The sequence below is a fragment of the Ruegeria sp. CDSA077 genome (assembly GCF_059612265.1).
The window spans coordinates 1-54,270 of the sequence record NZ_JBXWQG010000006.1; the positions used below are offsets into that span (position 1 = coordinate 1).

General features: G+C 58.0%; 61 protein-coding genes (1 of these 61 only partly in view). 36 read left to right on the forward strand and 25 right to left on the reverse strand.

The features are described 5' to 3' along the window. Positions 1–149 precede the first annotated feature (149 nt). A complete protein-coding gene (locus AC2FLE_RS12915; RefSeq protein ID WP_496697496.1) occupies positions 150–1,349 on the reverse strand; it encodes a cytochrome-c peroxidase in 1,200 nt (399 codons plus the stop codon). A gap of 84 nt (positions 1,350–1,433) precedes the next feature. On the opposite strand from AC2FLE_RS12915, the gene AC2FLE_RS12920 reads away from it, so the two are divergent. Beyond that, positions 1,434–1,904, forward strand: a complete 471-nt coding sequence (locus AC2FLE_RS12920) for a tetratricopeptide repeat protein (RefSeq protein ID WP_496697700.1) — start codon at positions 1,434–1,436, stop codon at positions 1,902–1,904. A gap of 30 nt (positions 1,905–1,934) precedes the next feature. Here the strand turns inward: AC2FLE_RS12920 and AC2FLE_RS12925 are convergent, their stop codons facing one another. Genes AC2FLE_RS12925 through AC2FLE_RS12950 form a run of 6 tightly spaced genes read right to left on the reverse strand, consistent with a single transcriptional unit; the run spans position 1,935 to position 7,511 of the window. Next, positions 1,935–2,996 (reverse strand): TRAP transporter substrate-binding protein, encoded by a 1,062-nt coding sequence (locus AC2FLE_RS12925; RefSeq protein WP_496697498.1) that lies wholly within the window; start codon positions 2,994–2,996, stop codon positions 1,935–1,937. A gap of 24 nt (positions 2,997–3,020) precedes the next feature. Further along, positions 3,021–4,310: a TRAP transporter large permease gene (locus AC2FLE_RS12930; RefSeq protein ID WP_496697500.1), complete on the reverse strand. Its 1,290-nt coding sequence runs from the start codon at positions 4,308–4,310 to the stop codon at positions 3,021–3,023. Further along, positions 4,311–4,898 carry a TRAP transporter small permease gene (locus AC2FLE_RS12935; RefSeq protein ID WP_496689969.1) on the reverse strand — a complete coding sequence of 196 codons (588 nt, stop codon included), beginning with the start codon at positions 4,896–4,898 and terminating at the stop codon, positions 4,311–4,313. It lies immediately after the preceding gene. Between the two features lie 53 nt (positions 4,899–4,951). Then, on the reverse strand, positions 4,952–5,467 hold the full coding sequence (locus tag AC2FLE_RS12940; protein WP_185956692.1) for a flavin reductase family protein: 516 nt from the start codon (positions 5,465–5,467) through the stop codon (positions 4,952–4,954). After that, positions 5,467–6,357, reverse strand: a complete 891-nt coding sequence (locus tag AC2FLE_RS12945; protein WP_496692572.1) for an aldo/keto reductase — start codon at positions 6,355–6,357, stop codon at positions 5,467–5,469. Before AC2FLE_RS12945 ends, AC2FLE_RS12940 begins: the two co-directional genes overlap by 1 nt. Beyond that, positions 6,357–7,511, reverse strand: a complete 1,155-nt coding sequence (locus AC2FLE_RS12950; RefSeq protein WP_496697502.1) for an LLM class flavin-dependent oxidoreductase — start codon at positions 7,509–7,511, stop codon at positions 6,357–6,359. Before AC2FLE_RS12950 ends, AC2FLE_RS12945 begins: the two co-directional genes overlap by 1 nt. 107 nt (positions 7,512–7,618) lie before the next feature. Here AC2FLE_RS12950 and AC2FLE_RS12955 point away from each other — a divergent pair, with 107 nt between their 5' ends. The 5 genes from AC2FLE_RS12955 to AC2FLE_RS12975 all read left to right on the forward strand — a co-directional run bounded on the left by AC2FLE_RS12955 (position 7,619) and on the right by AC2FLE_RS12975 (position 13,322). Further along, on the forward strand, positions 7,619–8,329 hold the full coding sequence (locus AC2FLE_RS12955; protein ID WP_496697503.1) for a GntR family transcriptional regulator: 711 nt from the start codon (positions 7,619–7,621) through the stop codon (positions 8,327–8,329). A 12-nt stretch (positions 8,330–8,341) separates the two neighbouring features. Continuing rightward, entirely contained in the window at positions 8,342–9,439 is a 1,098-nt protein-coding gene (locus AC2FLE_RS12960) for a Gfo/Idh/MocA family protein (RefSeq protein WP_496697505.1), read from the forward strand. A 184-nt stretch (positions 9,440–9,623) separates the two neighbouring features. Next, positions 9,624–10,805: a phosphoserine transaminase gene (locus AC2FLE_RS12965; RefSeq protein ID WP_496697507.1), complete on the forward strand. Its 1,182-nt coding sequence runs from the start codon at positions 9,624–9,626 to the stop codon at positions 10,803–10,805. Positions 10,806–10,870: 65 nt separating this feature from the next. Next, on the forward strand, positions 10,871–12,466 hold the full coding sequence (serA, locus tag AC2FLE_RS12970; protein ID WP_496697508.1) for a phosphoglycerate dehydrogenase: 1,596 nt from the start codon (positions 10,871–10,873) through the stop codon (positions 12,464–12,466). Positions 12,467–12,584: 118 nt separating this feature from the next. Further along, positions 12,585–13,322, forward strand: coding sequence for a metallophosphoesterase family protein (locus tag AC2FLE_RS12975; RefSeq protein ID WP_496697509.1), 738 nt, complete (start codon positions 12,585–12,587; stop codon positions 13,320–13,322). Here the strand turns inward: AC2FLE_RS12975 and AC2FLE_RS12980 are convergent. After that, entirely contained in the window at positions 13,309–14,826 is a 1,518-nt protein-coding gene (locus AC2FLE_RS12980; protein ID WP_496697511.1) for a malonate--CoA ligase, read from the reverse strand. The genes AC2FLE_RS12975 and AC2FLE_RS12980 overlap by 14 nt on opposite strands. Before the next feature lie 187 nt (positions 14,827–15,013). Between AC2FLE_RS12980 and serB the strand changes: the two genes are divergently transcribed. From serB to AC2FLE_RS13000, 4 genes are read left to right on the forward strand one after another with little or no spacing between them, the layout of a single operon-like run. Next, the gene (gene serB / locus AC2FLE_RS12985) at positions 15,014–15,892 is read left to right on the forward strand and encodes a phosphoserine phosphatase SerB (protein ID WP_496697512.1); all 879 of its coding nucleotides are present in this window, start codon (positions 15,014–15,016) and stop codon (positions 15,890–15,892) included. Between the two features lie 45 nt (positions 15,893–15,937). Beyond that, a complete protein-coding gene (locus tag AC2FLE_RS12990) occupies positions 15,938–16,267 on the forward strand; it encodes an ArsR/SmtB family transcription factor (protein WP_496697514.1) in 330 nt (109 codons plus the stop codon). Further along, positions 16,255–16,683, forward strand: a complete 429-nt coding sequence (locus AC2FLE_RS12995; protein ID WP_271949551.1) for an SRPBCC family protein — start codon at positions 16,255–16,257, stop codon at positions 16,681–16,683. Before AC2FLE_RS12990 ends, AC2FLE_RS12995 begins: the two co-directional genes overlap by 13 nt. A gap of 22 nt (positions 16,684–16,705) precedes the next feature. Further along, positions 16,706–17,026, forward strand: a complete 321-nt coding sequence (locus tag AC2FLE_RS13000; protein WP_142637219.1) for a YciI family protein — start codon at positions 16,706–16,708, stop codon at positions 17,024–17,026. Positions 17,027–17,031: 5 nt separating this feature from the next. On the opposite strand, the gene AC2FLE_RS13005 is transcribed toward AC2FLE_RS13000, so the two are convergent. Further along, complete coding sequence (locus tag AC2FLE_RS13005; RefSeq protein ID WP_496697516.1) at positions 17,032–18,030, reverse strand: asparaginase; 999 nt, start codon at positions 18,028–18,030, stop codon at positions 17,032–17,034. A gap of 178 nt (positions 18,031–18,208) precedes the next feature. On the opposite strand from AC2FLE_RS13005, the gene AC2FLE_RS13010 reads away from it, so the two are divergent. The 5 genes from AC2FLE_RS13010 to AC2FLE_RS13030 all read left to right on the forward strand — a co-directional run bounded on the left by AC2FLE_RS13010 (position 18,209) and on the right by AC2FLE_RS13030 (position 21,727). Next, complete coding sequence (locus AC2FLE_RS13010) at positions 18,209–18,742, forward strand: invasion associated locus B family protein (RefSeq protein WP_496697518.1); 534 nt, start codon at positions 18,209–18,211, stop codon at positions 18,740–18,742. Between the two features lie 175 nt (positions 18,743–18,917). Then, a complete protein-coding gene (locus AC2FLE_RS13015; protein ID WP_185956689.1) occupies positions 18,918–19,085 on the forward strand; it encodes a hypothetical protein in 168 nt (55 codons plus the stop codon). A 144-nt stretch (positions 19,086–19,229) separates the two neighbouring features. Beyond that, on the forward strand, positions 19,230–19,607 hold the full coding sequence (locus AC2FLE_RS13020) for a lysozyme inhibitor LprI family protein (RefSeq protein ID WP_496697520.1): 378 nt from the start codon (positions 19,230–19,232) through the stop codon (positions 19,605–19,607). A 78-nt stretch (positions 19,608–19,685) separates the two neighbouring features. Then, entirely contained in the window at positions 19,686–20,876 is a 1,191-nt protein-coding gene (gene rlmN, locus AC2FLE_RS13025; RefSeq protein WP_496697522.1) for a dual-specificity RNA methyltransferase RlmN, read from the forward strand. A gap of 224 nt (positions 20,877–21,100) precedes the next feature. After that, positions 21,101–21,727 (forward strand): cytochrome P460 family protein, encoded by a 627-nt coding sequence (locus tag AC2FLE_RS13030; RefSeq protein WP_496697524.1) that lies wholly within the window; start codon positions 21,101–21,103, stop codon positions 21,725–21,727. Positions 21,728–21,734: 7 nt separating this feature from the next. On the opposite strand, the gene AC2FLE_RS13035 is transcribed toward AC2FLE_RS13030, so the two are convergent. Together AC2FLE_RS13035 and AC2FLE_RS13040 are read right to left on the reverse strand one after the other, a co-directional pair. Continuing rightward, positions 21,735–22,073 carry a hypothetical protein gene (locus tag AC2FLE_RS13035; RefSeq protein ID WP_281973035.1) on the reverse strand — a complete coding sequence of 113 codons (339 nt, stop codon included), beginning with the start codon at positions 22,071–22,073 and terminating at the stop codon, positions 21,735–21,737. Continuing rightward, a complete protein-coding gene (locus AC2FLE_RS13040; RefSeq protein ID WP_271949567.1) occupies positions 22,070–22,990 on the reverse strand; it encodes a DnaJ C-terminal domain-containing protein in 921 nt (306 codons plus the stop codon). The genes AC2FLE_RS13035 and AC2FLE_RS13040 overlap by 4 nt, the downstream gene beginning before the upstream one ends. Positions 22,991–23,150: 160 nt before the next feature. Here AC2FLE_RS13040 and AC2FLE_RS13045 point away from each other — a divergent pair, with 160 nt between their 5' ends. Continuing rightward, positions 23,151–23,534, forward strand: coding sequence for a hypothetical protein (locus tag AC2FLE_RS13045; protein ID WP_142637207.1), 384 nt, complete (start codon positions 23,151–23,153; stop codon positions 23,532–23,534). Here the strand turns inward: AC2FLE_RS13045 and AC2FLE_RS13050 are convergent, their stop codons facing one another. Both AC2FLE_RS13050 and AC2FLE_RS13055 read right to left on the reverse strand, forming a co-directional pair. After that, positions 23,535–24,632, reverse strand: a complete 1,098-nt coding sequence (locus AC2FLE_RS13050; RefSeq protein ID WP_496697526.1) for a cystathionine gamma-lyase — start codon at positions 24,630–24,632, stop codon at positions 23,535–23,537. 3 nt (positions 24,633–24,635) lie between these two features. Further along, positions 24,636–25,478 (reverse strand): LOG family protein, encoded by an 843-nt coding sequence (locus tag AC2FLE_RS13055; RefSeq protein WP_142637203.1) that lies wholly within the window; start codon positions 25,476–25,478, stop codon positions 24,636–24,638. Between the two features lie 79 nt (positions 25,479–25,557). On the opposite strand from AC2FLE_RS13055, the gene AC2FLE_RS13060 reads away from it, so the two are divergent. Both AC2FLE_RS13060 and dapD read left to right on the forward strand, forming a co-directional pair. Beyond that, positions 25,558–26,475: a serine/threonine dehydratase gene (locus tag AC2FLE_RS13060; RefSeq protein WP_496697528.1), complete on the forward strand. Its 918-nt coding sequence runs from the start codon at positions 25,558–25,560 to the stop codon at positions 26,473–26,475. Positions 26,476–26,583: 108 nt separating this feature from the next. Next, positions 26,584–27,411: a 2,3,4,5-tetrahydropyridine-2,6-dicarboxylate N-succinyltransferase gene (gene dapD, locus AC2FLE_RS13065; protein WP_496697530.1), complete on the forward strand. Its 828-nt coding sequence runs from the start codon at positions 26,584–26,586 to the stop codon at positions 27,409–27,411. Positions 27,412–27,476: 65 nt separating this feature from the next. Here the strand turns inward: dapD and AC2FLE_RS13070 are convergent, their stop codons facing one another. Further along, the gene (locus tag AC2FLE_RS13070; protein WP_142637196.1) at positions 27,477–27,812 is read right to left on the reverse strand and encodes a cupin domain-containing protein; all 336 of its coding nucleotides are present in this window, start codon (positions 27,810–27,812) and stop codon (positions 27,477–27,479) included. Positions 27,813–27,929: 117 nt separating this feature from the next. On the opposite strand from AC2FLE_RS13070, the gene AC2FLE_RS13075 reads away from it, so the two are divergent. Next, positions 27,930–28,274: a DUF8846 family protein gene (locus tag AC2FLE_RS13075; protein WP_039539567.1), complete on the forward strand. Its 345-nt coding sequence runs from the start codon at positions 27,930–27,932 to the stop codon at positions 28,272–28,274. Here AC2FLE_RS13075 and AC2FLE_RS13080 read toward each other — a convergent pair. Next, positions 28,271–29,329 (reverse strand): transporter substrate-binding domain-containing protein, encoded by a 1,059-nt coding sequence (locus AC2FLE_RS13080; protein ID WP_496697532.1) that lies wholly within the window; start codon positions 29,327–29,329, stop codon positions 28,271–28,273. The two genes, AC2FLE_RS13075 and AC2FLE_RS13080, sit on opposite strands and share 4 nt — an antisense overlap. Positions 29,330–29,537: 208 nt before the next feature. Between AC2FLE_RS13080 and dapE the strand changes: the two genes are divergently transcribed. From dapE to rnr, 3 genes are read left to right on the forward strand one after another with little or no spacing between them, the layout of a single operon-like run. After that, a complete protein-coding gene (gene dapE / locus AC2FLE_RS13085) occupies positions 29,538–30,677 on the forward strand; it encodes a succinyl-diaminopimelate desuccinylase (RefSeq protein WP_496697534.1) in 1,140 nt (379 codons plus the stop codon). Between the two features lie 3 nt (positions 30,678–30,680). Next, complete coding sequence (locus AC2FLE_RS13090) at positions 30,681–31,256, forward strand: TIGR04282 family arsenosugar biosynthesis glycosyltransferase (RefSeq protein ID WP_496697536.1); 576 nt, start codon at positions 30,681–30,683, stop codon at positions 31,254–31,256. A gap of 48 nt (positions 31,257–31,304) precedes the next feature. Beyond that, positions 31,305–33,566 carry a ribonuclease R gene (gene rnr / locus AC2FLE_RS13095; RefSeq protein ID WP_496697537.1) on the forward strand — a complete coding sequence of 754 codons (2,262 nt, stop codon included), beginning with the start codon at positions 31,305–31,307 and terminating at the stop codon, positions 33,564–33,566. Between the two features lie 31 nt (positions 33,567–33,597). On the opposite strand, the gene AC2FLE_RS13100 is transcribed toward rnr, so the two are convergent. Continuing rightward, positions 33,598–33,996: a DUF1801 domain-containing protein gene (locus AC2FLE_RS13100; protein WP_281995448.1), complete on the reverse strand. Its 399-nt coding sequence runs from the start codon at positions 33,994–33,996 to the stop codon at positions 33,598–33,600. Then, positions 33,993–34,691 carry a glutathione S-transferase family protein gene (locus AC2FLE_RS13105; RefSeq protein WP_496697538.1) on the reverse strand — a complete coding sequence of 233 codons (699 nt, stop codon included), beginning with the start codon at positions 34,689–34,691 and terminating at the stop codon, positions 33,993–33,995. Before AC2FLE_RS13105 ends, AC2FLE_RS13100 begins: the two co-directional genes overlap by 4 nt. Positions 34,692–34,773: 82 nt before the next feature. Between AC2FLE_RS13105 and AC2FLE_RS13110 the strand changes: the two genes are divergently transcribed. Together AC2FLE_RS13110 and AC2FLE_RS13115 are read left to right on the forward strand one after the other, a co-directional pair. Further along, complete coding sequence (locus tag AC2FLE_RS13110) at positions 34,774–35,487, forward strand: helix-turn-helix transcriptional regulator (RefSeq protein ID WP_496697540.1); 714 nt, start codon at positions 34,774–34,776, stop codon at positions 35,485–35,487. Positions 35,488–35,549: 62 nt separating this feature from the next. Further along, complete coding sequence (locus AC2FLE_RS13115; protein WP_496697541.1) at positions 35,550–36,848, forward strand: lytic murein transglycosylase; 1,299 nt, start codon at positions 35,550–35,552, stop codon at positions 36,846–36,848. A 73-nt stretch (positions 36,849–36,921) separates the two neighbouring features. On the opposite strand, the gene AC2FLE_RS13120 is transcribed toward AC2FLE_RS13115, so the two are convergent. Next, complete coding sequence (locus AC2FLE_RS13120; RefSeq protein WP_496697543.1) at positions 36,922–38,319, reverse strand: aspartate aminotransferase family protein; 1,398 nt, start codon at positions 38,317–38,319, stop codon at positions 36,922–36,924. A gap of 75 nt (positions 38,320–38,394) precedes the next feature. Then, positions 38,395–39,078, reverse strand: coding sequence for a GntR family transcriptional regulator (locus AC2FLE_RS13125; protein WP_271949594.1), 684 nt, complete (start codon positions 39,076–39,078; stop codon positions 38,395–38,397). Positions 39,079–39,219: 141 nt separating this feature from the next. Between AC2FLE_RS13125 and AC2FLE_RS13130 the strand changes: the two genes are divergently transcribed. From AC2FLE_RS13130 to AC2FLE_RS13150, 5 genes are all read left to right on the forward strand, one after another. After that, positions 39,220–40,305 carry a polyamine ABC transporter substrate-binding protein gene (locus AC2FLE_RS13130; protein ID WP_142637176.1) on the forward strand — a complete coding sequence of 362 codons (1,086 nt, stop codon included), beginning with the start codon at positions 39,220–39,222 and terminating at the stop codon, positions 40,303–40,305. 69 nt (positions 40,306–40,374) lie between these two features. Beyond that, positions 40,375–41,502, forward strand: coding sequence for an ABC transporter ATP-binding protein (locus tag AC2FLE_RS13135; RefSeq protein ID WP_496697546.1), 1,128 nt, complete (start codon positions 40,375–40,377; stop codon positions 41,500–41,502). Further along, entirely contained in the window at positions 41,502–42,392 is an 891-nt protein-coding gene (locus AC2FLE_RS13140; protein ID WP_142637171.1) for an ABC transporter permease subunit, read from the forward strand. Before AC2FLE_RS13135 ends, AC2FLE_RS13140 begins: the two co-directional genes overlap by 1 nt. Continuing rightward, positions 42,389–43,207: an ABC transporter permease gene (locus AC2FLE_RS13145; protein WP_142637169.1), complete on the forward strand. Its 819-nt coding sequence runs from the start codon at positions 42,389–42,391 to the stop codon at positions 43,205–43,207. Before AC2FLE_RS13140 ends, AC2FLE_RS13145 begins: the two co-directional genes overlap by 4 nt. Beyond that, positions 43,204–44,505, forward strand: coding sequence for an NAD(P)/FAD-dependent oxidoreductase (locus tag AC2FLE_RS13150; RefSeq protein WP_496697548.1), 1,302 nt, complete (start codon positions 43,204–43,206; stop codon positions 44,503–44,505). Before AC2FLE_RS13145 ends, AC2FLE_RS13150 begins: the two co-directional genes overlap by 4 nt. A 3-nt stretch (positions 44,506–44,508) precedes the next feature. Here the strand turns inward: AC2FLE_RS13150 and AC2FLE_RS13155 are convergent, their stop codons facing one another. The 3 genes from AC2FLE_RS13155 to AC2FLE_RS13165 are packed head-to-tail and all read right to left on the reverse strand — an operon-like array spanning position 44,509 to position 47,312. After that, positions 44,509–45,378 (reverse strand): phosphotransferase family protein, encoded by an 870-nt coding sequence (locus tag AC2FLE_RS13155; RefSeq protein ID WP_496697550.1) that lies wholly within the window; start codon positions 45,376–45,378, stop codon positions 44,509–44,511. A gap of 54 nt (positions 45,379–45,432) precedes the next feature. Beyond that, positions 45,433–46,098 carry a flagellar hook capping FlgD N-terminal domain-containing protein gene (locus AC2FLE_RS13160; protein ID WP_496697552.1) on the reverse strand — a complete coding sequence of 222 codons (666 nt, stop codon included), beginning with the start codon at positions 46,096–46,098 and terminating at the stop codon, positions 45,433–45,435. A 2-nt stretch (positions 46,099–46,100) separates the two neighbouring features. Next, on the reverse strand, positions 46,101–47,312 hold the full coding sequence (locus tag AC2FLE_RS13165) for a flagellar hook-length control protein FliK (protein WP_496697553.1): 1,212 nt from the start codon (positions 47,310–47,312) through the stop codon (positions 46,101–46,103). 112 nt (positions 47,313–47,424) lie between these two features. Between AC2FLE_RS13165 and AC2FLE_RS13170 the strand changes: the two genes are divergently transcribed. From AC2FLE_RS13170 to AC2FLE_RS13195, 6 genes are all read left to right on the forward strand, one after another. After that, positions 47,425–47,694: a rod-binding protein gene (locus AC2FLE_RS13170; protein ID WP_496697555.1), complete on the forward strand. Its 270-nt coding sequence runs from the start codon at positions 47,425–47,427 to the stop codon at positions 47,692–47,694. Continuing rightward, positions 47,687–48,046 (forward strand): flagellar biosynthesis protein FlgN, encoded by a 360-nt coding sequence (locus AC2FLE_RS13175; protein ID WP_496697556.1) that lies wholly within the window; start codon positions 47,687–47,689, stop codon positions 48,044–48,046. The genes AC2FLE_RS13170 and AC2FLE_RS13175 overlap by 8 nt, the downstream gene beginning before the upstream one ends. A 209-nt stretch (positions 48,047–48,255) precedes the next feature. After that, positions 48,256–49,503, forward strand: coding sequence for a flagellin N-terminal helical domain-containing protein (locus tag AC2FLE_RS13180; RefSeq protein ID WP_496692542.1), 1,248 nt, complete (start codon positions 48,256–48,258; stop codon positions 49,501–49,503). A gap of 77 nt (positions 49,504–49,580) precedes the next feature. Then, positions 49,581–49,955: a flagellar biosynthesis regulator FlaF gene (gene flaF / locus AC2FLE_RS13185; RefSeq protein ID WP_271949611.1), complete on the forward strand. Its 375-nt coding sequence runs from the start codon at positions 49,581–49,583 to the stop codon at positions 49,953–49,955. Further along, complete coding sequence (gene flbT, locus AC2FLE_RS13190; RefSeq protein WP_271949613.1) at positions 49,955–50,356, forward strand: flagellar biosynthesis repressor FlbT; 402 nt, start codon at positions 49,955–49,957, stop codon at positions 50,354–50,356. The genes flaF and flbT overlap by 1 nt, the downstream gene beginning before the upstream one ends. Then, positions 50,353–51,144, forward strand: a complete 792-nt coding sequence (locus AC2FLE_RS13195) for a DUF1217 domain-containing protein (protein WP_496697559.1) — start codon at positions 50,353–50,355, stop codon at positions 51,142–51,144. The genes flbT and AC2FLE_RS13195 overlap by 4 nt, the downstream gene beginning before the upstream one ends. Positions 51,145–51,205: 61 nt before the next feature. Here the strand turns inward: AC2FLE_RS13195 and AC2FLE_RS13200 are convergent, their stop codons facing one another. The 3 genes from AC2FLE_RS13200 to AC2FLE_RS13210 form a co-directional block, all read right to left on the reverse strand. Beyond that, entirely contained in the window at positions 51,206–52,777 is a 1,572-nt protein-coding gene (locus AC2FLE_RS13200; protein ID WP_496697561.1) for a DUF427 domain-containing protein, read from the reverse strand. 82 nt (positions 52,778–52,859) lie between these two features. Next, a complete protein-coding gene (locus tag AC2FLE_RS13205) occupies positions 52,860–53,561 on the reverse strand; it encodes a winged helix-turn-helix domain-containing protein (protein WP_496689945.1) in 702 nt (233 codons plus the stop codon). Next, the gene (locus tag AC2FLE_RS13210; protein ID WP_142637145.1) at positions 53,533–53,820 is read right to left on the reverse strand and encodes a hypothetical protein; all 288 of its coding nucleotides are present in this window, start codon (positions 53,818–53,820) and stop codon (positions 53,533–53,535) included. Before AC2FLE_RS13210 ends, AC2FLE_RS13205 begins: the two co-directional genes overlap by 29 nt. Before the next feature lie 175 nt (positions 53,821–53,995). On the opposite strand from AC2FLE_RS13210, the gene AC2FLE_RS13215 reads away from it, so the two are divergent. After that, positions 53,996–54,270 carry the 5' portion of a hypothetical protein gene (locus AC2FLE_RS13215; RefSeq protein ID WP_496692539.1) on the forward strand. Its footprint extends 214 nt past the window's final position, so the window shows 275 of its 489 coding nt (coding positions 1–275); its start codon is at positions 53,996–53,998; its stop codon lies beyond the right edge, outside the window.

A 54,270-nucleotide genomic window follows, 5' to 3' on the forward strand; every position in this document is an offset into this window, starting at 1 on the left:
ACAAATACTGGTCCCCCGTCAACCGCGTCGACAACGCATACGGAGACCGAAACCTCATCTGCACATGCCCACCAATGTCCGAATACGAAGACGCAGCTGAGTAAACAGACGACAACCAGATCAGCCCCCGCTCTGGCCAGGGGCTGATCTTATGGGATGAAATTGCCAGGAACCCCAAATGGCGGCGTCTTGATGCTGGTCCCGGTCAGACCATGCAGAAATTCCACAAGACTGGCGATTTCTGCATCTGTCAGGTCAATCTCTGGGATGTCGATCCGGCTGCGTTGGCGCGCCATTTCGAACTGATCGTCCCATACCGCGAAATCAATCTGTTCCAGCCACGGAATTTCGGGCAGGGCGGCCATGTCACGGGTCCAACGCGACAGGCTGCGTTCAGGGTTGAGGTGATGGCGGATCACGCTGTCGAGATCGGGAAAGGCCCCGTTATGGCCGTATGGTGCGGTTAGAGCGACATTGCGCAGCATCGGCGTTCGAAAGCGGTAGGCATCCTCAAGCCGGTCGCTTTCGCCCATGCGGCCAACATCGCGGACATTGGGATCCCATTGCCGGGTGCGACCGGGGCCAAAGGGCGGCAGGGCCAGCGCGTGGAACTTCTGATCCGACAATAGCGGGCCGGAGTGACAGGTGGCACAGCGCGCCTTGCCGTAGAACAGGGCCATCCCGGACTTTTGGGTTGGTGTCAGAGCATCGGTGTTCCCAGCCAGATATTGATCAAACGGGCTGTCGATGCTGCGCCATTCGATGGCCATGAAAGCGGCCAGAGCATTGGCGATCTGGGTGATCGTTATGTCTTCGGATGTCTTGACTTCAGGAAAGGCTGCGATCATGGCCGGACCGTAGGCGGGGTCGGTGCGCACACGCTTGGCAAGGATCGGCCAGCCCTTGTCTATCCGGTCATGTACCGCGCCGGTTACTTCGTTTTCAGCCACATTTCCTGCCATCTCAAACTGGGATGTCATTGGAAACAGCGCCTGCGCGGCCAGCAGAGAATTCAATCCCGCGGGCAACCATTCCTGCGCCGGAGAGTTGAAGCCGTTGCCATAGACATCCGAGATACTCAGTCGTCCGTCATGGAAAACAGTATGGATGTTCTTCGCCCCGAGGTTCCAAAGGCCGGGCGAATTTCGGGGAATACGCTTGCGGATTTTGTCGGACCCAGTGCCCGGCGTGCGATCGGGGCCTAACCCCTGACCGCCTTCGCCGATGCCCAGTGACAGCCCATCGGATGTGCCGAAATCCGGGTGGTGGCAATGGGCACAGGCGATGTTTTGATTGCCCGACAGGATCGGATCGTAAAACAGTTGATGACCAATGGCGGCCTGTTCCATATCAAAGGACAGGAAATCATCATCGGTCAGCGGGCGTGGCAGCTCTTGCGCTGCGGCCGCACCGGCGAAAAGGAAAGCAATCCCATGCGCCAGTTTGTATTTGCCCTTTGCCTGTTTGCGGCCCCGGCGCTGGCCGAGCTGGAACAGGCGCGCGATCTGATGGAAGCCGGGGAGTTTCAGGCTGCGCGCGAGGAACTGATGCCCGCCGCACGGTCGGGCAATGCCGAGGCTGAAGAGCTGATCGGGGTAATGTACGGGCTGGGTCTGGGGGTTGAGCAGGATTACGAGCGCGCGTTTGAGTGGTATCTGCGCGCCTCGATGAAGGGGCATCCGGGGGCACAATCGGGGATCGGCTGGTATTATGAGTTGGGTCTGGGAATGCCCGCGCCCGATCTGGTGCGGGCGTATATGTGGTACACGCTCAGCGCTATTGGTGGCGATCCCGATGCGGCAATCAGCCTTGAGGAAGTAGTCAAGAAAATGTCGCCGGAGCAGATCGAAAAAGCGCATGTTCTGGTCAACGACTACAAGGGGTGGATGTACCCGTTTCGGTAAGGGCCGGGCTCGAAAGCCCGGCACCATGGCTTAGTTCAGGTCCGCATCGCGGGATGCGTTCACATCCGCCTCAGCTGCGGCAACAGCCTCGGTCAGGGCGGTGAACACTTCGTCCCCGCGCGCCACGTTGGACTGGAACCAGGCATAAACCGGGGTCGCGGCCTCTTTGAACGCGGCTTTCTGATCGGGTGTCGGCACATAGAGGTCGCCGCCACCGGCGACGAAATCCTCATAGGCCTGGATCGACTTGCGCTTGGGCGACGCGAACGTGGCCTGCTGCAGCGCATAGAACCCGTCGACCACCACGCGGCGCATGTCTTCGGGCATCTCCTGGAACTTGGCGTTATTCATCCACCACAGAGCGCCCATATAGGCATGGCCGTCCAGGGTGACATATTGCAGGCCTGCATCGGGGAATTTCATGCCCATGATGTCGGTGATGCCGTTCTTGGACCCTTCAACCACACCGGTTTGAAAGCTGGTGAACAGTTCCGGCCACGGGATCGGGGTGGGCGATGCACCCAGTGCTTTAACCAGCTCTTGTGGCAGGTCAGCGACCACGGTGCGGATTTTCAACCCTTCCATATCAGCTGGTTCAGCCACGCGACGCTGGGTGTTGGCAAAGTTGCGCCAGCCACCAGTGTTGCCGATGGTCATCAGACGGATCGCGCCACCGGAATCCTCAAGCGCCATGTCGCGCATCTGGCGGGTGAAATCACCGGACAGAACATGCTCGGCAATCCGGTCATCCGCCATCAGGTAAGGCAGGTCGAGGACCTGAACATAGGGAAAGATGCCCGACGCCCCGCCTGAGGTCGAGATATAGATGTCGATGGTGCCATCAGCCACGCCCTGCAGGCATTCCGCGCCGTTCGAACACAGCTGCGTACCGATGAACAGCTCGACCTCGATCGCGCCGTTCGAAGCGGCTTCGACATAGTTTTTGAAAACGATCAGACCGTCATAATCCTCGTCATTTTCGTTCGAGTTGGCCGTGGCGCGCAGCGTATAATCTGCTGCCGTGGCCACGATGGCTGATGCGGCGACCAGCGACGTGGCCACCGCTGCGGTTTTGATAAAGGTTCTTAGCATGCGTTTCCTCCCTGTGGAACTCAGTTAGTTGGCAAATCCCGTTATCCTCGGGATCGTCATGGATAATGCGGGGATGTAAGTGATCAGAAAGATCACGATGATTTCAACGGCCAGAAACGGCAGGATCGCCTTGGCAATGGTTTCAACCTTTTCGCGCGACACGGCTGCGGCCACGAACAGCACCAGCCCCATGGGCGGTGTGGCCAGACCAACGGTCAAATTGACGCTCATGATGATGGCAAAGTGGATCGGGTCGACGCCGAGGCTGGTAAAGATCGGTCCCAGGATCGGCCCAAGAATGATGATCGCAGGCCCGGCATCCAGAAACATGCCGACAACGAACAAGAGCAGGTTGATCAGAAACAGCAGGATCAGCGGGTTTTCCGACAGGCTGAGGATCAGCGAGGCCAGCTGTTCTGGCGCATGGCTGAGGCTGACCACGGTTTTGAACGCCATCGCCGCCCCCACCAGCAGCAGAACGACGGCGGAGGTCAGGCCGGCATTGCTGAGGATCTCGGGCACTTCTTTGAGCGTCAGGGTGCGCAGGATGAAAAAGCCGATCAGAAAGGCATAGCCGACGGCCACCGCTGCGGCTTCGGTAGGTGTAAAGATACCGCCCAGAATACCACCCAGAATGATCACCGGAGTCAGCAGTGGAAAGAACGCCTTGAGGCTGGCCTGACCCCGTTCACTCCATGTGTATTTGCGGCTGGCAACGGGAAAATCATACTTGTCGGCCATGAATTTGATCATCAGCATCAGGCCAACGCCAACCATTACGCCCGGCACGATTCCGGCCAGAAACAGCGCCGCAACGCTTTCTCCCATCACATAAGCGTAGATGATCATGATGCCCGAAGGCGGGATGATCGGGCCTATGACGGAACTGGCCGCCGTGATTGCCGCGGCAAATTTGCGGGTATAGCCCTGCTTCTCCATCGCCGGGATCAGCATTGAACCCAGCGCTGATGTATCCGCCACGGCAGAGCCTGAAAGTCCCGCAAACAGGATCGAGCTGAGCACGTTCACATGCGCCAACCCGCCGCGAAAATGGCCCATCAAGGCTTGGCTGAATTCCACCAGACGGATGGTTATCCCGCCGCGGTTCATTAGCTCTCCGGCCAGCATGAAGAAAGGGATTGCCATCAGGGGAAAGCTGTCCATGCCGTTATAAACATTGCGGTACAGCAGGGTGATGTCATTGGATTGGCCATTCAGCCACAGCAGGATACCCGGGGCGGCCAAAAGGGCGAAAAAGACCGGCAGGCCGATCATCAGAAAGACAAGGAAGGTGGGCAGGAACCAAATCAACATCTATTCAGCCCCCACCGGTGCGTCGGCAATTTCAGGCAGCAGGTCTGCGCCCCCCAATAGCGAGACAATCGCGCGCAGGATCAGCTCGACATTTACTACGATCAGAAGGGCCACCCCCACCAGCAGCGAGGCCATCATCCAGCTACGCGGGACGCGGTACCATTCGTCAAAGCCAAATGAGGTAGGAATATACAAGGCGGCGGTTGCGAATTTGCCCCCGAACCCGGTCACTTCGGACCAGCCGATCTTAACCGCCACCAGCAGCACTGCCAGTGACACGAACAGCAGCGCGAGCATCAGTATCTGTCCCAATACGCGCGGAAGCATCAGGGGCACCATGTCGATGGCCACGAACCCGCCGCGGCGAAATGCGGTCGGGGCCATCAGACCCGTCATCCAGAGCATGCAGAACCGGGCGGCCTCATCCGGCCAGGGCAGTGCGTTGCCTAGCACATATCGGAAGAATACCTGAATCAGGATTGCGGTCACCATGAATGCAATCGCAACGACGCCAACCGCGCGGCCCAATCGCAGCACGGTTTCGTTCACGAATGCAATCGGCGCCAGCATCGTTGCCAGTCCGCCCATGCGTTTCCTCCCTATGTCAGCCGCGGGTTTGTCCCGCAGTCGTCAGAGCGCGCTTAGGACTGCGCGAATTGGCCGAGTTTTCCGGCATAGAAGGTCAGCGCGTCTCCATCGCTTATGCTGGCCTTCAGGACTTTGCCCACCACGATCACATGATCGCCTGCGTCGTGATAAGCGTGTTGTTCACATTCAAACCGTGCCAGACAATCCGGCAGCAGAGGGGTGCCATTCGAGCAATGCCCATGGGCGATGTCCCGCAGCGCAAAGGCGTTTTTCGAGCAGCCGAAACACAGCTCGGCCTGTTCAGAGGACAATACATGAACGCTGAAATGGCGCGCCTTGTGGAAATAGGGGAAGCGGCGCGAGTTGCGGTCGCCGGCCCACATGATCAGGGGCGGGTCCAGCGACAGGGACGAAAAACTGTTGGCGGTGATGCAGACCGGACCGTCCGTGCTGTTGCAGGTGACGATGGTAACTCCGGTGGCAAAGCGGCCAAACGCATCGCGCAGGGTTCGGGTGTCATCCTTGTGTGGGATGAAAGTATGGTTCATGTCCTGAGACATTGCATTCATCATGGTACCTCATGGCCCAGTGCGGCCTCATAAAGGCGGTACCAACTCTCGCGATCCAGATTGACTTTCAAGGCGTCCGAAATCTGTTTGATCCGGCCCAGATTGTTGGTGCCCAGCACCGGCAGGATGCCTGCAGGATGTGCCAGAAGGAAGGCCACGGCCACTGCGGCCCGGTCCACTCCGAATTCCGCCGCGATCTCATCCGCGACCACGCCGACCGGAGGGTTCCCGGCCATCAGCAGTCCGCCGCCCAACGGCGACCACGCCATCACCGGCTGCCCATGCTGTTGATGAAACGCCAGGTCGCCATTGGTGAAGGGGCGGATTTCGCCCAACGAGATCTCGATCTGGTTGGTGACCAGTTGGGTCTTCATCGCTGATTGCAGCAGGGTCCAGTCCCACGGGCGGAAATTCGATACGCCAACCGCGCCCACCTTGCCGCTGGCCACGACCTCGTCCAGCGCTGCGCCAGTCTCATGGTGGTCCATGAAGGGATCAGGGCGGTGGATCAGTAGCAGGTCGACATGGTCGATTGCCATCTCGGTCAGCGAGGTTTCAACCGATTTCAGGATATGCGCGCGCGATGTGTCATAATATTTGACCTTGGCGTCTGCGTATCGGCCCATCGGCGCAACGATGTCGCATTTGGTGACGATCTCCATCCGCGCGCGCAGCGCCGGGTTGGCGCGCAGGGCGTTGCCCAAAACCGCCTCGGCTGCGTAACCGCCATAGATGTCGGCCTGATCGAATGTGGTGATGCCCTGATCCAGGCAGGCTTGTATCTTGGCTTCGACATGATCCGCCGAGGTGTCACTGTCATCACCCAAGCGCCACATGCCGTATACCAGACGGCTCATTTCCAGCGTGTCTGAAAGCTTTACACGTTGCATTAGCGGCGAACTCCGTTGCCCAGCGGGGTGGCTGGGATGGTTTTGGGCACGCGTCCGTATTCCTCGGGAAGCGAGCAGGTTTTCAGGTTGGGCATCACGCGGGCACCGAAATGGCGGGCCTCGTCCAGATGTGGATAGCCCGAGAAGATGAAGGCGCGGATGCCCATCTTTTGATAGTCTTCAATCTTGGTCATGACCTGATCGGTGGAGCCCACAAGCGCTGCGCCGCAGCCAGACCGCGCCCGGCCCACGCCTGTCCAGAGACCAGGTTCGACATAGCCGTATTCATCCGCCAGATCGCGGTTTTTGGCCTGATGCGCCACACCTAGCGAGGTGGAATCCAGCGCCCGTTCGCGGATGGCGCGACCGTATTCGTCGTCCAGCTTGGATACGATGTAATCAGCGTATTCCTGCGCTTCGGCCTCGGTATCGCGAACGATCATGTGAACGCGCAAGCCGTAATCCAGTGTCCGGTTGTAATTCTCGGCTACCGCATGAACCGCCTGCATCCGCCCGGCCAGTTGATCCTTGGTTTCTGGCCACATCAGATAGACATCGCAATGCTCTCCGCACAGTTCGAGCGCAGATGGGGAATAGCCGCCGAAATACAACAGTGGTCCGCCGGTCTGATAGGGTTTGGCTGGATCGGTGGTCAGGCCCGAGAATTTATAGACCTCGCCCGCATGGTTGATCTCATCCCGCGTCCAAGCCTGTTTCAGGATTTCGACGACTTCGCGCGAGCGTTGATAACGGAACGCGCTGTCTGCCTTTTCACCAGGGAAATCGGACGAGATGATGTTGACCGTCAAGCGCCCCTGCAACATGTGATCCAGCGTCGCGATTGTGCGGGCCAGCATGATGGGCTGCATTTCACCGCAACGCACCGCGGCCAGCAGGTTGATCTTGTCGGTGATCGGTGCGCATCCAGCAACAAAGCTGAGCGTGTCCTGACCGACCTGATAGGATGACGGGCACAGGATGTTGCGAAACCCCTGTGCCTCGGCCTCTTTCACGATGGCGGAACAGTGGTCCCAGCTGGACCGCAGATCGCCATCGGGCATCCCCAGAAACTGATAGTCATCCGAACACAGAGCCGAAAACCACGAGACCTCGGCCGCGTTCAGATCGGGGGAGGTGATTGGTACGATCGTCATCTGAGTCGGTCTCCGCAATGGATTTGCTTTTTCTCTTGCGTAGCAATCACATTGATGTAGATCAATAGTGTATCAATTTTTCCTGTGACCAATCGAAGCGCCCCGACGTGCCCCCCACAAGCCGAAACCCCAATGCCCTTCCGATATATGTTCAGATTGCAGAACTGCTGATCCGCGATATTGCGGCCGGCCGTCTGATTGACGGTGAGCGCCTGCCGCCGGAACGGGACATGGCGGCGGACCTGAATGTCTCGGTCGGAACCCTGCGAAAATCGCTGTCCGAGCTTGAGAAAAAAGGGATGTTGGAACGCATTCAGGGCTCGGGCAATTACATCCGTGAGACCGGAACGCAGAACAGCGTCTATGCGATGTTCCGGCTTGAGCTGCCCGAAGGGGGCGGTTTGCCAAGCGCGGATATCCTGTCGGTCGATCATCTGGAAAAGCCTGCCAATCTGCCCGGGTTCGGAGCCGCGGCCACGGGGTCGCGCGTGCGCCGGATGCGCTATTTGAATGACACAATCATCGCGGTCGAAGAGATATGGCTCGACGAATCAGTGGGTTTGATCGACGGCGACCTGCTGTCTGACTCGCTGTATCGCTATTATCAGCAGCAGTTGGGGTTCTGGATCACGCGGGCCGAAGACAGGGTTTCAATCGCGGTGCTGCCCGATTGGACACCGACGGGCTTCACCAAGCCCGTCGGGCAGACAGTCGGGTATATCGAGCGGTTCAGCTGGTCAGAACAGGCCGAACCCGTCGAATTCTCTAAAACTTGGTTCGATCCGGATCGGGCTACCTATGTTCAACGCTTGAAGTAAAAGGAAACGCGCATGACCCGGACCATCAATTACGGGCTGATCGGATGCGGCATGATGGGGCAGGAGCACCTGCACAATATCGCTCTGCTGGATGGCACGCGCGTGGCGGCAATCTATGAGCCCGACCCGCAGATGGCCCACGCCGCGCAAGAGATCGCGCCCGAGGCTGTGATGGTGGGGTCGGTGGCTGACCTTCTCGCGGTAAAGGATCTGGATTGCCTCGTCATCGCCAGCCCGAACCACCTGCATGTGGATCAGATCTGCGACATCGCGGCGATGCGCCCACTGCCCCTGTTGGTGGAAAAGCCGCTTTTCACCGATCCGCAGGATGCGGCGCGGCTGGAAATGGTGCAGCGTGACTATCCCCATCCAATCTGGGTGGCGATGGAATATCGCTATATGCCTCCGATTGCCGCTTTGATCAAAGGGCTCCATTCCACCGGCGGGGTGAAGATGCTGACGATCCGGGAACATCGTTTTCCCTTTCTGGAAAAAGTCGGCAACTGGAACCGATTCAACCGCAATACCGGCGGTACATTTGTCGAGAAATGCTGCCATTTCTTCGACCTGATGCGGCTGATCCTTGGGTCCGATCCGGTGCGGATCACCGCCAGCGGTGGGCAGGCGGTAAACCATCTGGACGAAAGCTATGATGGGGAAACGCCGGATATTCTGGATCACGGTTATGTTCTGGTTGATTTCGCCAACGGCACGCGGGCGATGCTGGAACTGTGCATGTTCGCCGAAGGATCGCGGTACCAAGAGGAAATCTCGGCCACAGGACCGCAGGCCAAGATCGAGGCGCTGGTGCCGGGGCCGGGGCGGTTCTGGCCCGATCATCTGGGTGAGCCGCCGGTTCCACAGGTGATTGTCAGCCCGCGCGCCCCGAAAGGGCCGGTGTCGCAAGACATCCCCGTCGATCCGCGCCTGCTGGCTGCCGGGGATCATAACGGATCGACCTATTACCAGCATCAGGGGTTCCTGGCGCTTGTCCGCGGCGAAAGGGCCGCGCCGGATGTGACGCTGCAGGATGGGCTTTGGGCCGTGCGCATGGGGCTGGCAGCGCAACAGTCGCTGGCAACCGGAGAGGCCGTTCGACTGAACGGCTAAGCCACGGCCACCGGTGACGGAATTGCGCCTATCGGAAACCTGCTCCCCGGATTCGCACGTAAACCCGTGTCGTTTTTGATTTCTGATGAGTCTTTTTCGCTTGCTGATGCTGCGTCTGCACCCTAGCTCTGTCCGTGGGACACCCCTCCCCAACGAGGGGCGTGTATCTGGAAGGGTAATACACATGACTATCGAACAACCGGCGTCGCATGACGCCGTGCGCAAACCTGAAACGCGGCCGGCAAATCCGCGCTTTTCCTCGGGCCCCTGCGCCAAACCCCCCACATTTGACCTGACCAAACTGGCTGACGCCGCGCTTGGCCGTTCGCATCGCGCTGCTGTTGGCAAGGACAAGCTGAAAGCGGCCATCGAAGGTACGCGTGAAGTGCTGGGCATTCCAGCAGATTACAAGATCGGCATCGTTCCCGCGTCTGACACCGGCGCGGTTGAGATGGCGCTGTGGTCGCTGTTGGGTGAGCGCAAGGTCGAGATGCTGGCCTGGGAAAGTTTTGGCGCGGGATGGATCACGGATGTGGTCAAGCAGCTAAAAATCGACGCCGAAGTGAAAACAGCCGATTATGGGCAGATCATCGATCTGGCCTCGGTCGACTTCTTCCATGACGTGGTCTTTACATGGAACGGCACAACTTCGGGCGTGCGGGTGCCAAACGGTGACTGGATCGCGGATGACCGTCAGGGTTTGACGATCTGCGATGCGACTTCGGCGGCCTTCGCGATGGACCTGCCGTGGGACAAGTTGGATGTGACCACGTTTAGCTGGCAGAAAGTTCTGGGCGGAGAGGCGGCGCATGGGATGCTGATCCTTTCCCCGCGCGCTGTGGAGCGGCTTGAAAGCTATACCCCCGCATGGCCATTGCCCAAGATTTTCCGCCTGACCAAGGGCGGTAAGCTGATCGATGGTATCTTTACTGGCGCCACGATCAACACCCCGTCGATGCTGGCGGTTGAGGACTATCTGTTTGCATTGGACTGGGCGCGCTCGGTTGGTGGTCTGCAGGGATTGATTGGCCGGGCCGATGCGAATGCCGGTGCGGTGTATGCGTTCTGCGAGCAGAATGACTGGATCGCCAACCTGGCTGACGAGCCGGCGACGCAGTCGAATACGTCTGTCTGTCTGAAATTCACCGATGCGCGCATTCGGGACGGCGCAGCCTTCGCCAAGGCCGTTGCAAAGCGGTTGGAGGCCGAGAATATCGCGTTGGATATCGGGGCTTATCGCGACGCACCTGCGGGTCTGCGTATCTGGTGCGGCGGCACGGTCGAAACTTCGGATATCGAAGCGATGTTGCCCTGGCTAGCCTGGGCCTTCGAGGCTGAGCTCGCAGCACAAACCGAAGCCGCCTGATCTTTCCCAATCTTCACCGGGCCGCCTCAGGCCCGGACATCTCATTACATTCAAGGACCACAGACATGGCTCCCAAAGTACTCGTTTCTGACAAACTCAGTGAAACCGCTGTTCAGATTTTCCGCGACCGCGGCATCGACGTGGATTTCATGCCCGATCTGGGCAAGGACAAAGATAAACTGGCCGAAGTGATTGGCCAATATGACGGCCTTGCCATCCGCTCGGCCACCAAGGTCACGCCGACCTTGCTGGAACATGCGGACAAGCTGAAAGTCATAGGTCGCGCCGGCATCGGCACCGACAATGTCGACAAGGATGCCGCCAGCAAGAAGGGCGTCATCGTGATGAACACGCCGTTTGGCAACATGATCACCACAGCCGAGCACGCGATTGCGATGATGTTCGCCGTGGCGCGGCAAATCCCCGAGGCCAGCACTTCGACCCATGCGGGCAAATGGGAAAAGTCTAAGTTCATGGGGATCGAGCTGACCAACAAGACCTTGGGCGTCATTGGTGCGGGCAATATCGGCGGGATCGTCTGCGAACGCGCCCTGGGCCTGAAAATGAAGGTTGTCGCCTATGATCCCTATCTGGGCGAAGAGAAAGCCGCCAAGATGGGTGTTGAAAAGGTTGAACTGGATGAGCTGCTGTCGCGTGCCGATTTTATCACCTTGCATGTGCCGCTGACCGATCAGACTCGCAACATCCTCAGCCGCGAAAATCTGGCCAAGACCAAGCCCGGCGTGCGCATCGTCAACTGTGCCCGTGGTGGTCTGGTCGACGAAGAGGCGCTGGCCGAGATGTTGCAATCCGGCCATGTCGCCGGGGCCGCCTTTGACGTGTTCAGCGAGGAACCTGCCAAGGAAAACGCGCTGTTCAACCTGCCCAACGTCGTCTGCACGCCGCATCTGGGGGCCGCAACGACCGAGGCGCAGGAAAACGTGGCGCTGCAGGTGGCTGAGCAGATCTCGAACTACCTGCTGACCGGCGCGGTTGAGAACGCGCTGAACATGCCGTCCGTCACCGCCGAAGAGGCCAAGGTCATGGGCCCGTGGATCAAATTGGCCGGGCATCTGGGCGGATTCATTGGTCAGATGACGGATGAGCCGATCAAAGCGATCAACATCCTGTATGATGGTGTTGCGTCAGAGATGAATCTTGCCGCTTTGAACTGCTCGGCTGTTGCCGGGATCATGAAGAAGTTCAATCCCGAGGTGAACATGGTTTCGGCCCCGGTTGTGGCCAAGGAACGTGGTATTCAGATTTCGACCACCAATCAGGACAAGTCTGGCGCCTTCGAGGGCTATATCAAGGTGACTGTCGTGACCGAGAAACGCGAGCGTTCGATCGGCGGAACCGTGTTCAGTGATGGCAAGCCGCGCTTCATTCAGATCAAAGGCATCAATATCGACGCCGAGGTGGGCGCGCACATGCTTTATACCACAAACGAAGATGTGCCGGGTATCATCGGTGCGTTGGGCCAGGCCATGGGTGAGCACAGCGTCAATATCGCGAACTTCACCCTCGGACGCGCCGAGGCAGGGGGGGAGGCGATCGCCTTGCTTTATGTTGATGAACCCGTACCAGCCGAGGCGCGGGCAAAGCTGGCCGAAACCGGCCTGTTCACGCAAATCAAACCGCTGGAGTTCGACGTTGCCTGAGGCGGTGTTGAATATCTGAGACACTTCATACCCGCGTCTTCCAAGGCGTGGGTATTTTCTTTTCCCGGCCGCCAAGACGCGTCACAAGCAGGGTGTTCCTGTTGATTTAGGGTTTTCCATGTCCTCGCCAATTTATGCAATCGGTGACATCCACGGCCAGCTCGGCATGCTGCAGGTTGCGCTGTCGCGGATCGAGGCCGATGGCGGGCCAGATGCAAAGATCGTGTTTCTGGGTGACTATGTCGACCGGGGCCCGGACAGCCGCGCTGTGCTGGACCTGCTGATCGAAGGCCAAAAAGCGGGGCGCAACTGGGTCATGGTCAAGGGCAACCACGACCGCATGATGGCCCGCTTTGTGCAGGACCGAGAAATCGCGGACAAGCAGCTGCCCATCACGCTGAACTGGCTGAACCCTCGGCTGGGTGGCGGGGAAACGCTGGCCTCCTACGGGGTGGAAGTCACGGACAATGACCGCATCTATCAGGTCCATGAACGGGCCTGTGCCGCCGTACCGCCAGCACATCTGGATTTCATCAACGCTTTGCCAGTTTACCATCAAGAGGATGAGCTGCTGTTCGTCCACGCTGGCATCAGGCCCGGTCTTCCACTGTCGCAGCAATCCGAAGATGACCTGGTTTGGATACGGCAGGAATTTTTGGTTGAATCTGGCCCGCACCCCTGGCTGATCGTGCATGGTCACACCCCTGTGGATGCGGCGGAACATTGCGGCAATCGGATCAATTTGGATGCGGGCGCGGGCTATGGTCATCCGTTGGCCACTGCCGTGTTCGAGGGCCGTGATTGCTGGTTGCTGACCGCACAGGGGCGCGCGCCGCTGAGACCTAGTCTTCGGTAAACAGGTCTTTGTAAGCTTCGCGCAGCGCGTTTTTTTGTACTTTGCCCATCGTATTGCGCGGCAATTCGTTCAGCACGATCAGCTTGCGGGGATGTTTGAATCGCGCCAGTTGGGTCTGTGTGCTTGCCATGATGGCCTCGAGGTCGGGCGACTTGTTTGGTTCGGCTACCAACAGGCCCAACACGGTTTCGCCGAAATCCGGATGGGGCACGCCGATGACTGCGCTTTCCAGAACACCGAGCTGGTCGTCCAGCACCAGTTCGACCTCTTTGGGATAGATGTTGTACCCGCCCGAGATGATCAGGTCCTTGCCGCGTCCGACGATATGGACATAGCCGTCCGCGTCCACACGTCCAAGGTCGCCGGTGATAAAGAACCCGTCCTCGCGCAACTCTGCTGCGGTCTTCTCGGGCATTTCCCAATAGCCCTGAAAGACGTTGGGGCCACGCACCTCGATCATGCCGATTTCGCCCTGTGGCAAGGTTTCACCCGTCTCAGAGTCGGTCACTTTGAGCTCAACGCCCGGCAAGGGGAACCCCACGGATCCGGCGCGGCGTTCACCGTCATAGGGGTTCGAAGTGTTCATGTTGGTCTCGGTCATACCGTAGCGTTCAAGAATGCGGTGCCCGGTGCGGGCTTCAAACTGCTGATGCGTTTCGGCCAGCATTGGGGCCGAGCCCGAGATGAACAGCCGCATATGACGTGCCAGATCGCCGGTGAACCGGTCGTCATCCAACAGACGGGTGTAGAAGGTCGGAACCCCCATCATCGCGGTTGCATCAGGCAAATGCCGCAGTACCTCATCCTGATCGAATTTCGGCAGAAAGATCATCGACCCGCCCGAAGCCAGTACCACGTTGGTTGCCACGAACAGCCCATGAGTGTGAAAGATTGGCAGAGCATGCAGCAACACGTCATCGTCGGTAAACCGCCATTCCCGTACCAATGTTTCGGCATTCGACAGCAGATTGGCCTGTGACAACATCGCGCCCTTGGATCGGCCGGTCGTGCCGGACGTGTACAGGAAGGCGGCCAGATCATCCTCGGTGCGGTTGACCGGCTCGAAAGCAGGCAGCATACCCAGAGCACGCCGCATCAGGCTGCCGGATCCATCAGCGTTTAGCGTTTCAAGTCGTGCCTTCTGGGCGGCGGCGACGGGTGCCAGTCCAGCCTTATTTACATCATCGCAGACCACCAGCGCAGCGCCGCTGTTTTCGATGAAATAGCTCAGTTCGCTGACCGTATAGGCAGTGTTGAGTGGCAGAAAAACCAGACCGGTCTGCACACAAGCAGCAAACAGCGCAAGCGCTTCGGGCGACTTTTCCACCTGAACCGCAACGCGTTGTCCGGGTTCGAGCTCAAAGCCGATTAGGGTATTGGCCAACCGAGAGGCCATGTCCAAGAATTCAGAATGGGTCAGCACCTGACCGTTGGGCAGATGCAGGAAAGGCGTCTCTTTGCCCGCGTGTATGCCAAACAAGCGATCGTAAAGCGGGTTGCCCATCTACCAAGGTCCTTTCTGTCCAGTCCCGGCGAATCTGTCTTGGAATGGCGTGCTGGTAAAGCCCTGAATGGCGCAATCGGTCGCCGTTCTGTCCGCATGATGTGCCAGAGGTTGCTGCGGACAAACTGTCTTCTGGCGATCGGGGGCTATCTGCGTTAATCGCAGGTGAATTCGCCGGAGATAGACTATGTATGTTGCCACCCTGTTGACCAATCCCGAAACGCGCGCGCTGGATTTGGCGCTGGTCGAGTCGTTGCGGAATGCCTGGGGCGGGGCCGAGATCATCTGGCTCAGCCCGGATGAGGCGGCAGAGTTCGCGCTGCAGGACCTTCCGGGCAACCCGTGGGATGTCTGGGGTGATTTGCAGAAGCTTGGCGTTGACCTGATCGTGCAGCCTGCCGAGGGGCGGCGCAAAAAGATGCTGTTGGCGGATATGGACAGCACCATGATCCAGCAGGAATGCATCGACGAATTGGCGGATGAGGCCGGTGTCGGCGACCGCGTCAAGGACATCACGGCCCGCGCAATGAATGGCGAATTGGATTTCGAAGGCGCGCTGACCGAACGGGTCGGGTTGCTGAAAGGGTTGGATGAGGCTGTGATCGGCAAGGTTCTGGCCGAACGCATCACCTTGATGCCCGGCGGCAAGGAGCTGGTCGCGACGATGCGCGCCAATGGCGGCTATGCGGCGCTGGTCTCGGGCGGGTTCACGGCGTTTACTGCCAAGGTGGGCAGTGAATTGGGGTTTGACGAAAACCGTGCCAATACTCTGCTGGCCGAAAACGGCAAGCTGACCGGCGATGTGCAGCGACCGATTCTGGGACGACAGGCCAAAGTCGACGCGCTGGAACAGATTACCAAGCGTCTGGGCCTGTCCGAAAACGATGTGATCGCTGTGGGTGACGGGGCAAATGACCTGGGTATGTTGGGCCGGGCCGGAACCGGGGTTGCGCTGCATGCAAAGCCTTCGGTCGCGGAACAATGCGAAGTGCGCGTCAACCATGGCGATTTGACCGCGCTTTTGTATCTGCAGGGCTATGCGCGGCAGGAATTTTCCCAAGCCTGAAAGCCGGGGCTTCCCTTTATTTAACAAAAATGTTAAACAGTGGTCATGAATACGCTTCTGACCACATTCTTCGCCTTGTCCGACGCCACGCGTCTTTCGATCGTTGAACAGTTGATGCAGGACGGAGAGCAGCCCGCAGGCGATCTGATCGAAGGGCGCGGTATGTCAGGTGCTGCGGTCTCGCGTCACCTGAAGGTTTTGCGTGAGGCCGGGCTGGTTCGGCAACGGGTGCAGGGCACCCAGCGGATGTATTCGATCCGCCCCGAAGGTCTGCGCGCAATCGCGGAGTGGACCATTTCGAAACGACAATTCTGGGAAAGCAGTCTGGATCGTCTGGGCGATGCTATTGAAAGGGATACCTCATGGCCGATCTAAAGCTGGAGCGCACGTTCCCGATACCGCCAGAGGATCTGTTTGCGTGGATCAGTGTCGCAGAACGGCTGTTGCAATGGTGGGGTCCCGAAGGGGTGCACGTGCCCGAACATACTCTCGATTTTTCGCGCGTTGGTCCGTGGTATTCGGTCATGCAGAATGGCGAGGGCCAGCGGTTCAAGGTCTCGGGCCATGTGACCCATGTCGATCCGCCCAATTCGGTTGGCTTCACCTGGGGCTGGCATGACGATCAGGATCAGCGCGGGGCCGAAAGCCATGTAACGCTGCGGATCGAAGCCGCAGGCGGCGGCGCTCGGCTGGTGGTCGATCACCGCGACCTGGGCGATGACGAGATCGCCGCAAACCACGAGAAAGGCTGGACCTCGACGCTGAACAAGCTGGCCGGTCTGGTGCAATAAGTTTTCATCTGGGAGGAAAGAAATGCCACAGTTTCTGTTTGTCTATCACGGCGGGACCACGCCATCGGACCCGGCCGAAGTCGAAGCAACCATGGCCGCTTGGGGCGCATGGTTTCAGAATATGGGCCCGTCACTAGAAATACCCGGCAACCCGGTGGGCCAGTCCTATACCGTCAGTTCGGGCGGTGTGGTCGACAATGGCGGTGCCAACCCGGTCTCCGGCTTTACGGTGATCAAAGCCGACAGCATCGACGCCGCCAACGAGATGGCCAAGGGATGCCCCATGGTCGTGAACGGGTCAGGCTCGGTCGAGGTGGCCGAGATTCACGAGATTGAGATGTAGCCGCCCTAGCCGGGGAATCCCGGCGCGGGTCGGATCACGCCACATTCCAGCCCGCGACGGCTGTATTGCGTGGCGTTCATAAAGGTGCGGGTGGCCGGGTGATCGGCCTCCAGTACGCCGAGGCTGACCAGAATGGCAGCAATGGCGCATTCGCTGGCACGGGTGGCGCCATCGGTGATCTTCAGCGCGACGCCCATGCGTTTTTCAGGGATGATGGCGATGAATACGGCCTCGGCCCCGGTCTTGATCGCGGCGTGCCCGTTCATGGCGCGCATCAGCTCGGTACAGGCGCGCGTCTCTCCGGCCACGAGCTCGGGATGTTTGATCATCGCCGCGGTCAGGTGTTGTGCTGCATCGCTGGCCCGGTCCGACCGGTCCGCCGCCGAGGCAAACCACGCCATCGACCGTGCCATCCCTACCAGCGAGGTGGCAAAGTTCGGGGCGGAACAGCCATCGATGCCATAGCCGGGGCTGGTTTCGCCGGTGGTTTCTTCCAGCGCGGACAAACAGGCCTGTTGAACCGGGTGGTCGATTTCAAGATATTCCGGCCCGGCACCCATATGCTGGGCTACCGTCAAAAACCCGCTATGTTTGCCCGAGCAGTTGTTGTGGATCTGACAGGGCGTGTCGTCGGCAAGTATCAGCCCGTCGCGCGCCGCCATATCCTGAGGCTCTTGCGGCCCACAGCGCAAATCGGGTTCAGCCAGGCCCAGATGGTCCAGCCAGGACGTTACCCTGTCTGTGTGAATATGCGCGCCGTTATGCGAGGCACAGGCCAATGCCAGATGCTCGCTGTTCAGCCCGTATTTCGCGGCCGCCCCCGATGTAATCAACGGCAGAGCCTGTATCATCTTGGCCGAAGACCGGGGGTAGATTATCGCCTCCGGGTCGCCCCAGCTGCGCACGATTTGACCCGTGTCATCACAGATAACCGCATGTCCCAGATGCAGGCTTTCCAGTAAAGGCCCCCGCCATAGTTCGGTCATTGCTACAGGCTGCGTCATCGGGACCCTCCTAAACATGCGCAAAAAACTGCCAACCGCCCTTTCGCCTATGGCGAAACTTGCGATAGTGTGTGTATGTCGGCAATCACCGGAAGACGCAACTTACAGACGAACCGTCAGGGTTCGCGAGCCTTTCCGGTGGGTATGAGGTATTAGGTCGAGCTAGGAGGCTGGACAGATGGGATCAAAGCTCGTCCGCGTAATCGCGGGCCTGTGCGTGGCAGGGATGACAACGGCTGCAACCGCTCAGCAGGCAGACAGCACCAATAGAGTATCCGTAAACACCGACTGGAGTGTGTTTGTGGAAAAGGACCCAACCGAATGCTGGAGCGTTGCAACGCCGGATGAAACCGTCAACACGCGCGGCGGGCGCGTTGTTTCGGTAAGGCGCAGCGACATCCTGCTGTTTGTCGTGTTCAGACCTGATCCCGATGTGAAGGGGCGCGTCTCATTCACCGGGGGCTATCCGTTTGCCGCGGGATCGACCGTATCTGTATCCATCGACGGAAACAGCTTCGAATTCAGCACCGAAGGCGAATGGGCCTGGCCCGCGTCAGAGGGTGATGACCAAAAAGTAATCGCTGCCATGAAGAGCGGTACCGAAGCAGTGCTGACCGCCCGGTCCGAACGCGGTACTCAGACCAAAGATACTTTCTCATTGCTGGGCTTCACAGCCGCTTTAGACGACGCCGAGAAACGCTGTACCAACTGAGCGCGCCAGCGCTCGGGCAGTGGCCCGGCTTGCAAAGTGGTGCCAGTTTCGCAGGATAGGACCGCCCTCCTTCATAGCTTAACTTAACGTCATCTATAAATTTGATCTGCGTCAATGCTCCGTGCTCTGAAATACTGAACTAATCGGTTCAAGCAGAGAGAAAAGGAGAGCATCGATGCAGAAGAAAGTTTTGGGCCTGTTTGTGCTGACCGCCGTCGTATTGCTGAGCGCTTGTGATAAATCCGCTGAGACATACCCGGTTTCGGGAGAGCAATGTGGGCCAAACGATCCGGTCAAAACGCTGGACGCCGAGGATTGCTTTATTCCACCAGCAGGTGCGTGATCCAGTACGGCTGGCCTGGAAACGTCCGGGCGGCATAGGAGTTCGAATGACCGCGGGGTTGATCCCCCCGCGGTTTTTTGTAACCTCTGGCGTCGCTGTGCTAAGCTGAACGCGTTAGTCTAACGACCCTTCGAGGAGTATGTCATGCGTTTGGTGCTACTGGCTGTTTTAACCCCCACGTTGGCTGTGGCGGATCCTGCAATGGAATGCACGAACGCAAGTTCACAAGTCGAAATCGGATCTTGCGTTGCCAGTATGGAAGCGGGGGTTGAGGCCGCGCTGACCGATAGTTTTGGCTTTGCCATGGATGCAGCCAACGCGTTGGACGAGGTGACCGGACGGACAAGCGCGGCGCCTGCGATGGAGGCGGCGCAAAGCGCGTGGGTCGGGTATCGTGATGCGCAGTGCGAGGCGGTCGGCGCGTCTTTTGGTGGTGGGTCGGGAACCGGCATTGGTATCACCTCTTGCCGGATTGAATTGGGGCGCCTGCGGATTGACGAATTGCTGCGTTTTGCAAATTAGGCGCGACGAATTCTTTTGATCTTTGCGCGCAGTCCTATATAGAGGCGCATTCCAAGCCAGAATCTTCGAGACCCACCTATGTCGCCCAAAGCGCCGATCACTCAAGACGTCATGACCATCCCCCGCAAATTGCCGGAGGGGAAGGTGAACCTTGTCGGGTTGACCCGGGATCGCCTGCGCGAAACCCTGATCGAACACGGCACGCCTGAAAAACAGGCCAAGATGCGCACGGGCCAGATCTGGCAGTGGATTTACCAATGGGGTGTGCGCGACTTTGCCGAGATGACCAATCTGGCCAAAGCCTATCGCACCCAGCTGGTCGAGCATTTCGTGATCGAAATCCCCGAGGTTGTGACCCGACAGGTGTCCGAGGATGGCACACGCAAGTATCTGGTCCGTATTGCTGGCGGCCATGAGGTCGAGGTGGTCTATATTCCCGAGGACGATCGCGGCACGCTGTGTATCTCGTCTCAGGTCGGTTGCACGTTGACTTGTTCCTTCTGCCATACAGGCACGCAGAAACTGGTGCGCAACCTGACGGCGGCGGAAATTGTCGGTCAGGTGATGATGGCGCGGGATGATCTTGACGAGTGGCCGGTACCGGGTGCGCCCAAGGACGAAACCCGCCTGCTGTCGAACATCGTTCTGATGGGTATGGGCGAGCCTCTTTACAATTTCGAGAATGTCCGCGATGCGATGAAAATCGCGATGGACCCCGAAGGTATCTCGCTGTCTCGCCGCCGGATTACCCTGTCGACATCGGGAGTGGTGCCCGAGATCGCGCGTACCGCGCAGGAAATCGGCTGCCTGCTGGCAATTTCGTTCCACGCGACGACCAATGAAGTCCGCGATGTGCTGGTGCCGATCAACAAACGCTGGAATATCGAAGAGTTGCTGCAGGCTTTGGCCAGCTATCCCAAGGTTTCCAATTCGGAACGGATTACGTTTGAATACGTGATGCTTGATGGTGTGAATGACAGCGATGAGGATGCGCATCGTTTGATCGAACATATCAAGCGCCACCAAATCCCGGCCAAGATCAATCTGATCCCGTTCAACGAATGGCCCGGCGCGCCGTATAAGCGCAGCTCGAACAATCGTATTCGGGCTTTTGCCAATATCATCTATCAGGCCGGGTATGCCTCGCCCATCCGCAAGACGCGGGGCGAGGACATTATGGCGGCCTGCGGTCAGCTGAAATCGGCCACCGAACGCGCCCGTAAATCGCGCAAGCAGATTGAGGCCGAGGCCGGTCTCGACCGCGGATAAGCAGCAGAATAGAAGGGCGTCGCAAAATTAATTTTTGGGGCGCTGTCTATCGAATGCAAAATTTGATATGTTTCATTGGCTAGGTGTGGATGCACCAGGCTCACTTGCGCACAATAGGGTGAGTTCGGTGGCTGGCATGTGGCAAATTCGTTCACGGCGGCTACCTTGTATTTCAGCTCCGTGTGCCGATTGCGGCATAACAGGTTACGAGTTGGATTATCTCTATGATGTTTCGATTGAAAATCCCGTACTTTAATTTTGTTTTAGTTTTGGCTTGTGTGGCCGTCGCCGTAACTGATGCTGTTGCGCAGTCAAATGATGAGGATGCTCATCTGGCTATCGAAAATCCGGCTGATCTGACCAAGGACGATGCGCGTGAAATTTATGACTCGTTGCAGCGCCGGATGGCACGCGGCTATGCCGCAGCGCAGTTGGATCTGCTTCTGAATTACCAAAACTGGCCGCTGTACAACGATGCGCCCTATATATCTGAAACCCATGGTCGACGATTTGTGAACAGCTATGCAAACCGGATGGCGTATAATTATGCAACCCTGACAGAAGGCGAAAAGCTTCCGGTGGGGTCTGTGCTGGCCAAGGACAGCGTGACCGTTACGGATGAGGGGAAAAGCCATCCCGGCGCGATGTTCGTCATGCAGAAACTGGCCGAGGGCGCCAACCCTGCTACGGCTGACTGGCGCTATATCATGGTCATGCCGGACGGGTCATTGTTTGGGGACACGATGGGGGATCGCGCCAACGCAGTTGCGTATTGCCACGATTGCCACGAGGCTGTTGCCGACCGAGATTACACATTCTTTGTTCCCGAAGAATATCTGGTCGACAATTAGGCCGCTCTCACCCAAATCTCGCGGTGCCGATCACTTTGATCAGTTGCTGACGAACCGGATCTGGCTGCGCTGCGACGGCGTTCAGGACCTCTCGAAGTTCTGCGCGCAGCCCATGCATCTGGTCGATCAGGGAAATCATCATCGACACTGCGTCTGCCTCCATTTCGTATTGGTCGTGCAACTCGCAGGCCAACTCCAGCCGGGCAACGTCGAGGCTGTGATAGACCAATCCGCGATCTGTTTGTTCGGGGATCACGATTTCGGCGGCCAGATATTCTGTCAATCGGGTCGAAGTCAGCCGGGCTACGGCGGTGATCAGTTCCTCTTCGGTCAGGGTGCGGGTCATGACGGCATTCCTTTGCGTGGGTCATAGCGGTGGGTTTCTCGCCATGAATCCATAAATTGCCTCAACTCATCATCGATTTGATCGGGCATTGAAATGGTCAGCTCGATCAACTGGTCGCCCCGTTCGGCCGAACCGCGCTTCTTAACGCCCTTACCCCGCAGGCGCAGGGTTCTGCCGCTGCTGGTTCCGGCCGGAACGGTCACGTTTACGCCCCCATCGATCGTGGGCGCCGCCACTTTGCCGCCCAGCACCGCCTCATCAATCGTGATGGGCAGCGTGATGTGAATGTCATTTCCCTGACGGTCGAATACCGGATGATCCGCGACTGATACTGTCACCAGCGCATCGCCGCGCGGCCCCTCACCATAGCCAGCGGCACCCTTGCCCCGCAGGCGAATGGTCTGACCGCTTGTGATCCCTGCGGGTATCTTGACTTCGATCCGGTCCCCATCCGGCAGGGTCAGCTTCTGGCTGGCGCCGAATACCGCATCCAGAAAGCTGATCTGAAGCGTGAAGTTCAGATTGTGGCCGGGCGCGTGAAACTCGCGGCCGCCTTGCCCACCAAATCCGCCGCGACCCCGCATGAATTCGGCAAATATATCCGACATGTCGTCCGGGTCCGTCGCCTGCCCGCGATAGGGGTTGCCGGCGGCTTCGGCGTAATCGCGATAGTATTGCTGTTGCGGGCGTTCCTGTCCCGAGGCATCAATCTCACCATTGTCATAGCGTTTGCGCGTCTCAGGATCTTTCAACAGATCATAGGCCGCGGCGGCGGCCTTGAACTTGGCTTCGGCCTCGGCGTCCCCGGGTTTCAAGTCCGGATGGCATTCCTTGGCAATACGCCGATACGCTTTTTTGATTTCAGCGTCGCTGGCATCTTTGGCCACGCCAAGTGCGGCATAGGGATCGTCGCTCATCTCACCTCTCATGGATGGGGGAAGGGCTGATCATGATGAAGGTATTTTATCACGTGATTTCAACAGGTCAAAAAGAACCGGTGGCTAAATTGGTTCGCAAGTTTCGCAATCTCTGATACTATCAGGCTGTTTCATATTATTCATTGACGGAGATCAGCCGATGACGCGCAGACTTAAATCGGTTCTGGCCCTGCTGGCGGGCAATGCCATTGGGTTAATGTTGGCCGCTTTGCTACTGACCGGTTTTGCAATCAAGCCGATTTCATTCATCGTTGTGGTGATCGTCTTCACGCTGGTGCAGGTGGTGGCCGAGCCGCTGATCCTGAAGTTGGGTGAGAAAAGGGCGCCTTCGTTGAAAGGCGGGATCGCGTTGATCGTGACCTTTGTCGGCCTGCTTGTGACCGATCTGGTGACCAATGGGCTGACGGTTGGCGGAATTTCCAACCTGCTGGCTGCGACACTGCTGGTCTGGCTGGGCGCGCTGATCGCCAGCGTCGTGCTGCCGATCTACGTGTTCACCGAGCTGCGCACGCCCAAAAAGTAATTACAGTGCGTTCAGGCTGGCATCGATTGCCTGCCAAAGCTCAACCACCGGCTCGCATCCCACCGACAGACGGACAAAAGCGGGGTCAACGTCGTCGCCCCAACGGGCGCGGCGCTCGGCCGAGCTATGGACGCCGCCAAAAGACGTCGCAGGGCGCAGCATTGGACAGGTGTTGATGAAGGTTTCGGCCTTGGCCTGGGTTTCCAACGTGATCGAAAGAAGGAATCCGAACCGCGTGGTCTGAGCCTGTGCCAAGGTGTAGGATGGGTCACCTGGCAGGCCGGGATAGCGGATGTCTTTCACAGACGGATGCGCCGCCAACCGTTCTGCCAACACCTGGGCCGAGCTGCACATCCGGTCAAACCGAACATCCAGTGTTTCCAGCCCACGATGCAGCAACCAAGCCTCGTGCGGACCGGGGATCGCGCCAGAGACACGCCGCCATTCCTCGACCCGCTCCATGACATCTGTATTGCGGCTGGCCACATGGCCCATCAGCAGATCGGAATGCCCACCCATGGCCTTGGTGTCCGAGGACACGACGATATCTACGCCCATATCCAAAGGACGCTGGCCCAGTGGTGTCATGGTTGTGTTGTCAGCAATGGTGATCCCACCAGCTGCGCGCACGGACGACGCGATGGCTGGCAGGTCCATCATATCCAGACCAGGGTTCGAGGGGCTTTCGACAAAGACCACATCGATGCCGTCGAACCCGCCGTCGGAAAAGGCGGTTGTCGGGCGTTCTGTCACGATGACACCCAGACCTGACAGAAATCGGTCGGCCAGCACGCGGGTGACGTAATAGCCATCCGACGGGATTAGGATGCGCGACCCGGCTTTGACCGTGGCAAACAACGCGGCCGAGATCGCCGCCATGCCCGACGGGAAAGCCAGGCAGCGGGCGTCTTCAAGATGGGCGAGAACCTGTTCCAGATGTTCCCAGGTTGGGTTGTTGACGCGACCGTAGAAATCATGCCCGTCCGGTGCGCCGGGCAGGTGAAACATACTGCTTTGGGTCAGGGGCAGGGCCACGGGCTCGCCCTTGGTCAGTGCGTTGCCCCGCAGATGCAGCATCTCGCCGGTCTTGCGCCCCATCGTTTAGCGCCCCGGTATTTCGTCACGGGGCGGGGTGGGTTCCCATTTCTCGATTATGTCGACCGCCTCTTGCGCGGTATCGACGAACCGGAACAGGTCCAGATCCTCGTCCGAGATGGTGCCGGCATCGGCCAGCGCCTCCCAGTTGATGACCTTTTCCCAGAACGCGCGACCGAATAGCAGGAAAGGCACACGCTCCATACGGCCGGTTTGAATCAGGGTCAGGGACTCGAACAGCTCATCCATGGTGCCAAAGCCGCCGGGGAAGATGGTGATGGCGCGGGCGCGCATCAGGAAATGCATCTTGCGGATGGCGAAATAGTGGAAGTTAAAGCTGAGCTCGGGCGTAACGTACAGGTTCGGTGCCTGTTCATGCGGCAGCACAATGTTCAGGCCGATGGAACAGCCGTTCGCATCCTGCGCGCCGCGGTTACCAGCCTCCATCACGCCGGGGCCACCGCCGGTGACGATTACATTCTCTCGCCCGCCGGTTTCGTTCGATTTCTCGGTCATCAACCGGGCAAACTCGCGCGCTTCGTCGTAATATTCCGACAGCCCGGCCAGCGTTTCCGTCCGCGCGGTGTGTTTCTGTGATGGCTCAGGGATACGCGCGCCGCCGAACATGACGATGGTCGAGGTGATCTCACGCTCGGTCATGATCATCTCGGGCTTGAGCAGTTCCAGCTGCAGGCGCACCGGGCGCAACTCGTCCCGGCACAGGAAATCCTCATCGGCAAAGGCAAGGCGATAGGCGGGTGAGCGGGTTTGCGGGGTGTCGGGTACCTCGCTTGCGGTTGAACGGTCGGTCTGCGCGTCTCGAAACGGGCTGAGGCGGTCTTCTCTCATGGGGTAACGATCCCTGCTTGCGTGTTTTCCAAACAGCTATAGGGTTCGGGCGCAGAGTGCCAGTCACGGAAAGATGAGAATGAATTGGAAGAGCGAAATACTGGCGGCGCAACACCGCATAAGTGGCTATGCGCAGGTGACGCCAGTGGTGGAAAGCCGTGCCCTTGGGCTGGATTTTCCGGTGGAAATGAAGCTGGAGCATATGCAGCACACCGGCAGTTTCAAAGCGCGCGGGGCGTTTAACACTCTGATCAGTTCGGATGTGCCCGAGGCCGGGGTTGTGGCCGCATCGGGTGGCAATCACGGCGCAGCGGCCGCCTTTGCCGCGCAGGCGCTGGGCTATCCGGCCAAGATTTTCGTGCCCGAACTGGCGGGGCCATCCAAGATCGCGCTGATTGAACAGGCAGGCGCAAATCTGAGCGTGGTGCCGGGAGAATATGCCAACGCTCTTGCTGCGGCGCAGGCGTATGAGGATGCGTCGGGCGCGATGCAGATTCACGCCTATGACGCCCCCGCTACGGTCGCCGGGCAGGGAACCTGCTTTGCCGAATGGGAGGCACAGGGCCTGAAAGCGGATACCGTATTGATCGCGGTGGGCGGTGGCGGCCTGATCGCCGGGGCGCTGGCCTGGCTGCAAGGCACGCGCAAGGTCGTGGCGGTTGAGCCGGAAACCTCCTGCGCGCTGAATGCAGCCCTGCAGGCCGGAGAACCGGTGGATGTGTCCGTCTCGGGCATTGCGGCAAATGCGCTGGGCGCGCGGCGGATCGGCTCAATTTGTTTCGATCTGGCACAGGGCGTGCAATCGGTTCTGGTCAGTGATCAGGCCATTTCTCAAGCGCAGCAGGCCTTGTGGCGGGCGCATCGCGTTCTGGTGGAACCAGCGGGCGCAACAGCCTTGGCTGCGCTGCTATCGGGGGCTTACACGCCAGAGCCGGGCGAACGGGTGGCGGTGCTGATCTGTGGTGGAAACATCTCACCGGACCCTCTGAACGGCTGAAACCGCAACAAACAGCCGCAAAGCGCGCGCTCAGCGTCGCATTGCAGCCAGTCCGTCGCTTGCGTATAGGCAACACAAGCGTGAACAGAATCTGCAGGGAGCCGCCAAATGTCCAACGCGCAACTGGAAGCCGCCATCGAAGCCGCCTGGGAGGTGCGAGATGCCATCACCCCCGCCACCACCGGCGAGACACGCGAAGCGATCGAAGATACGCTGAACGCGCTGGACAGCGGGTCGCTGCGGGTCGCGGAAAAGCAAGACAGCGGCGACTGGCATGTGAACCAGTGGGCGAAAAAAGCGGTTCTGCTGGGCTTTCGCATCAAGGATATGGAAATCCAGACCGGCGGCGCTCAGGACGGCGGCTGGTGGGACAAGGTAGACAGCAAGTTCGCGGGTTGGGGTGAAAACCAATGGAGGGCCGCTGGCTTTCGCGCGGTGCCGAATTGCGTCGTTCGCAAATCCGCCTTTATTGCGCCCGGCGTGGTTCTGATGCCGTCCTTTGTGAACCTGGGTGCCTATGTGGACGAGGGCACAATGGTTGATACTTGGGCCACCGTCGGGTCATGCGCGCAGATCGGCAAGAACGTCCATCTGTCGGGCGGTGTTGGGATCGGCGGCGTTCTGGAACCGATGCAGGCGGGTCCGACCATCATCGAAGACAACTGCTTTATCGGCGCCCGGTCCGAAGTGGTCGAAGGCTGCATCGTGCGCGAAGGCTCGGTTCTGGGCATGGGCGTGTTCATCGGCAAATCGACCAAGATCGTCGACCGCGAAACCGGCGAGGTCATCTATGGTGAAGTTCCGCCCTATTCGGTGGTTGTTGCGGGCTCGATGCCGTCCAAGAACAACATCAACCTCTACTGCGCCGTGATCGTGAAACGGGTGGATGAAAAGACCCGCTCGAAAACCGGGATCAACGAGCTGCTGCGCGACTAATACTGGGCGCGGATCAAACAAGGGGGCTGCAGCGCGATCCGCTGCGGCCCTTTTTTTGTTATCGCTTACCCTTTGACCGGATAGCGGTCCGGTTCTTCGAACACATCAATGACGCGCGACCCGGCTTTGATCTTGCCGCCATGCTCCACTCCTGCGGGGATCGAATAGCTGTCACCGGGGCCATAGCTCTTGGTTTCATCGCCAATGGTCAGCTCAATCTCACCTTCGACCACAGTTCCCCATTGTGCCAGATGGGAATGAAGGGGCAGTTCGAAATCCTGAAGAAAGGTAAAAAACGCCACCAGCCCCGCGTCTGATCTGATCACGGCCGTTTGCACCACATCTTCGGGGAAGGGCACGTCGAGGCTTGGGAATCCTGTGATGAAATCCGGATAAGTCATGGCAACGTCCTTTTGTGATCGGTGTCAGGTTACTGCGGGCACTATGGCGGCACAGGCGATCCACTGCAATTCCCCGGCTGCTTGACCGCAGGCAGGTGCGCGGCTATGGCCCCTTGCATGGAAAAGCAAAAGAAACCTTCGCGTCAGCAGGTCTATACCCTGCTTGTACAGATCGGTCGCAAGGATGGCGATGGCCTGCCCGACGGCGCAACCGGGGCGGCATTGATGTGTTTTGCCAGCGGCGTCGACGAGGCCGAGGCCGTGCGCGAAACGGTGGCGATCCTGAAACAGGCAGATACCGCGCCTTTGGATGTCACAGGCTATGGCACTTTGGCCGAACGTGAGGCGCAAGGTCACGAGATCGACCCGGATGAACGGGCCCTAATGCAGCGCGCGCTGGATGAAAATGCAGTGATCGTGGCGCAGATGACCCCGTTTTTCGGGGATGAAGAGACGGCTTAGTTCCGCGCCCCAAACCACTTGCGATAAATCTCGTCATAGGTGCCGTCTTCGCGCAACGACAGCAGCGCCTGGTTGACGTCTTCGACCAGGGGGGACCCGGTGGGGAAGGCAATACCGTAATTCTCGCGCAGGAATATACCGCCTGTCATCGAGGCAATCCGGCGGCCTTCATGGGCGGCGAAATAGGACAGGATCGGCGCGTCGAACACGATGGCGTCCAGTTCCTCGTTGCGAAAGGCTTCAAGCATGGGGTCGAGCCCATCATAGTTGGTAAACTCGATCTCGCGGCGGTTCAGGAAGTTAGCAGCGGTTGAATTCGAGATTGTTCCGACCTCTTTGCCGTAAAGGTCATTTATCGAATTCACGCTGCCACTGATTGCATCCACTGTCATGACCGAGGTGATCCGCGCGGTGAAGACCGAGACGATAAACAGCGAAGATACAACCAGCACTACACCCAGAATTCGACCAAATGGCGTTCGCGGCATTCGTTCCTCAAACCCGCCATTGACCACCAGGTTCAAGGCCCACCAGAATGAGGGGAACCAGGCCTCGTCTAGCTTGCGGTCGAAATAGGGCTGCGAGCGGCGCTCGAACACCCACATCAGCATGCCGCCGCCAAGAAGGATGGCAAAGGCAAGCCCGATAGCAATGAACAATTCGCGCGACAGTAACGCATGTAGCAGTGACGGGCGGCGCACCGCGTCCGATGGCACCATGATCTGCAAACCAGCCTCGAAAATCGGCTGGCTGAAGTCCATCTGCGTTTCTCGCGAGGCAGTGATCGAGATATTGGCGATGGCCAGATCGGCGGATCTGTCCTGCACTGCGCCCAGCATGTCGCCAAAGGCGTCGGAACGTTGGATGGAATAGTCCCAATTCAGTGATTCAGCCAACGCCTCAAGCAGGTCCATCGAGAATCCGGTTTGGGCTCCATCTTCGACAAAAGAAAACGGAGGCCGTGTCACGGTCGAAACCGTCAGCGTCTGGGCCTGGCTTTGCTGGCCGAGAACGGCGAAAGTCAGGCAGATCAATGCGAAAAGAGCACGTGTCATCGTAAAATCACCTGTTTCGCGGCCCTCTAGCGCATATTCGAACCGGCAGACAAGGCAATCGCAGCGTAAGGCCCCATGTTTTCCGGGGGTGTCAGTTCGATACAAGGTGGAAAAAGCCCGCGGTTTCTGGCCTGTTGGGGTTGGCAATCGGGCCAATTCGTTGAATCTGTGCACGAACCTGAAAGAAATTTTATGGAAAGGGCCTACCATGACAGATCCGATTGCGTTGACGGCCGACCTGATCCGTTGCCCATCGGTCACACCTGAAGAAGGCGGTGCCCTTGTCCTGCTGCAGGATGTCCTGTCACAGGCGGGGTTTGATTGTACCCGTGTTGATCGCGCCGGCATCAGCAATCTGTTTGCGCGATGGGGTGCAAAAGGTCACGCCCGAAGCTTTGGTTTCAACGGTCACACCGATGTTGTTCCAGTGGGCGACGAGGCCGCTTGGACCACACCGCCTTTCGGGGCAGAAATCCGGGAAGGGTTCATGTATGGGCGCGGGACCACTGACATGAAATCGGGTGTGGCGGCCTTTGCAGCGGCGGCAGTGGATTTTGTACGCGACACGCCGCCCGACGGGGCCATCATCCTGACGATCACGGGTGACGAAGAGGCTGATGCGCTGCATGGCACCACCGCCCTGCTTGACCATATGGATCAATGCGGTGAGCGGATGAGCGTCTGCCTGGTCGGTGAACCCACCTGCCCGAACAGGATGGGTGAAATGATGAAGATTGGCCGTCGCGGCTCGATGACCGCCTGGTTTACCGTAACAGGTGTGCAGGGCCATTCGGCCTATCCGCACCGGGCAAAGAACCCACTACCCGCCATGGCCCGGCTGATGGACAGGCTGGCCAGTCACGAGTTGGACCAGGGCACCGACCATTTCGATGCCTCGACGCTGGCGGTTGTGGCGATCGACACCGGCAATTCCGCCACAAATGTCATCCCGGCACAGTGCAGCGGGGCGGTGAACATCCGGTTCAACGACCTGCATTCCGGCGCCAGCCTCAGTGATTGGCTGCAAGCGCAGGCGCGCGATGTGGCCACCGCGTTTGGTGTCGAAATTGACGTGCGTATCAAGATATCGGGCGAAAGCTTTCTGACCCCTCCTGGCCCTCTGTCGGAATTGGTGGCCAAAGCGGTTGCGGCTGAAACCGGGTTCACGCCCGAGATGTCGACAACCGGAGGTACTTCGGACGCACGTTTCGTCAAAGATCATTGTCCGGTTGTCGAATTTGGTTTGGTCGGCAAAACCATGCATCAGGTGGATGAATGCGTTGAGGTGGCGCAGATTGAACAGCTCAAGGCGGTCTATACCCGTATCCTGACCGACTATTTTTCCTGATTCATGCAGCGCACCCTGGTGATCATGGTGAAAGAACCGCGCCCGGGCCGTGTCAAAACCCGGTTGGGGCGCGATATCGGTATGGTCGGTGCGGCGTGGTGGTTTCGGCATCAGACCCGCTCTTTGATCCGGCGCCTGCGCGATCCGCGCTGGCAGATCGTGCTGGCGGTCTCGCCGGACCGCGAAGGGCTGAACAGCCGCATCTGGCCCGCTGATCTGCCACGTGCGCCACAGGGTCGAGGGGATCTGGGCGATCGTATGGGGCGGATGCTGCGGAAAATGCCAACAGGGCCAGTCTGTCTGATCGGTGCGGATATCCCGGGGGTTACACGGGGGCATATCGCGCGCGCGTTCCGGGCATTGGGGCGCAACCAGATGGTGTTTGGTCCGGCCCCGGATGGCGGATATTGGCTGGTCGGGGCGCAACGCATTGGTGCCCTGCCGCACGGCCTGTTCCAAAACGTGCGCTGGTCGACGGAACATGCGCTGGCCGACACGCTGGCCTCGATCCCCGGATGCCGGGTGGCGATGCTGGATCAGCTGCGCGATGTCGATACGGTTGCCGATCTGCGAGCCTGACCCTTTTTTGGTCATGACGCCGCCGCATCTCCGTGATAGGCCGAAATCATGACTCGCATCCCTACCAAGCAAGAGGTCCTCGATTGGATCTCGGCGAACCCCACCCTGACCTCGAAACGCGACATTGCTAAAGCCTTTGGCATCAAGGGCGCGGATCGGATCGACCTGAAACGCATCCTCAAGGAACTTGAGGCCGAAGGGCATCTGGAAAAGCGCAATCGCAGCTATCGTGACCCGGATCGTTTGCCGCCTGTCAGCGTGTTGCAGGTAAAGGCGCCGAATGCCGATGGTGATCTGTTCGCGCGCCCGCTGGAATGGCATGGCGAAGGGGTCGAGCCGGTTGTTCTGATGATCACCCGCGCCAGTGACCCGGCGCTGGGTGAAGGCGACCGCATTCTGGCCCGTCTGACCGTGGTGCAGGAGGGAGACCATAATTACGAGGCCCGTCTGATCCGCCGGATCGGAACCAACCCGCGCAAGATCGTCGGTATCTTCCGCAAAGGGACCGAGGGCGGACGGATCGTGCCTATCGACAAGGCCGGACAGAACGAGTGGCTGGTCAATGAAGGTGCCGTACTGGGTGCAAAAGACGGTGAGTTGGTCGAGGCCGAACAGGCCGGACCCAAAACCCGCATGGGCCTGCCACGTGCGCGCATTGTCGAACGACTGGGCGACCCGTCGGCCCCCAAGGCCGTGTCGCTGATCGCCATTCATCAGCATGGCATTCCCGATGACTTCCCCGACACAGTGATTGCAGAGGCCGACAAGGCCAAACCCGCTGGCCTGAAAGGGCGCGAAGATCTTCGGGATATGCCGCTGCTGACCATCGACCCCTCAGACGCGCGGGATCATGATGATGCCTGTTTCGCTCATGCTGACGATGATCCTAAGAACCCCGGGGGGCATGTTGTTTGGGTCGCCATTGCTGATGTCGCCGCCTATGTGCAGCCCGGTACGGCGCTGGATCGCGAGGCGCGCAAGCGGGGCAACTCCAGCTACTTCCCCGACCGCGTGGTTCCGATGCTGCCGGATCGGCTGTCCGGTGATTTGTGTTCGTTGCACGAAGGCGTCCCGCGCGCGTGTATCGCCGTGCGGATGCAGATCGACGCCGAGGGCTACAAGATCGGCCACCGATTCGTGCGAGGGCTTATGCGCTCCGCCGCCTCGCTGCATTATGCCGAGGTGCAGGAGGCCATCGATGGCGCCCCCAATGACCGCACCGGGCCGCTGTTAGAGACCGTACTGAAGCCGCTCTATGCTGCTTATGCTGCACTGAAAAAGGCGCGGGCTGTGCGGCAACCGCTGGAACTGGACCTGCCGGAACGCAAGATTATCCTGAGCGATACGGGCGACGTTCAAAGCGTGGCGTTCCGCGACCGTCTGGACGCGCATAAGCTGATCGAAGAGTTCATGATCCTCGCCAATGTCGCTGCGGCTGAAACCCTGATCGCTAAGCGCCGCCCGCTGCTGTTCCGTGTCCACGAAGAACCGGCACCTGAGAAGCTGGAAAGCCTGCGGGAAACGGCTCAGGCGGCGGGGTTGAATTTGGCCAAGGGGCAGGTGTTGCAGACCCGCCACCTGAACGCACTGCTGAATGCGGCTGCGGGCACCGAGGATGCAGAGTTGATCAACCTGACCACCCTGCGGTCGATGGCGCAGGCCTATTACAACGCTGAGAATTTCGGCCATTTCGGGCTGGCGCTGCGGAATTATGCACATTTCACCTCGCCCATCCGGCGCTATGCCGACCTGATCGTGCACCGCGCGCTGATCTCGGCCCATGGCTGGGGCACGGATGGCCTGACCGAGGATGAGATCGCCCGGCTGGACGAAACTGCCACTCATATCTCGGATACCGAACGCCGCTCGATGATGGCGGAACGAGATACGACCGACCGGTATCTGGCGGCTTATCTGAGCGAGCGTGTTGGGACTGAGTTCTCGGGTCGGATCAGTGGTATCGCCCGGTTTGGGGCTTTCGTGAAAATGGACGAGACCGGCGCGGACGGTCTGGTACCGGTGCGATCCTTGGGGCGCGAGTTCTTCCATTTCGACCGCGAGGCCGGAACCCTGATGGGGTCGGACACCGGGCTGATCATAGCCATCGGCCAACGCGTCACCGTGCGTCTGACCGAGGCGACACCTGTGACGGGCGGGCTGGAGTTGGAGCTGTTGTCGATCGACGATCAGGCCCTGCCGACGGGGCGCGGAGGGGCATCCAAGCGCCCAACGCGACGCAAGGCGGTCAGCACCAAGCGCAAGAAGGACAAGATCAAGCGCAAGGTGGAACGCAAACGCCGTCAGAAGTGAATTCGCATCTCGGGAACAAGGCGCATGTAAGTCAGCCTTTTGCGGGAAGGTGATAGGTCAACGCGCGGGCTATCAGCCAGCCATGGCGGGTGGCGTCGATCTGATCCGGATCATCAAACAGAACTGCCCGGTTGCCGTCTATCCGATCTTCGCCCGGAAAGGCCGAGGTGAAATCGCCCATCAACCGGCTTTGGCAATGCACGAACAGGGCAAAGCGGGCCGCTTTGTGCCCGCCCAATCGGATCGTGGATCCCTTGGGCGCCAGATAGGCGGGCTGCCCCCAGCGCAATGCCTCTTGCAACGGCTGCGCGCGGGGCAACGAAGTGGCGGTTTCCAGGATCAACTGACGCAGCGCAAGCGCCCCGGCACGTGTGCCTTCGGGCAGGGCATGATAGGCCGCTGCCACTGCGGGATCGTCAAATTGTGTCATGACAGCGGTATCGCCTGCTCCATCCGGTCTATGTAGTCGCTCAACAGCTTATCCTGTTTGATCCGCTGGGTCAGCGGTGTATTGGCTGGCGTCGCGCGCATCGCGGCAAGCATGGGGGCCACGCTCATATCCACTGAGGTCGGGGTTTCTCCCATCAAATAGGTCGACTGCCATAGATAGGCCGAGATCGCCTCAAGATCGCGTTCCAGCCTGTCCTCGCGTTCCTCATCTGAGAATCGAGAGACGCCCTGAAACCCCAATCCTTTAACAACGTTCTTGCGGATGGAATTGGCAACCGGTTTGCGGATCAGGGCGGGGATGCCTGTGAAAAAGGTCTTGTACAGGGTTGGCCAGACTTCGTCATTCGCCCAACGGTCCTGAACGATCTGAAAATACAAATGTTCCTCAGCCAGGCGGATCAGAGCACGCGATTGGGCTTTTTGCAGATCGCTCAGCCCGTGATCAAAATCGGTGCCTTGTGTCTCAAGCCAGCCGCGGATCAGGTCGCTGTCGGGGATCAGACGCTGGGGCGTGCGCAGAACCGGCAGCTTCTGATGCGGCATCTTGCGCGGATCAAGGAGGTCAGATCGCTGCCAGTGCTGGCCCGATGTTTGCAGCATTAGTGCCGTCTTCACGCAAAACGGGCTGGCGCTGAACAGGCCAAAGGCAGAGGGGTAGGTCAAAAGGGTCAGCATCTTGGGCTCCATCATGGGTATAGGTGATGGGTATGCCGAGCTAATGACAATTTCTGTCATTAGAGATAATGTAACCTGCATTATGACCCGCACCGCCCGTTTGTTCCAATTAATGCAATCCTTGCGCTCTGGCCCGTCGCCAAGAACGTCGATTGAGCTGGCTCAGGATCTGGGCGTTTCGCCGCGCACTATTCACCGAGACATCGATTCATTGCGCAGCCTCGGCGCCGTGATCGACGGAGAGGCGGGGTTCGGGTTCACCCTGATCGAGGACGCCACCCTGCCACCGCTTGGCTTCACCGATGATGAGCTTGAGGCCCTGGTGCTTGGCCTGCGCGAGGTACAATCCATCGGTGATCCCGGCCTCTCTGAGGCTGCCAGCGAAGTCCTGCGCAAGCTGCAGGGTCGTTTGCCACCGCGCCAGTCCCAACGCCTCAGCCATGCGGTGCTGACTGCCACACGGTTTGACCGGCCGGCGAAACCAACGGTGGATGTCGCTGAACTGCGGCGGGCCACCTGGGACGAACAGACGATCGAATTTTCCTATTGGGATGCCAGAGGCGACGAGACCCATCGCTGCGTAAATCCGTTGAGCATCGTTTACATGGACCGCGCCAGCGTGCTGATCAGCTGGTGCCTGTTGCGGCAGGATTTCCGCGTGTTTCGGTTGGATCGCATGCAAGAGATGCAGATTACCGGGGCCTCGTTCCGGCCCAACCGGGTTCCGCTGCTGCGCGAAGCCCTGGATCGGCTGCGGTCTGAGCGGGAGGCGAGAGACCGCGACTCGGAAAGCTGAGCGCTTTGTGATTTGCCATTTTTGCGCTATCCTGTGGTTGAGCAGTTATCAGGAAATTCGGAATGCGTAGATGCGTAAGCGGCGTTATGACCGCAGCATTATGGGCATCCATCGTACAGGCGGAGTCCATCAAAAGCCCGGAAGGGCCACAGCCGATACAATTGGCGTCGGCTGATCTTACAGTCTCAATCCGACCGGTCGTCCGACCATCGGAGGAGATGTATCGCGTGTCAGAAGAAAGAAGCGCCCGGTTTCAGGCGTGGCTTGGCGATTTTCGGACGCGGGCACAGACCCAGGGTATCTTGTCCGGCACTCTGGATCACGCGCTAGCAGGGCTGGCCTATGACAAGGATATCATCAAGCGCGATCGCAATCAGGCCGAGTTCACCAAGCCGATCTGGGACTATCTGGATGCGGCCGTTTCTGATCGGCGCGTCGCAGACGGACGCGCGGGGTTGGAACGCCATGCCGCGGTGCTGACCCGGATTGAGGCGCAATATGGCGTCGAAAAAGAGGTCGTGACCGCGATTTGGGGGCTCGAGACGTCTTTCGGCACATTTCGGGGGTCGGATCAGACGATCCGTTCGCTTGCGACGCTGGCCTTTGATGCCCGACGGGCTGAGTTCTTTGAAACGCAACTGATTGCCGCCCTGCGGATCATTCAGGCAGGCGATGTCAGCCCCGCAACGATGGTCGGAAGTTGGGCCGGAGCAATGGGGCATACGCAATTCATGCCGACCTCGTTTCTGGATCACGCCGTGGATTTCGACGGTGACGGGCGGCGGAATATATGGACGGATGACCCGACCGATGCGCTGGCCTCGGCAGCGGCCTATCTGGCGCGTCATGGGTGGACCAAGGGACAGCCATGGGGTGTTGAAGTGCGCCTGCCCGCCGGGTTCGATTTTGCAGCCGCGAGACGCGATTACACGCTGCTGCCGTCAGGTTGGGCGGCGCTGGGCGTGGTTGCGTGGGATGGACAGCCCGTTGCGGATCATGGTCAGGCAGCGATTTTGTTGCCAGCAGGCGGTGAAGGCGTCGCATTGATGATCTTCGACAATTTCCGCGTGATCGAGCAATACAACGGTGCAGATGCCTATGTGATCGGCATTGGGCATTTGTCCGACCGTCTGGCGGGCCGCGCGGCGTTTCAGGCCGAGTGGCCTCGGGGTGATCGGGCGTTGAGCTTTGCTGAGAAGAAGGAATTGCAGCTCCGGCTGACCGAGGCCGGGTTTGACACGCAGGGGATCGACGGGCGCACCGGCCCGAACACCACCGAGGCGGTTCGGGCCTATCAACTGGCGCAGGGGCTTTTGCCGGACGGCTATGCCTCCGCGCCGCTGTTAGAGCGGTTGAGGTAGGGGAGGGGGCTCTGCCCCCGTCGCCTGACGGCACCTCCCCCGAGGTATTTTCTGCCAGATGAAGCTGCGCGGGTCAGGAGGCCGCTTTCATCAGGCCCTGTGCGATGATCTCGGCCTGTGCCTCGTCCAGCGATTTGTGGATGCGTACGAGCATTTCATCAATTTCCGCGGGTGTTAGAACCAGCGGAGGAGAGATGATCATCCGGTCGCCTACATGGCGCATCACCAGGTTGTTGGCAAAGCACCGATCGCGACAGATATAGCCGACAGTGCCCGGATTGGACGCGAATTTGGCACGGCTGGCCTTGTCCGGTGTCAACGCGATTGACGCCATCATGCCGACAATCTTGGCTTCGCCCACTAGCGGGTGATCGGCCAGCGCCTCCCATTTTTTCTTCAGATAGGGGGCGGCTACGTCGCGGACATGCTCGACGATCTTTTCTTCTTCAAGGATGCGCAGGTTTTCCAGTGCCACGGCTGCAGCGACCGGATGGCCGGAATAGGTGTAGCCGTGATTGAACTCGGTTCCGCCAATGACCTCGGCAATCTCGTCACTCACGATGGACCCGCCAATAGGCGCATAGCCCGAGCTGAGCCCCTTTGCGATTGTCATGATATCGGGGCGAATGCCGACGGTTTGAGACCCAAACCAGTTGCCTGTGCGACCAAAACCGCAGATGACCTCATCCGCAATCAGCAGGATATCGTATTTGTCACAGATGCGCTGAATTTCAGGCCAGTAGGTATCCGGTGCAACAATCACGCCACCTGCGCCCTGTACGGGTTCGGCGATAAAGGCTGCGACGCGGTTTTCGCCAAGTTCCTCAATCGCCTCTTCCAACTCGCGCGCGCGGGCCAGGCCGAATTCTTCGGGAGACATGCTACCACCTTCAGCCCACCAGTTTGGTTGGTTGATATGGTGGATATTCGGGATCGGGATTCCACCCTGCGCGTGCATCCCTGCCATGCCGCCCAACGACGCCGAGCCGACCGAAGAGCCATGATAGGCGTTATGTCGGCTGATGATGATGTTCTTGTCGGGCTGGCCTTTTTCGGCCCAATAGGTCCGAACCAGACGGATGTTTGTGTCATTCGCCTCAGACCCGCCGGCTGCAAAGAACACATGGTTCAGATCGCCTGGCGCAAGTTCCGCGATCTTCGCGGCCAGCGCGATGGCAGGGACGTGGGTCGTTTTGAAAAAGGTATTGTAATACGGCAGTTCGCGCATCTGGCGGGCTGCGACCTCGGCCAGTTCATCGCGACCATAGCCGATATTGACACACCACAGGCCCGCCATTGCATCGAGTATTTCTTCACCCTCGCTGTCCGTAAGGTAGACGCCCTTCGCACGGGTGATCACACGCGCGCCTTCTTTCCCTAGGGCGCCATTGGCCGAAAAAGGGTGCATGTGGTGGGCGGCGTCCAAGGCCTGCAGCTGGGCCGTGGGCAAATGGTTTGTGATGGTCGACATCGGAAAATCTCCTGCAAGAGCGATTGGCAGCTACAATATGATCAAATTTTTTCCTGTCAATCGAATCGGACAGATCTAAGCGTTGACTAAGGCGTCTGCCATCAGCTCCATGCCCTGTTCGATATCTTGTGCGGTTGCTTTTGCTGCCATATCCGCGTCCTGATTGCGCAACGCCGAAATGATATCCTTGTGGCGGTCCGGCAGGCTCTGAGTGCCGAATCTACCGCATACAACGCGCAAAGACGGCCCGAATCTAAGCCACAGGCGCTCGGCCAGATCATTGAGAATCGGGGCATTTGCATGGCCGTAAAGCGTTTCGTGAAACCGGTGGTTGAGGCGCAGATAGCCGCTAACGTCTCCGTCGCTGATAGTGCGATCCAGACGTTGGTCGATCTGCTCAAGATGATCAATGTCCTGAGGTGTCACATTCGCAGTTGCACGCCTCGAAAGCTCTGATTCTATTTTGATTCTTGAATAAATCATCTGTTCGACGTCGCCGTCGGTCAGAAGAGGAACACTCACTCGGCGGTTGCCCTGAAACACCAGAGCACCATCGGATATCAGGCGTCTGATAGCCTCCCGCACAGGGGTCATTCCAACACCCAGCGAATCAGTGAGACCCTGGATCGTGACGGGTTGCCCCGGCACCAATTCGCCGTACATGATTTGTGATCTGAGGGTATTATAGACCTGTTCATGCGCAGGTCGTTTTTCACGCGCACCGTCAGTGCTGGATGCCTTATTTTTGATCAAATCCAAGTGGTTTGCCCTGTTTCCCGCTATGTTGACTTGTCAGGTTTCTGACCTCGTGAAACCATACGACGGATCGTGCGAAAACGCAAAACTTGATCAAATCCAAAAAAACGGGAAAATAGCGCGTACACTTGCAGGGAGAATAATATGACAATCAAAACGCTGACCATGACAGCGGTCATCGCATTGGGGACTTCGGCGGCCTTCGCTGAAGAGGTGCGTGTTTACAACTGGTCCGACTATATCGACGAAGAGCTTCTGACAAAGTTCGAGGAAGATACCGGTCTGACTCTGATTTATGATGTTTTTGACAGCAACGAGGTATTGGAGACCAAGATGCTGGCCGGTGGATCAGGCTATGACGTGGTGGTGCCTTCGGGTACTTTCCTTCAGCGTCAGATCCAGGCTGGAGCCTTTCAGGCGCTTGACGCTGCACAGCTGTCGAATTCAGGCAATCTGTGGGATGTGATTCAGGAACGTACTGCCGGGTATGACCCGGACAACGCCTATTCTATCAACTACATGTGGGGCACAACCGGGCTTGGTGTAAATGTTGGAAAAGTGCAGGAAGCGTTGGGCGAGGATGTTGCGCTGAACAGCATGGATCTGGTTCTGAAACCCGAGAATATGGAGAAACTTGCATCCTGCGGCGTTCATTTCCTGGATGCTCCGGCAGAAATCATTCCGATGGTTCTGCAATATCTGGGTGAAGACCCGGACAGCCACGACAAAGATGTTATTGGCAAGGCCGAGGCGGTTTTGACCAGCGTTCGACCACACATTCAGAAGTTCCACAGTTCGGAATATATCAACGCATTGGCCAATGGCGACATCTGTGTTGCCGTGGGATGGTCGGGTGATATCCTGCAGGCCCGCGATCGTGCGGCCGAAGCCGATAATGGTGTTGAAATTGAGTACCATCCCTTTGCTGAAGGGTCGTTGATGTGGTTCGACCAGATGGCGATTCCGGCTGATGCTCCGAACCCGGAGGGTGCGCATAAATTCCTGAATTTCATTCTGGATGCCAACAATATGGCTGCGGCCTCGAACTATGTTTACTACGCCAATGGCAACAAGGCTTCGCAAGAATTTCTTGAGGAAGACGTGATCGGTGATCCGGCCATCTATCCGGATGATGCGACCATGCAAAACCTCTATATCACGACGCCTTACCCGTCGAAGATACAGCGGGTCGTGACCCGTTTGTGGACCAAGATCAAATCGGGCACCTGATCCGGCTTGTTTCAGCAGGGCGGACCAACCGCCCTGCCATTCTTTTCAGATTGCCGAACGGGGGCCGTTTTGAATTCTACTGTTTTTGTGCCGTGGGAAGACCCACAGGCGAAACCTCTGATCCAGTTCCAGAATGTCACCAAACGGTTTGGTGAGTTCACGGCCATCGACAATCTGTCCTTGGATATATTTGAGAAAGAATTCTTTGCTCTGCTAGGGCCCTCGGGCTGCGGCAAGACCACGATGATGCGAATGTTGGCCGGGTTTGAAAAACCGACCGAAGGGCATATTCTGCTGGGCGGGCAGGATATAGATCCCATTCCGCCGAACAAACGGGCGGTGAACATGATGTTCCAATCCTACGCGCTGTTTCCGCATCTATCTATCTGGGAAAATATCGCCTTTGGTCTGCGTCGGGACAATATGCCAAAGCATGATCTTATGGATCGTGTCGAAGAGATGTTGCGCCTGACCCGGCTTGAACAATTCGCCCGTCGCAAACCGCACCAGATCTCGGGTGGTCAGCGTCAGCGCGTGGCGCTTGCGCGATCCCTGGCCAAAGCGCCGAAGCTGCTGTTGCTGGACGAACCTTTGGGGGCGCTGGATAAGAAACTGCGACAGGATACGCAGTTCGAGTTGATGGATATTCAGGAAAAGACCGGCACCACCTTTGTGATCGTGACCCATGATCAGGAAGAGGCGATGACCGTGGCCAGCCGGGTTGCGGTAATGGATCAGGGTAATCTGATACAAGTGGCGACACCCGACCGGATTTATGAGAATCCCAGTTCGGTCTATGTGGCCGATTTCATTGGCGACGTGAACATCATCCAGGGCCGAGCCGCGGCAAGCGCCGATGAGACCTATCAGATTGACTGGGCTGAAGGTCAGGCACCTTTGACTGCGTCCTCGACCACAGAGTTTTCGAACGGCCAGCTCTGTCATCTGGCGATCCGCCCCGAGAAGGTGACGATCTCGGTTGATCGTCCAGCGGATGCAATCAACGCAGTGCAGGGCAAGGTGCTTGACATTGCCTATCTGGGCAATCTGTCCACTTATCACGTCGAACTGAATAACGGCACGATTATCAAGGCGCAGACGGCAAATACCCGTCGCATTTCGCGTCGTTCCTTTACATGGGAAGACCCGGTCTGGCTGTCCTGGACAGCCACCGCCGCGGTTCTGTTGGCGGATTGATGCGCCGCGCCCTTCTGATCGCCGTCCCGTATGTCTGGCTATTGGCGCTGTTTCTGGTGCCATTTTTCATCGTTCTGAAAATCTCGCTTTCGGACACGGAGCTGGCCATCCCGCCTTACACGCCGACACTGGATCTATCTCAGGGCTGGGCCGGGCTCAGGGATTTCTTCAGCCAGCTGGATTTTGAGAATTTCGTCTGGCTAACCGAAGATGACCTGTATTGGAAAGCTTACCTGTCCAGTGTCAAAATCGCGTTGATTTCAACCATACTGACTTTGCTGGTGGGGTATCCTATCGCGTATGGCATGGCCCGCGCACCGGCTGAGTGGCGCCCGACGTTGATGATGCTGGTTATCCTGCCGTTCTGGACATCGTTCCTGATCCGGGTCTATGCTTGGATGGGTATTCTCAGCAACGAAGGTTACCTGAACCAACTGCTGCTGTGGACGGGCATCATCTCGACCCCGCTGACCATTCTAAACACCAACACAGCTGTCTATATCGGTATCGTCTATACCTATCTGCCCTTCATGATTCTGCCGATCTATTCCGCGCTTGAACGAATGGACGAGTCGCTGATCGAGGCCGCAGAGGATTTGGGCTGTTCGCGTATTCAGGCCTTCTGGCTGATAACGATCCCCTTGTCACGCCCGGGTATCATCGCGGGTTGTTTCCTGGTGATGATTCCGGTGATCGGCGAATTTGTGATCCCATCACTGCTTGGAGGATCCGGGACATTGATGATCGGCAAAGTGTTGTGGGAGGAGTTCTTCTCGAACCGCGACTGGCCGGTGGCCGGTGCCGTGGCAGTTGTGCTGTTGCTGATCCTTGTGATTCCCATCGTGCTGTTCCAGCGCAACCAGCAGAAACAGACGGAGGCTGAGCAATGAACAGGTTAAGCTGGTTCAACGTCGTCTCGTTGACGCTTGGTTTCGCGTTTCTCTATATCCCGATGCTCATTTTGATCATCTTCTCTTTTAACGAAAGCAAACTGGTCACGGTTTGGGCTGGATTTTCGACCAAATGGTATGGTGAGTTGGTCCAGAACGAAGCGTTTCTTGATGCTGCCTGGGTCACCTTGCGGGTTGCAGTATTCTCGTCGACCCTGGCTACCATTCTGGGTACGGCGGCGGCTTATGTGCTGGTACGCGGTGGGCGGTTCTTTGGCCGGACTCTGTTTTCGGGCATGATCTATGCGCCTCTTGTGATGCCCGAAGTGATCACTGGCCTGTCGCTTTTGCTGCTGTTCATCGGAATTGGACTGGACCGGGGTATTTTGACCATCGTGCTGGCACATACGACCTTTTCAATGTGCTTCGTGTCGGTTGTTGTATCCTCACGTCTGGTCACGTTTGACCAGTCTCTGGAAGAGGCAGCGTTGGATCTTGGGTGCTCACCCGCACAAGCCTTCCGTCTTGTCACCCTGCCGATCATCGCCCCGGCGGTGATTTCAGGCTGGCTATTGGCTTTTACGCTGTCGCTGGATGATCTGGTGATCGCATCATTCACATCGGGCCCGTCAGCCACGACTCTGCCGATCAAGATTTTCTCAGCTGTGCGGTTGGGCGTCAGCCCTGAAATCAATGCGCTATCCACGATCATGATTGCGGTCGTGACGGTCGGTGTCATAGCAGCATCTTTGGTCACCAAGCGCGCGATGGTCCGGCAGAAACAGGATGAGATGGCGGCAGTGCGTGCGGAATGAAACGCCTGTTCCCTGAGTATACCTATGGATCTGGACCGCGATCAGGGTGCTGGTGGGATGAAACTATCGCAGCACCGGACTGGCCGGTGTTGCAGGATGATCTGAGCGTGGATGTCGCCATCATCGGCGGCGGGTTCACAGGTGTTACAGCCGCGCTTTTCCTGGGGCAGGCAGGCCTATCCGTCGCAGTTCTCGAGGCGGAGACGCCGGGGTGGGGTGCCTCGGGTCGCAATGGTGGGTTTTGCTGCCGAGGTGGGTCAAAGCTGAGCGATCGTGGCATGGCTCGGCGATATGGGGTCGAGGGGGCCGAAAGCTTTGCCCGGGCCGAAGTGGATGCGGTCAATCTTGTCGCCGACCTGCTTGAGGCGCATCAGATCGAAGCGGACGTTCATTCCAAGGGCGAGACCGCCCTGGCCCACACCGCCCGCGCCATGGAGAAATTGCGACGCTCGGCGGATGACGGGGGCTGCTTGCATGAGGCGGCCGACCTGCCCGGGCTCGGGTTGGGAGGGGATTTTTTCGGGGGCTATAGCGTGCCGGTCGGATTTGGTCTGAACCCCCGGAAATACCTGTTCGGCATTGCAAATGCGGCCGCTTCCGTTGGGGTCCGATTTTTTCAGAAAACCATGGCCAGAGACATCACCAAAACCAGCGCGAGCTTTGATGTTCGAACCGGGTCAGGGCGGATCAAAGCGTCGAATGTACTGATCTGCACCAACGGATATTCCAGTGAAAATATGCCTGAATGGCTGTCTGGGCGCTATATGCCAGCGCAATCAACCGTTCTGGTGACCCGCCCATTGACCGAGGCTGAGGTGTCGGCGCAGGGCTGGACCTCGGATCAGATGTCTTACGATACACGAAATCTTCTGCACTATTTTCGTCTTATGCCGGATCGACGGTTTCTGTTTGGGATGCGCGGTGGCCTGCGCTCATCACCTAAGGCCGAGGCTGCGATCCGCCAAAAGGTGCAGCGTGATTTCAAGGCCATGTTTCCGGCATGGGCCGATGTGGACGTGACCAATATGTGGTCAGGGATGGTGTGCCTTACCCAGGACCTGACGCCGTTCGCAGGGCCCGTTCCGGGTCAGAATGGGATGTTTGCCGGGCTGGCCTATCATGGAAACGGTGTCGCGATGGGTACCTATTGTGGGCGGGCGCTTAGTCGCATGGTGCTTGGACAGGATGCGGAATTGCCTGAGCCAATGGCCCGACCCCCGCGGCGTTTTCCACTTGGGTCCTGGCGGCGGGCGCTGATGCCGCCAGCCTATGCGTTAATGGCACTGGCCGACCTCTGACATTCACAAAGCGGCCAGTTCCAGCTCGAGCCCTTGTTCATAATCTGGTGCCCCATGTTCTGCGCGCCATAGGCAGTAGGCCGCCATCCTCCACCCGTACCAGCGGCGTAAAGACCGGTAGCGGTTTACGGTTTCCTGCCGGTCATACGCCGAAAGAAAGGACTTTTGCTCTTCAGCGGTCAAAACCGCACCTCTGTAAAGATATTGCATGGCGGGTGACATGAACAGCGCAAGGTCCTCGCAAGGATCACCAACGGCTGGGCATTGCCAGTCAATCAGCGTCAGACCAGAGGATGCGACGAGGATGTTTCCCGCCACCGGGTCGCCGTGAATCAGGCAAGTATGATCCGACCGCAAAATATGATGCTGTGGTTGCATCTTTTCCAGCTGAGCCCGTCGATCCGATGTGCACATCGCCAGAATGCTTTGACCATGTTCGGCCAGATCTGCGCTACCGTTTTTACCGGTGGGTGCGTTCTCTATGTTTGGGTTGAGCGAATGCAGGCGGTGCAGCAACCGAGCCACTGGGGCCGGGTCAGACCGCCAGGGGGTGCCCTGTGCGTGGTCGTAGAACACCCAATATCCGTTGTCATGTTGTCCCGTTGCCCGCAATCGCGGCACAACCCCAGAAGAAGCCAGTGCCCGCAGACAGGCGGCCTCCAATGCGGGATCGTTGCGAAACAATGGGTTTTCCAGGTCCGAGCGGTACAGTTTCAATACTTGATCATTGTCGTCGCCCAGCACCTTCCACACCCGGTTTGTCCTGCCACCATACAGAGTTTCGAACTGTGCCCCAGCGCTGGCAAATCCGAGCCTGACAAGTTGAGCAACAAGGTCGCGCGGTGGGGACGGTATTTGAGGCAGGGAGATCACCAATCAGTCAACGAGTCGGGCATTGCCTTGGTTTCGCCTGTCGTTAACCGTAGATCAAGCTCCTGTTCGCACCGCAGTGACTATTCCTGCTGGCACCACCTCTCCGCCAGCGAGCGTCAGCAACACTGCATCAGTGCCCACCTGCGCCTCGAGCACCTGATTATAAGCTGCGGCGATGCGTTCAGACAGCAGTTCATCGCCGTCATAACTTTCCATTGTTGCGGTATAATTTCCTGTCGGTAACGGGGTGCCGTCGTCATCGGTTCCGGCCCAGACAAACTCAGATTCCGTTGTAGCAACGGCGATGCGCTCAACGATTTCGTCGGACTCGTTGCGGATCACCATATAGGCGCTGTCCGCCCCGGGGTCGGCTTGCGCATACAGCGTTTCTGGTGAACCGTCGAAATGAAAGGCCGAGGCGGTTCGCACATCCATCCCGACCCAGCTGGCAAGCTCTTCAAGGTTGACGCTACCAAGTGAATAGGCAAGCGCAGTAAGCAGATCGTTGGTTTGAACCTGCTGTTCGACCATCGAGAATTGAGCAAGCTGTGAGGCGTATTCCGATGAGTCCAGCGGCTCCAGCGGGTCTTGGTTGCGGGCCTGGGCGGTCAGCATCAGAAGGAAGGTTTCAAAATCCGAGGCCAGGCCGGATGTTCCAGATTGCGCCGAAGATTGGGTCTGTGTGGCGGTAGCGCCTGTATTCTGTGTGGGCGTGATCATGCTCAAAGCCTCATATCAACGCGGCCACTATGGCCGATCCGGGTTAAGACCGGCTCGCTGGCCTGATCCATTTCGGTCTGGGTTGTATTCAGACCGGAATCTGCGTGTCTATCCGCGCTTTCGGACTGGCCGTCTGACGAACCACCCAGATTGAAAGACAGATCGCCAAGCCCGAGGTTTTTGAACTCAGCCTCAAGAACCGAAAGATGTCGCCTCATCATTTCCAGAGTTTCCGGCCGCTCGGCTGCGATCGTCATCTGCAACCCGTCGTCCCGGCCATTCATGACGATTGAGATCTTGCCCAGCTCTTCCGGGTTCAAGGTCAGTTCAATCGTGCCGGATTGTGGTCTTGCATGTATCGCAGCGGCCATCTGCCCCGCGATTGCCCGCGCCGTTTCTGCCCGTGCTGAGGTTAAAAAGTGCTGATGGCTTGCCGACGTATCCCGTGCCGTTGAAAATGGCTGGCTTTCGCGCGCGGGCAGAATCCCCTCGGCGTCCGGGTCTGATACCAAATCAACGTCCTGCACCTTGGCAGACGCCATCAGTTGCATTTGAACAAATGTCGGAACGGATTGTGTTGTTGGCGGTGAACCGATGGCTATGGGAGCCTGAGCCGCATCGGGTGTATCTCGCGAAACCAGCTTTAGTTCTGGCACTTCGGGTTTTCCGGGCGCAGAATCCGAGGGTATCGACGCCTTGGTCCGATAGCCCTTTGCAATAGTGGTTTGCGGCAGATTGTGTTCCGGTTTTTGCTGTGCGGTTTTCGCCTGCAACAAAGCCGAAACCTCAGATCGGGCGTGCTGCGCCGCGTTTCCAAGCGCATCCCCCCGAGGATCGGGGGTCGCATTGTTTGGCGCTGCGAGTATTACGGCCTTGTCAGGTTCGGGCAGCGATGCCGGCGTTTCCTCAGGTGCCATCTCTTCGTCCTGCGCCGGCGCGCGGGTGGGCGGGTCAGTTACAGGTTTTTCCGACAGGTTGGTCGTAAGATCAACAGAGTCTTCTTCGACCACATCCTCTTCAACCCGCACCTCGGCATTAATGGTCAGTTCGGGCACGTCCTCATTCAAGCTGTCACCTTCGGAACGCTGCAATTCTTGCTCCATTACCTCAGCAAAGGTGTCAGCCCCTTCCGAGATTGGGTGCCCCTTGGCGGCAGTTTCAGATTTTGCGGCGCTCGCGGTCGAGGATGTGGACAATATAAGAGGGTTGGGCATTTTGCTCCGGCTCCGGTTTGCGTAACCAGGAATTTGCCCGCAGGAAGTTACGTTTATTTTAACCGCTTTCATCTTTGATCCAGAAAGTTCGATGCAATTTTTGGAGAAAGCTATGAAGCTATCTGGTATTCCAGCGCCGCAGCCCTTGTCTGTTGAGCAAAAGCTGAAAGATGCTGCGGTAGAGCTTGAGGCGGCGTTCCTGTCTGAAATGCTTAAGTCCGCAGGTCTGGGCGAATCCCGAGATTCGTTCGGCGGCGGTGCGGGTGAAGACCAGTTTTCATCGTTTCTTGTTCAGCAGCAGGCACTGCAGCTTGCCAGGTCCGGCGGTGTTGGCCTGTCCGAAATCCTGTTTCAGTCCATGATGGAGAATACCAATGCCTAACAAGTCTGAACATGACCTGATCAAATCTCTTGAAGAAATTCTGGACCTTGAACGCAACGCATTGGTGAACGGGGATCTGGATCGGTTGAATCACATGGCCCCGGAAAAGGAAAATCTGATCGGTGCGATCAATGATCTTGAGGTGATTGATAGTGATGAACTGATTGGGGTTCAAAAGAAAGTCGACCGGAATCAGGCTCTGCTGAACAGCGCGGCCGAAGGGATTCGGGCGGTTGCCGGGCGCATGGCTGAACTGCGCCGAGTGCGTCAGGAATTCAGTACTTATAGAGCGGATGGGCAACGCAGCGATTTTGCCGTTCGCAGTCACGCAAAGCTGGAAAAGCGGGCCTAGCACGAGGATTGAATCAAATCCGAACTTTCAGATTTTCGAGTCTTAGCACTCCGTTAGGAGATCGGCGCCAAAGGTGATCCTGCATCTGGAAAACTCAGGTGGCGCGAACAGCCCGTCGGCGGGTCGCAGTGATCAGAAAGACGTCAAAGCCCGCACATGTTGCGGGGTAAGCAAGGGCGAAAAAGCCCGAACGGAAAAGGAAGAAAGCTATGTCTAGCATTCTGACCAACAATGGCGCCATGGTTGCGCTGCAAACCCTGAAATCGGTCAACAAGAACCTGGCGCAGACCCAGAACGCGATTTCAACTGGTAAGGACGTCGCCACAGCCAAGGACAATTCAGCCGTCTGGGCGATTTCCAAAGTCATGGAGTCGGACGTTAAGGGGTTCAACGCCATCAAAGACAGTTTGGCACTGGGTGAATCGACCGTTGCGGTGGCCCGGAATGCGTCCGAGACAGTCACTGACCTGCTGTCCCAGATGAAAGAGAAGATCGTTGCGGCACAGGAAGACAACGTTGACCGCGGCAAAATCAATGACGACGTGACTGCTCTTAAAGATCAGATCGCATCGGTGGTTGGAGCGGCGCAGTTTAACGGGCTTAACCTGGTTGACGGTTCGGCGGGTACAGCCTCGATCCTGTCGTCTCTGGATCGTGACTCCAGTGGCAACGTAACCGCATCTTCGATTTCGGTGGCCTCGCAGAACCTGTCCACAGGTGGGTATGCCAGCAAAGGTGTTCTGGCCGGCTCGGACAACGTCACAACCGACAATGACGCCGCGGGCTTCACGATGGACAAAGCTGGTGGAACCGGCGACATCGTGGTGGACAGTTCAACGGACAACTTTGCTGCTGGTGACAAGATCTCGATCACTATTGGTGACAAGGTTGCGTCCTACACGGTGCAAGCTGCTGATCTGGACCCATCTGGAACATATGATGCCGCTTATACGGATGCCATTGTTGCCGTTGGCCTGAAAAATCAGATCGATTCCCTGGGGATCACGGGCGTCGCAATCGACTATGACTCGGCCAACCCGGGCACTTTGACATTTGTAACCGGTGCTGCGACGGCTGGCGCCGACGCTGATCGGGACGTTACTGTCTCGGCGCAGTTCACCAATGCCAATGCAGGTGGCCTGGGGGCGTTGGCTTCGATTGATGTATCGACAGATGCTGGTGCTCAGGCGGCGCTGGGTACTATCGAGACCTTGATCGACACGTCCATTGATGCATCTGCGGCGTTCGGTTCGTCTCAGGGCCGGATCGAAACGCAGAAAGAATTCATCTCGAATCTTTCCGACTCGTTCAAGTCCGGTATCGGAGCGCTGGTTGACGCCGATATGGAAGAAACCTCAGCCCGTCTGCAGGCCCTGCAGGTACAGCAGCAACTGGCAACGCAGTCGTTGTCGATTGCCAACCAGGCGCCGCAGTCGATCCTGTCGCTGTTCCGCTAAGTTCAGGACCCTGGCCGGGGCGTGGAAACGCGCCCCGGCTTTGACCGCCGTAAGACGGCCTTTTGGAAGGATTTCAAGTGACACCGCAAACTCTTGCACAACGCGCCTATGCGCAGACCGCTGCTCCGACGCGCACACCGCGTGATACGGAATATGAGGCGATTTCCAAGATCACGCATCGGTTGAAGGCTGCGGCCGCGCGGCACAAAACCGACTTTGGAGCGTTTGTTCAGGCTTTGCATGAAAACCGGAGGCTTTGGTCTGTGTTGGCAAACGGGGTAGCCGATTCCGATAACGCCTTGCCGAATGACCTTCGCGCCCGGATTTTCTATCTAGCTGAGTTCACCGAACAGCACAGCAGCCAGATACTCAGCAATAAGGCTTCGGTAGAGCCCCTTCTGGAAATAAACATGGCCGTTCTTAAAGGCCTTCGGCAAATGGGTGCGAACTGATGGCGGGTTTGGTATTGAAGCTTGCCCCAAAAGAACGGGTGCTGATTAATGGTGTAGTTGTGGAAAACGGCGATCGTAGAAGTCGGTTTTCAATCATGACACCACAGGCAAATGTCCTGCGTTTGCGCGATGCGATACATCCTGACGAGGTGAACACACCCGTTCGCAGAGTGTGCTATGCGACGCAACTGGTTCTATCTGGAGACATGGAAGCTGAAAGCGCCCGCCAACAACTGCTACGTCGGGTGGAAGAGTTGAGCCAAGTGTTTACGGATGCGGACAGCCGCAGAGTTTTGGCCGAGGCAACAGAAGCCTTGTTGGCCGAGCAGTATTACAAATGCCTTAAATCCCTGCGTGCTCTGCTACCGCGAGAAGAGCGCCTCATGGCCTACCAGCAATGACCTTTCAGCCGGTCATACCCTCAGGTGGCATTGTTGGCTGGCGGTTCCTTCAGCGCACCTACGAAGGCCAGTTGAACAGCTTTTCCTCTTCGTCGGTCAATGAGCGTGAGGCGACGTATTTCCGGGAAAACATCGGCAAGGTTCAGACGGCTGAAGATCTGGTTTCTGACCGCCGGCTGCTACAGGTTGCCTTGGGCGCATTTGGTCTGGAGGGCGACATCGACAACCGCTATTTCATCCAGAAAATCCTGTCAGATGGAACGAGCGCAGATGATGCTTTGTCCAATCGCCTATCTGACAAAAGATACCGTGAATTCTCTGAGGCATTTGGACTGGGCCCTGGCGAAATTCGAAGAACCATTCTTTCGACATTTATGGAGGATATTGCCCGGGACAACGTGACCTCGCACTTTGAGGTCGCCGTGGGTGAACAGGACGAGACAATGCGCATATCCCTCTATGCAAAACATGCGCTGGCTGAGTTGGCATCGCAAGACAGCAGTGGTGACACGAAATGGTTCGACTTGATGGGCCTTCCGCCGTTGCGAAAGATGATGGAGACGGCGCTTGGGTTGCCCTCAAGCTTTGGTCAGTTGGACATCGACAAGCAGCTTGAGGTGTTCAAGGATAGGTTGTCGAACCTGACTGGATCTGACGATTTAGCGCAGTTCGCGGATGAAGAGGCGATCGGGGATTTGACCGACAGATACCTTGCGCGCAGTCAGATCGCGCAGCTTCAAAGCACAATTTCCCCGGCCCAAACCGCGTTGCTTCTGCTGGGCGGATAGTCCTACGTCAATCGCAAGATGTCTCTATATCAAACGCTGGCGCTCTAAGTTTCTACCACAACTAGCCGTTCAGAATCGCGTCCGCCGAGGTTTTGAGCGCGTATGAGCACACGGGTTGTGACACGTTGTGCAGCTTGACCTCTCCAAGTGGCAAAGCGTCTGTACAGGCCGGCACGATGTCTTTGGTAACAACGATCCTGTGATTCACGATCTTGCTGTATTCCCCAAGCCGTGCGGCGACGTTTGCCGCTTGTCCGATGACGGTGAAGTCTAACCGTTCGCGCGACCCGATATTGCCGTAAGTTACGCGCCCATAAGCGACACCAATCGAACAGTCGCAATGCATGTCCGACCCGGACTTGCGCAGCTCTCCAAGCCTTTCAACGATTCCAACTGCTGATCGCTGCGCGTTTTCGCGGGCTAAGGTAGAATCTTCGCCTGCCGGGAATACTGCAAGAACAGCGTCCCCGATGAATTTTAGAACTTCACCACCGTTTTCGTCGACGATGTCCGAGACCGTTTCAAAGAAGTCATTCAGCAGATTGATATAGGCGGCGCGGCCCAACTTTTCTTCCAACAGGGTAGAATTGCGCAAGTCGCAGAACATGATGGCTGCATCAATCTCATCCCCGTCGCCACGACGGATTTCTCCGCCCAGGACACGCGCGCCGGTCCGCTTTCCGACATAGGTTTCCAGCAATACCTGGGCGTTTTCGCGCTGCATGAAGACTTCGTAGAACCGGGCAATCACCGAGGAGCATTCGAACACCAGCCCAAGATTGGCCGTTGTGAACCCGTCGGGGTGATCGCAAGTCAGCGTCAAGACATTGGTGCGCCCGTCGGAAAATGGCAGGGGCATCGCGACATAGTCAGTCGCCCCTTTGGCGCGCAGGTCTTCCATGATTGGAAAGCTGTGCTGAGGGTTCTCGTCATTCAGCCTTTGGCGCACGCCGCCCATACCGTTGGACACGTGGCGCAGAGGGCTGTTGATATAGGCGGGGTGGTCGTGGATTTCATAGGTGGGCACATTGGTCGAAATCTCGGCTTCACCCTTTTCCCAAATATAGTGTTTGCCCGCGATCAACGGATGTAGGGACCAGGCAAGGATACTGAGGCGCTGAATGGCAATTCCATGTTCCAGCATCTTCTCGGCCAGCGCTTTGGTGAATGCTTCGGGCGTGCTGAGATCACTGGCCCCCCGCATCAGCCAATCAATCAACGGCCCGCTGATATTGCCGTCTTCCGGGTTGCGCAGGTTGTTTTCACCCAGCTCAATCCGCGTATATGCGGTGGGCATAAAGCCGATATGGCCCTGGATCGCGGCGCTTTCGGGCAGGGCATTCTCGTAAGCCCAGACGGAGTTGGTCAATCGTTGATCCGCCATAACGACATCGTGGTAAGTGGCGGTGCCCTTGAACGGGCAGAATGTCTGAAGTTCGGTCTCATCGCTGAGATCGACATGTACATCCTGACGGGGGATGTAGATCATCGGCGGCAACCGAGTTTCGTACATTACCTTGGCATCAAAGCTTTCAGCCAGAAGGATCTCATCCCGGTAGATTGCGATACGGCCGACAAGTGGTTCGACCGAGATCCCATAGCCTTTGATATTTGGAGTCACGTGAACGTTCATAATCATCCTCCCTGGCACGGGTCTTTATAGGATGGGCGTTTGATCCGTGTTTTCCAAGGGGCAGAGCAGGATTTTCCCAATATCAAATCATCTGAATGACGTCTTTTTCTATCGACAACATATAGCCTTTTTTAGCGATGTTCTTGACCAGCAACTCGCTGACCATCTGATTGCCCAAAGCATCGCGCAGGCGCTTGATCCGCGTCGCGCCAGCAGCCTCGTCACAATCAGCTGTGCTTTTGCCGGAAATCATCGCCTCGATCTGAATGCCGGATAGAACCTCGTCATCCAACCGGGATTCGGCAAGAACTGACAGGGTTTCCATCGCCGACGCAGTCAGTTTGAAATCCATGTTATTGAGATAGACGGTATTCTCTTCCCGGCTGATCAAAAGTGAAGTGACCTGAATCCCAGTGCGCTCAATCTGTGCCATGCGTCGGTTCAACAGCACCAGCATGACCAGAAACACCAGCGCAGCAATCAGCATTGCAGTGGCGAAAACCAGCAAAACAAAGATAACCATGCGGTAACTGGACAATGTATCGGCAAAGGCAGTGCCGGACTGGGCCAGAATCTCGAGTAGGCGAATCTCGGTCTGCGAGGTCAGATCACTCTCGACGAACAGACGTTCGACGCGGGCATTGAACGCGTTTGCATCTGGCAATGTCCACAACAGAAAGGCGGCAGAGGCCACAAGTATGACAACGATTACCGTGATGCCCGCGCCAACCAACCTGACGCCCGAGCGCCGTGCCTCAGTAACGGAGATAGAATTTTCCGGCATTGGCCTTCCTTTTATCCAACCCTTCCGGTCCAAAAACGGACATGACGTTCAGCAGGGTCCAGCCCGAGCCGCGCAGCCGTTGCGCGACCTCTTTTTTGGCTTTTCCTTTTCCGCAGGACGAAACCTGCATGACGCCATAATGCAGGCGCAACGGATTGTCCTGCTTGGCCTTGTAATCGGCATAGCAGTCCGCTGCTGACGCCATGGAGCCAAGCGATATCAGGGCCCCGATGGCCAGAGAAGAGAGGATCTGTTTCATAGGCTGCATCCTGCGCATGGCTTTGGTTGATATTCAATAACGCAAAGGGGTTTCGCGGTCTGATATCGGATAACAAAACGGCGTTATTGCTTGTCTGAAAGGGACGCCGCCAATGTCAGGTCATCGAATTTACGGACTGTCATCACGTCCACCGAGTACCCGAAAGGACAGCACCATGCATAAGAAATTCATCGCTCTGATCATCGCCTCTGCAGTCGCAATCACCGGCGTTTCTGCATCCCAGGCCCGTGCCGCTGATGCAGAAGATATTCTTGGCGGGCTGGCGGCGATTGCCTTGATTGGCGCTGCCATCCATCATTTTGACAAGCAAGGCGACAGCAAAAAGGTTACCCGCAACTACAACCACGTGTATCAAGCCCCCAAACAGCACATCCAGAGGACCCCCAGGCATCGGCCGAACCATGTCCGTCCCTTGCCCGAGCGCGTTGC

What these genes read in the sequence shown, in the direction of transcription:
- AC2FLE_RS13140 (WP_142637171.1), top strand. Translation starts at nt 41,502, where the DNA reads ATGCGCCGCGCCCTTCTGATCGCCGTCCCGTATGTCTGGCTATTGGCG.
- AC2FLE_RS13070 (WP_142637196.1), bottom strand. Translation starts at nt 27,812, where the DNA reads ATGACTTATCCGGATTTCATCACAGGATTCCCAAGCCTCGACGTGCCC.
- rlmN (WP_496697522.1), top strand. Translation starts at nt 19,686, where the DNA reads ATGTCGCCCAAAGCGCCGATCACTCAAGACGTCATGACCATCCCCCGC.
- AC2FLE_RS13010 (WP_496697518.1), top strand. Translation starts at nt 18,209, where the DNA reads ATGGGATCAAAGCTCGTCCGCGTAATCGCGGGCCTGTGCGTGGCAGGG.
- AC2FLE_RS13060 (WP_496697528.1), top strand. Translation starts at nt 25,558, where the DNA reads ATGAATTGGAAGAGCGAAATACTGGCGGCGCAACACCGCATAAGTGGC.
- AC2FLE_RS13200 (WP_496697561.1), bottom strand. Translation starts at nt 52,777, where the DNA reads ATGAACGTTCACGTGACTCCAAATATCAAAGGCTATGGGATCTCGGTC.
- serA (WP_496697508.1), top strand. Translation starts at nt 10,871, where the DNA reads ATGGCTCCCAAAGTACTCGTTTCTGACAAACTCAGTGAAACCGCTGTT.
- AC2FLE_RS12940 (WP_185956692.1), bottom strand. Translation starts at nt 5,467, where the DNA reads ATGAATGCAATGTCTCAGGACATGAACCATACTTTCATCCCACACAAG.
- AC2FLE_RS12945 (WP_496692572.1), bottom strand. Translation starts at nt 6,357, where the DNA reads ATGCAACGTGTAAAGCTTTCAGACACGCTGGAAATGAGCCGTCTGGTA.
- AC2FLE_RS12915 (WP_496697496.1), bottom strand. Translation starts at nt 1,349, where the DNA reads ATGGAACAGGCCGCCATTGGTCATCAACTGTTTTACGATCCGATCCTG.
- AC2FLE_RS12925 (WP_496697498.1), bottom strand. Translation starts at nt 2,996, where the DNA reads ATGCTAAGAACCTTTATCAAAACCGCAGCGGTGGCCACGTCGCTGGTC.
- AC2FLE_RS13040 (WP_271949567.1), bottom strand. Translation starts at nt 22,990, where the DNA reads ATGAGCGACGATCCCTATGCCGCACTTGGCGTGGCCAAAGATGCCAGC.
- AC2FLE_RS13050 (WP_496697526.1), bottom strand. Translation starts at nt 24,632, where the DNA reads ATGGGGCGCAAGACCGGCGAGATGCTGCATCTGCGGGGCAACGCACTG.
- AC2FLE_RS13005 (WP_496697516.1), bottom strand. Translation starts at nt 18,030, where the DNA reads ATGACGCAGCCTGTAGCAATGACCGAACTATGGCGGGGGCCTTTACTG.
- AC2FLE_RS13175 (WP_496697556.1), top strand. Translation starts at nt 47,687, where the DNA reads ATGCCTAACAAGTCTGAACATGACCTGATCAAATCTCTTGAAGAAATT.
- AC2FLE_RS12930 (WP_496697500.1), bottom strand. Translation starts at nt 4,310, where the DNA reads ATGTTGATTTGGTTCCTGCCCACCTTCCTTGTCTTTCTGATGATCGGC.
- AC2FLE_RS13130 (WP_142637176.1), top strand. Translation starts at nt 39,220, where the DNA reads ATGACAATCAAAACGCTGACCATGACAGCGGTCATCGCATTGGGGACT.
- AC2FLE_RS13160 (WP_496697552.1), bottom strand. Translation starts at nt 46,098, where the DNA reads ATGATCACGCCCACACAGAATACAGGCGCTACCGCCACACAGACCCAA.
- AC2FLE_RS13120 (WP_496697543.1), bottom strand. Translation starts at nt 38,319, where the DNA reads ATGTCGACCATCACAAACCATTTGCCCACGGCCCAGCTGCAGGCCTTG.
- dapD (WP_496697530.1), top strand. Translation starts at nt 26,584, where the DNA reads ATGTCCAACGCGCAACTGGAAGCCGCCATCGAAGCCGCCTGGGAGGTG.
- AC2FLE_RS13030 (WP_496697524.1), top strand. Translation starts at nt 21,101, where the DNA reads ATGATGTTTCGATTGAAAATCCCGTACTTTAATTTTGTTTTAGTTTTG.
- AC2FLE_RS12990 (WP_496697514.1), top strand. Translation starts at nt 15,938, where the DNA reads ATGAATACGCTTCTGACCACATTCTTCGCCTTGTCCGACGCCACGCGT.
- AC2FLE_RS13075 (WP_039539567.1), top strand. Translation starts at nt 27,930, where the DNA reads ATGGAAAAGCAAAAGAAACCTTCGCGTCAGCAGGTCTATACCCTGCTT.
- AC2FLE_RS13055 (WP_142637203.1), bottom strand. Translation starts at nt 25,478, where the DNA reads ATGAGAGAAGACCGCCTCAGCCCGTTTCGAGACGCGCAGACCGACCGT.
- AC2FLE_RS13180 (WP_496692542.1), top strand. Translation starts at nt 48,256, where the DNA reads ATGTCTAGCATTCTGACCAACAATGGCGCCATGGTTGCGCTGCAAACC.
- AC2FLE_RS13080 (WP_496697532.1), bottom strand. Translation starts at nt 29,329, where the DNA reads ATGACACGTGCTCTTTTCGCATTGATCTGCCTGACTTTCGCCGTTCTC.
- AC2FLE_RS13165 (WP_496697553.1), bottom strand. Translation starts at nt 47,312, where the DNA reads ATGCCCAACCCTCTTATATTGTCCACATCCTCGACCGCGAGCGCCGCA.
- AC2FLE_RS13100 (WP_281995448.1), bottom strand. Translation starts at nt 33,996, where the DNA reads ATGACACAATTTGACGATCCCGCAGTGGCAGCGGCCTATCATGCCCTG.
- AC2FLE_RS13000 (WP_142637219.1), top strand. Translation starts at nt 16,706, where the DNA reads ATGCCACAGTTTCTGTTTGTCTATCACGGCGGGACCACGCCATCGGAC.
- AC2FLE_RS13170 (WP_496697555.1), top strand. Translation starts at nt 47,425, where the DNA reads ATGAAGCTATCTGGTATTCCAGCGCCGCAGCCCTTGTCTGTTGAGCAA.
- AC2FLE_RS13210 (WP_142637145.1), bottom strand. Translation starts at nt 53,820, where the DNA reads ATGAAACAGATCCTCTCTTCTCTGGCCATCGGGGCCCTGATATCGCTT.
- AC2FLE_RS12980 (WP_496697511.1), bottom strand. Translation starts at nt 14,826, where the DNA reads ATGGGCAACCCGCTTTACGATCGCTTGTTTGGCATACACGCGGGCAAA.
- AC2FLE_RS12950 (WP_496697502.1), bottom strand. Translation starts at nt 7,511, where the DNA reads ATGACGATCGTACCAATCACCTCCCCCGATCTGAACGCGGCCGAGGTC.
- AC2FLE_RS13020 (WP_496697520.1), top strand. Translation starts at nt 19,230, where the DNA reads ATGCGTTTGGTGCTACTGGCTGTTTTAACCCCCACGTTGGCTGTGGCG.
- AC2FLE_RS13045 (WP_142637207.1), top strand. Translation starts at nt 23,151, where the DNA reads ATGACGCGCAGACTTAAATCGGTTCTGGCCCTGCTGGCGGGCAATGCC.
- AC2FLE_RS12920 (WP_496697700.1), top strand. Translation starts at nt 1,434, where the DNA reads ATGCGCCAGTTTGTATTTGCCCTTTGCCTGTTTGCGGCCCCGGCGCTG.
- AC2FLE_RS13205 (WP_496689945.1), bottom strand. Translation starts at nt 53,561, where the DNA reads ATGCCGGAAAATTCTATCTCCGTTACTGAGGCACGGCGCTCGGGCGTC.
- AC2FLE_RS13115 (WP_496697541.1), top strand. Translation starts at nt 35,550, where the DNA reads ATGCGTAGATGCGTAAGCGGCGTTATGACCGCAGCATTATGGGCATCC.
- AC2FLE_RS12935 (WP_496689969.1), bottom strand. Translation starts at nt 4,898, where the DNA reads ATGGGCGGACTGGCAACGATGCTGGCGCCGATTGCATTCGTGAACGAA.
- AC2FLE_RS13145 (WP_142637169.1), top strand. Translation starts at nt 42,389, where the DNA reads ATGAACAGGTTAAGCTGGTTCAACGTCGTCTCGTTGACGCTTGGTTTC.
- dapE (WP_496697534.1), top strand. Translation starts at nt 29,538, where the DNA reads ATGACAGATCCGATTGCGTTGACGGCCGACCTGATCCGTTGCCCATCG.
- AC2FLE_RS13035 (WP_281973035.1), bottom strand. Translation starts at nt 22,073, where the DNA reads ATGACCCGCACCCTGACCGAAGAGGAACTGATCACCGCCGTAGCCCGG.
- AC2FLE_RS13105 (WP_496697538.1), bottom strand. Translation starts at nt 34,691, where the DNA reads ATGCTGACCCTTTTGACCTACCCCTCTGCCTTTGGCCTGTTCAGCGCC.
- AC2FLE_RS13110 (WP_496697540.1), top strand. Translation starts at nt 34,774, where the DNA reads ATGACCCGCACCGCCCGTTTGTTCCAATTAATGCAATCCTTGCGCTCT.
- AC2FLE_RS13150 (WP_496697548.1), top strand. Translation starts at nt 43,204, where the DNA reads ATGAAACGCCTGTTCCCTGAGTATACCTATGGATCTGGACCGCGATCA.
- AC2FLE_RS12995 (WP_271949551.1), top strand. Translation starts at nt 16,255, where the DNA reads ATGGCCGATCTAAAGCTGGAGCGCACGTTCCCGATACCGCCAGAGGAT.
- AC2FLE_RS12960 (WP_496697505.1), top strand. Translation starts at nt 8,342, where the DNA reads ATGACCCGGACCATCAATTACGGGCTGATCGGATGCGGCATGATGGGG.
- AC2FLE_RS13195 (WP_496697559.1), top strand. Translation starts at nt 50,353, where the DNA reads ATGACCTTTCAGCCGGTCATACCCTCAGGTGGCATTGTTGGCTGGCGG.
- AC2FLE_RS12965 (WP_496697507.1), top strand. Translation starts at nt 9,624, where the DNA reads ATGACTATCGAACAACCGGCGTCGCATGACGCCGTGCGCAAACCTGAA.
- AC2FLE_RS13090 (WP_496697536.1), top strand. Translation starts at nt 30,681, where the DNA reads ATGCAGCGCACCCTGGTGATCATGGTGAAAGAACCGCGCCCGGGCCGT.
- flbT (WP_271949613.1), top strand. Translation starts at nt 49,955, where the DNA reads ATGGCGGGTTTGGTATTGAAGCTTGCCCCAAAAGAACGGGTGCTGATT.
- rnr (WP_496697537.1), top strand. Translation starts at nt 31,305, where the DNA reads ATGACTCGCATCCCTACCAAGCAAGAGGTCCTCGATTGGATCTCGGCG.
- serB (WP_496697512.1), top strand. Translation starts at nt 15,014, where the DNA reads ATGTATGTTGCCACCCTGTTGACCAATCCCGAAACGCGCGCGCTGGAT.
- AC2FLE_RS13015 (WP_185956689.1), top strand. Translation starts at nt 18,918, where the DNA reads ATGCAGAAGAAAGTTTTGGGCCTGTTTGTGCTGACCGCCGTCGTATTG.
- AC2FLE_RS12975 (WP_496697509.1), top strand. Translation starts at nt 12,585, where the DNA reads ATGTCCTCGCCAATTTATGCAATCGGTGACATCCACGGCCAGCTCGGC.